The sequence below is a fragment of the Falsirhodobacter xinxiangensis genome, from assembly GCF_004959935.1.
Lineage (GTDB): Bacteria > Pseudomonadota > Alphaproteobacteria > Rhodobacterales > Rhodobacteraceae > Falsirhodobacter > Falsirhodobacter xinxiangensis.
The window spans coordinates 272,505-327,757 of the sequence record NZ_SMYN01000004.1 but is presented as its reverse complement, the minus strand read 5'-3'; the positions used below and the strand labels follow the sequence as shown (position 1 = coordinate 327,757).

At 65.4% G+C, this 55,253-nt stretch carries 57 protein-coding genes and 1 tRNA gene (2 of these 58 cut by a window edge); 20 read left to right on the top strand and 38 right to left on the bottom strand.

Features of this window, described 5'->3' with window-relative positions:
- The 16 genes from E2K76_RS07580 to rplO all read right to left on the bottom strand — a co-directional run.
- Nucleotides 1-670, bottom strand: partial view of an amino acid ABC transporter permease gene (locus E2K76_RS07580; RefSeq protein WP_136683676.1) — the 5' portion only. The gene continues 647 nt to the left of window position 1, outside the view; 670 of the gene's 1,317 nt are visible here — the first part of the coding sequence; it begins with the start codon at nucleotides 668-670; its stop codon lies off the left edge, out of view.
- 1 nt (nucleotide 671) lies between these two features.
- Nucleotides 672-1,934 (bottom strand): amino acid ABC transporter permease, encoded by a 1,263-nt coding sequence (locus E2K76_RS07575; protein WP_136683675.1) that lies wholly within the window; start codon nucleotides 1,932-1,934, stop codon nucleotides 672-674.
- A gap of 113 nt (nucleotides 1,935-2,047) precedes the next feature.
- Nucleotides 2,048-3,064 carry an amino acid ABC transporter substrate-binding protein gene (locus tag E2K76_RS07570; protein ID WP_136683674.1) on the bottom strand — a complete coding sequence of 339 codons (1,017 nt, stop codon included), beginning with the start codon at nucleotides 3,062-3,064 and terminating at the stop codon, nucleotides 2,048-2,050.
- Nucleotides 3,065-3,275: 211 nt separating this feature from the next.
- Nucleotides 3,276-3,974 carry an ATP12 family chaperone protein gene (locus tag E2K76_RS07565; RefSeq protein WP_136683673.1) on the bottom strand — a complete coding sequence of 233 codons (699 nt, stop codon included), beginning with the start codon at nucleotides 3,972-3,974 and terminating at the stop codon, nucleotides 3,276-3,278.
- Nucleotides 3,974-4,999, bottom strand: coding sequence for an RluA family pseudouridine synthase (locus E2K76_RS07560; protein WP_136683672.1), 1,026 nt, complete (start codon nucleotides 4,997-4,999; stop codon nucleotides 3,974-3,976). Before E2K76_RS07560 ends, E2K76_RS07565 begins: the two co-directional genes overlap by 1 nt.
- Nucleotides 4,996-5,334 (bottom strand): fluoride efflux transporter CrcB, encoded by a 339-nt coding sequence (crcB, locus tag E2K76_RS07555; protein WP_136683671.1) that lies wholly within the window; start codon nucleotides 5,332-5,334, stop codon nucleotides 4,996-4,998. The genes E2K76_RS07560 and crcB overlap by 4 nt, the downstream gene beginning before the upstream one ends.
- 31 nt (nucleotides 5,335-5,365) lie before the next feature.
- Nucleotides 5,366-6,676 (bottom strand): replication-associated recombination protein A, encoded by a 1,311-nt coding sequence (locus E2K76_RS07550; protein WP_136683670.1) that lies wholly within the window; start codon nucleotides 6,674-6,676, stop codon nucleotides 5,366-5,368.
- 39 nt (nucleotides 6,677-6,715) lie between these two features.
- Nucleotides 6,716-7,306, bottom strand: a complete 591-nt coding sequence (locus E2K76_RS07545; RefSeq protein ID WP_136683669.1) for an acyl-homoserine-lactone synthase — start codon at nucleotides 7,304-7,306, stop codon at nucleotides 6,716-6,718.
- 50 nt (nucleotides 7,307-7,356) lie between these two features.
- Nucleotides 7,357-7,971, bottom strand: a complete 615-nt coding sequence (locus E2K76_RS07540) for an autoinducer binding domain-containing protein (protein ID WP_136683668.1) — start codon at nucleotides 7,969-7,971, stop codon at nucleotides 7,357-7,359.
- A 204-nt stretch (nucleotides 7,972-8,175) separates the two neighbouring features.
- A complete protein-coding gene (rplQ, locus tag E2K76_RS07535) occupies nucleotides 8,176-8,595 on the bottom strand; it encodes a 50S ribosomal protein L17 (RefSeq protein ID WP_136683667.1) in 420 nt (139 codons plus the stop codon).
- Nucleotides 8,596-8,712: 117 nt separating this feature from the next.
- Nucleotides 8,713-9,729 carry a DNA-directed RNA polymerase subunit alpha gene (locus E2K76_RS07530; RefSeq protein ID WP_136683666.1) on the bottom strand — a complete coding sequence of 339 codons (1,017 nt, stop codon included), beginning with the start codon at nucleotides 9,727-9,729 and terminating at the stop codon, nucleotides 8,713-8,715.
- 117 nt (nucleotides 9,730-9,846) lie between these two features.
- Nucleotides 9,847-10,236, bottom strand: a complete 390-nt coding sequence (gene rpsK / locus E2K76_RS07525) for a 30S ribosomal protein S11 (RefSeq protein WP_136683665.1) — start codon at nucleotides 10,234-10,236, stop codon at nucleotides 9,847-9,849.
- A gap of 13 nt (nucleotides 10,237-10,249) precedes the next feature.
- On the bottom strand, nucleotides 10,250-10,618 hold the full coding sequence (gene rpsM, locus E2K76_RS07520) for a 30S ribosomal protein S13 (protein ID WP_136683664.1): 369 nt from the start codon (nucleotides 10,616-10,618) through the stop codon (nucleotides 10,250-10,252).
- A 165-nt stretch (nucleotides 10,619-10,783) separates the two neighbouring features.
- Complete coding sequence (locus tag E2K76_RS07515; RefSeq protein ID WP_136683663.1) at nucleotides 10,784-11,431, bottom strand: adenylate kinase; 648 nt, start codon at nucleotides 11,429-11,431, stop codon at nucleotides 10,784-10,786.
- Between the two features lie 8 nt (nucleotides 11,432-11,439).
- Nucleotides 11,440-12,795, bottom strand: coding sequence for a preprotein translocase subunit SecY (gene secY / locus E2K76_RS07510; protein WP_136683662.1), 1,356 nt, complete (start codon nucleotides 12,793-12,795; stop codon nucleotides 11,440-11,442).
- 101 nt (nucleotides 12,796-12,896) lie between these two features.
- Nucleotides 12,897-13,376 (bottom strand): 50S ribosomal protein L15, encoded by a 480-nt coding sequence (gene rplO, locus E2K76_RS07505; RefSeq protein WP_136683661.1) that lies wholly within the window; start codon nucleotides 13,374-13,376, stop codon nucleotides 12,897-12,899.
- 188 nt (nucleotides 13,377-13,564) lie between these two features.
- Between rplO and E2K76_RS07500 the strand changes: the two genes are divergently transcribed.
- Both E2K76_RS07500 and E2K76_RS07495 read left to right on the top strand, forming a co-directional pair.
- Nucleotides 13,565-13,654: transfer RNA gene (locus E2K76_RS07500), tRNA-Ser, on the top strand.
- Nucleotides 13,655-13,711: 57 nt separating this feature from the next.
- Entirely contained in the window at nucleotides 13,712-14,125 is a 414-nt protein-coding gene (locus tag E2K76_RS07495) for a VOC family protein (RefSeq protein WP_136683660.1), read from the top strand.
- Here E2K76_RS07495 and E2K76_RS07490 read toward each other — a convergent pair.
- The 17 genes from E2K76_RS07490 to E2K76_RS07410 all read right to left on the bottom strand — a co-directional run bounded on the left by E2K76_RS07490 (nucleotide 14,104) and on the right by E2K76_RS07410 (nucleotide 35,983).
- Complete coding sequence (locus E2K76_RS07490) at nucleotides 14,104-14,784, bottom strand: response regulator transcription factor (RefSeq protein ID WP_136683659.1); 681 nt, start codon at nucleotides 14,782-14,784, stop codon at nucleotides 14,104-14,106. The two genes, E2K76_RS07495 and E2K76_RS07490, sit on opposite strands and share 22 nt — an antisense overlap.
- Nucleotides 14,781-17,432, bottom strand: coding sequence for a sensor histidine kinase (locus E2K76_RS07485; RefSeq protein ID WP_136683658.1), 2,652 nt, complete (start codon nucleotides 17,430-17,432; stop codon nucleotides 14,781-14,783). The genes E2K76_RS07490 and E2K76_RS07485 overlap by 4 nt, the downstream gene beginning before the upstream one ends.
- Before the next feature lie 3 nt (nucleotides 17,433-17,435).
- A complete protein-coding gene (gene kdpC, locus E2K76_RS07480; RefSeq protein ID WP_136683657.1) occupies nucleotides 17,436-17,975 on the bottom strand; it encodes a potassium-transporting ATPase subunit KdpC in 540 nt (179 codons plus the stop codon).
- Nucleotides 17,975-20,029, bottom strand: coding sequence for a potassium-transporting ATPase subunit KdpB (kdpB, locus tag E2K76_RS07475; protein WP_136683656.1), 2,055 nt, complete (start codon nucleotides 20,027-20,029; stop codon nucleotides 17,975-17,977). The genes kdpC and kdpB overlap by 1 nt, the downstream gene beginning before the upstream one ends.
- A 126-nt stretch (nucleotides 20,030-20,155) precedes the next feature.
- Nucleotides 20,156-21,826 carry a potassium-transporting ATPase subunit KdpA gene (kdpA, locus tag E2K76_RS07470; RefSeq protein ID WP_136683655.1) on the bottom strand — a complete coding sequence of 557 codons (1,671 nt, stop codon included), beginning with the start codon at nucleotides 21,824-21,826 and terminating at the stop codon, nucleotides 20,156-20,158.
- A gap of 1 nt (nucleotide 21,827) precedes the next feature.
- Nucleotides 21,828-21,917 (bottom strand): K(+)-transporting ATPase subunit F, encoded by a 90-nt coding sequence (kdpF, locus tag E2K76_RS07465; protein ID WP_136683654.1) that lies wholly within the window; start codon nucleotides 21,915-21,917, stop codon nucleotides 21,828-21,830.
- 186 nt (nucleotides 21,918-22,103) lie between these two features.
- Nucleotides 22,104-23,000 carry an alpha/beta hydrolase gene (locus E2K76_RS07460; protein WP_136683653.1) on the bottom strand — a complete coding sequence of 299 codons (897 nt, stop codon included), beginning with the start codon at nucleotides 22,998-23,000 and terminating at the stop codon, nucleotides 22,104-22,106.
- A gap of 13 nt (nucleotides 23,001-23,013) precedes the next feature.
- Nucleotides 23,014-24,267, bottom strand: a complete 1,254-nt coding sequence (locus tag E2K76_RS07455) for a hypothetical protein (protein WP_136683652.1) — start codon at nucleotides 24,265-24,267, stop codon at nucleotides 23,014-23,016.
- A gap of 20 nt (nucleotides 24,268-24,287) precedes the next feature.
- Nucleotides 24,288-25,331 (bottom strand): peptidoglycan-binding domain-containing protein, encoded by a 1,044-nt coding sequence (locus E2K76_RS07450; protein ID WP_136683651.1) that lies wholly within the window; start codon nucleotides 25,329-25,331, stop codon nucleotides 24,288-24,290.
- A gap of 1 nt (nucleotide 25,332) precedes the next feature.
- Nucleotides 25,333-26,655 carry a DUF3131 domain-containing protein gene (locus tag E2K76_RS07445; protein WP_136683650.1) on the bottom strand — a complete coding sequence of 441 codons (1,323 nt, stop codon included), beginning with the start codon at nucleotides 26,653-26,655 and terminating at the stop codon, nucleotides 25,333-25,335.
- Nucleotides 26,652-28,472, bottom strand: coding sequence for a glycosyltransferase (locus E2K76_RS07440; protein ID WP_136683649.1), 1,821 nt, complete (start codon nucleotides 28,470-28,472; stop codon nucleotides 26,652-26,654). The genes E2K76_RS07445 and E2K76_RS07440 overlap by 4 nt, the downstream gene beginning before the upstream one ends.
- Nucleotides 28,469-29,590, bottom strand: coding sequence for an acyltransferase (locus E2K76_RS07435; protein WP_136683648.1), 1,122 nt, complete (start codon nucleotides 29,588-29,590; stop codon nucleotides 28,469-28,471). Before E2K76_RS07435 ends, E2K76_RS07440 begins: the two co-directional genes overlap by 4 nt.
- On the bottom strand, nucleotides 29,587-31,194 hold the full coding sequence (locus E2K76_RS07430) for a DUF3131 domain-containing protein (RefSeq protein ID WP_136683647.1): 1,608 nt from the start codon (nucleotides 31,192-31,194) through the stop codon (nucleotides 29,587-29,589). Before E2K76_RS07430 ends, E2K76_RS07435 begins: the two co-directional genes overlap by 4 nt.
- 20 nt (nucleotides 31,195-31,214) lie before the next feature.
- Nucleotides 31,215-34,097: a PAS domain-containing hybrid sensor histidine kinase/response regulator gene (locus E2K76_RS07425; protein WP_136683646.1), complete on the bottom strand. Its 2,883-nt coding sequence runs from the start codon at nucleotides 34,095-34,097 to the stop codon at nucleotides 31,215-31,217.
- Nucleotides 34,094-34,477, bottom strand: a complete 384-nt coding sequence (locus tag E2K76_RS07420; RefSeq protein WP_136683645.1) for an ATP-binding protein — start codon at nucleotides 34,475-34,477, stop codon at nucleotides 34,094-34,096. Before E2K76_RS07420 ends, E2K76_RS07425 begins: the two co-directional genes overlap by 4 nt.
- 1 nt (nucleotide 34,478) lies before the next feature.
- A complete protein-coding gene (locus E2K76_RS07415; RefSeq protein ID WP_246032916.1) occupies nucleotides 34,479-34,814 on the bottom strand; it encodes an STAS domain-containing protein in 336 nt (111 codons plus the stop codon).
- Nucleotides 34,811-35,983 (bottom strand): PP2C family protein-serine/threonine phosphatase, encoded by a 1,173-nt coding sequence (locus E2K76_RS07410; RefSeq protein ID WP_169053234.1) that lies wholly within the window; start codon nucleotides 35,981-35,983, stop codon nucleotides 34,811-34,813. The genes E2K76_RS07415 and E2K76_RS07410 overlap by 4 nt, the downstream gene beginning before the upstream one ends.
- Before the next feature lie 200 nt (nucleotides 35,984-36,183).
- Between E2K76_RS07410 and phnC the strand changes: the two genes are divergently transcribed.
- From phnC to phnE (E2K76_RS07390), 4 genes are read left to right on the top strand one after another with little or no spacing between them, the layout of a single operon-like run.
- Complete coding sequence (gene phnC / locus E2K76_RS07405) at nucleotides 36,184-36,999, top strand: phosphonate ABC transporter ATP-binding protein (protein ID WP_394343930.1); 816 nt, start codon at nucleotides 36,184-36,186, stop codon at nucleotides 36,997-36,999.
- Nucleotides 37,000-37,009: 10 nt separating this feature from the next.
- Entirely contained in the window at nucleotides 37,010-37,909 is a 900-nt protein-coding gene (gene phnD / locus E2K76_RS07400; RefSeq protein WP_136683643.1) for a phosphonate ABC transporter substrate-binding protein, read from the top strand.
- A 49-nt stretch (nucleotides 37,910-37,958) separates the two neighbouring features.
- Entirely contained in the window at nucleotides 37,959-38,807 is an 849-nt protein-coding gene (gene phnE, locus E2K76_RS07395; RefSeq protein WP_136683642.1) for a phosphonate ABC transporter, permease protein PhnE, read from the top strand.
- Nucleotides 38,794-40,107, top strand: a complete 1,314-nt coding sequence (gene phnE / locus E2K76_RS07390) for a phosphonate ABC transporter, permease protein PhnE (protein WP_136683641.1) — start codon at nucleotides 38,794-38,796, stop codon at nucleotides 40,105-40,107. Before phnE (E2K76_RS07395) ends, phnE (E2K76_RS07390) begins: the two co-directional genes overlap by 14 nt.
- Here phnE (E2K76_RS07390) and phnF read toward each other — a convergent pair.
- A complete protein-coding gene (gene phnF / locus E2K76_RS07385; protein ID WP_136683640.1) occupies nucleotides 40,087-40,800 on the bottom strand; it encodes a phosphonate metabolism transcriptional regulator PhnF in 714 nt (237 codons plus the stop codon). The two genes, phnE (E2K76_RS07390) and phnF, sit on opposite strands and share 21 nt — an antisense overlap.
- A 98-nt stretch (nucleotides 40,801-40,898) precedes the next feature.
- On the opposite strand from phnF, the gene phnG reads away from it, so the two are divergent.
- The 7 genes from phnG to phnN all read left to right on the top strand — a co-directional run bounded on the left by phnG (nucleotide 40,899) and on the right by phnN (nucleotide 45,828).
- Nucleotides 40,899-41,321 (top strand): phosphonate C-P lyase system protein PhnG, encoded by a 423-nt coding sequence (gene phnG, locus E2K76_RS07380; protein WP_136683639.1) that lies wholly within the window; start codon nucleotides 40,899-40,901, stop codon nucleotides 41,319-41,321.
- The gene (phnH, locus tag E2K76_RS07375; RefSeq protein ID WP_136683638.1) at nucleotides 41,321-41,866 is read left to right on the top strand and encodes a phosphonate C-P lyase system protein PhnH; all 546 of its coding nucleotides are present in this window, start codon (nucleotides 41,321-41,323) and stop codon (nucleotides 41,864-41,866) included. The genes phnG and phnH overlap by 1 nt, the downstream gene beginning before the upstream one ends.
- Nucleotides 41,866-42,921 carry a carbon-phosphorus lyase complex subunit PhnI gene (locus tag E2K76_RS07370; protein ID WP_136683637.1) on the top strand — a complete coding sequence of 352 codons (1,056 nt, stop codon included), beginning with the start codon at nucleotides 41,866-41,868 and terminating at the stop codon, nucleotides 42,919-42,921. The genes phnH and E2K76_RS07370 overlap by 1 nt, the downstream gene beginning before the upstream one ends.
- A 121-nt stretch (nucleotides 42,922-43,042) precedes the next feature.
- Nucleotides 43,043-43,891 carry an alpha-D-ribose 1-methylphosphonate 5-phosphate C-P-lyase PhnJ gene (locus tag E2K76_RS07365; protein ID WP_136683636.1) on the top strand — a complete coding sequence of 283 codons (849 nt, stop codon included), beginning with the start codon at nucleotides 43,043-43,045 and terminating at the stop codon, nucleotides 43,889-43,891.
- Nucleotides 43,891-44,646, top strand: coding sequence for a phosphonate C-P lyase system protein PhnK (phnK, locus tag E2K76_RS07360; RefSeq protein ID WP_136683635.1), 756 nt, complete (start codon nucleotides 43,891-43,893; stop codon nucleotides 44,644-44,646). Before E2K76_RS07365 ends, phnK begins: the two co-directional genes overlap by 1 nt.
- Before the next feature lies 1 nt (nucleotide 44,647).
- Nucleotides 44,648-45,301, top strand: a complete 654-nt coding sequence (gene phnL / locus E2K76_RS07355) for a phosphonate C-P lyase system protein PhnL (protein WP_136683634.1) — start codon at nucleotides 44,648-44,650, stop codon at nucleotides 45,299-45,301.
- Complete coding sequence (gene phnN / locus E2K76_RS07350) at nucleotides 45,298-45,828, top strand: phosphonate metabolism protein/1,5-bisphosphokinase (PRPP-forming) PhnN (protein ID WP_136683633.1); 531 nt, start codon at nucleotides 45,298-45,300, stop codon at nucleotides 45,826-45,828. Before phnL ends, phnN begins: the two co-directional genes overlap by 4 nt.
- Here phnN and E2K76_RS07345 read toward each other — a convergent pair.
- The gene (locus tag E2K76_RS07345) at nucleotides 45,810-46,454 is read right to left on the bottom strand and encodes a DUF1045 domain-containing protein (RefSeq protein ID WP_136683632.1); all 645 of its coding nucleotides are present in this window, start codon (nucleotides 46,452-46,454) and stop codon (nucleotides 45,810-45,812) included. The two genes, phnN and E2K76_RS07345, sit on opposite strands and share 19 nt — an antisense overlap.
- Before the next feature lie 79 nt (nucleotides 46,455-46,533).
- Here E2K76_RS07345 and E2K76_RS07340 point away from each other — a divergent pair, with 79 nt between their 5' ends.
- Together E2K76_RS07340 and E2K76_RS07335 are read left to right on the top strand one after the other, a co-directional pair.
- On the top strand, nucleotides 46,534-47,667 hold the full coding sequence (locus E2K76_RS07340) for an alpha-D-ribose 1-methylphosphonate 5-triphosphate diphosphatase (protein WP_136683631.1): 1,134 nt from the start codon (nucleotides 46,534-46,536) through the stop codon (nucleotides 47,665-47,667).
- Between the two features lie 183 nt (nucleotides 47,668-47,850).
- Entirely contained in the window at nucleotides 47,851-50,271 is a 2,421-nt protein-coding gene (locus tag E2K76_RS07335; RefSeq protein WP_136683630.1) for a glucose/quinate/shikimate family membrane-bound PQQ-dependent dehydrogenase, read from the top strand.
- Between the two features lie 57 nt (nucleotides 50,272-50,328).
- Here the strand turns inward: E2K76_RS07335 and E2K76_RS20975 are convergent, their stop codons facing one another.
- The gene (locus E2K76_RS20975; protein WP_281280705.1) at nucleotides 50,329-50,460 is read right to left on the bottom strand and encodes a hypothetical protein; all 132 of its coding nucleotides are present in this window, start codon (nucleotides 50,458-50,460) and stop codon (nucleotides 50,329-50,331) included.
- 94 nt (nucleotides 50,461-50,554) lie between these two features.
- Nucleotides 50,555-51,055, bottom strand: coding sequence for a sigma-70 family RNA polymerase sigma factor (locus E2K76_RS07330; protein WP_136683629.1), 501 nt, complete (start codon nucleotides 51,053-51,055; stop codon nucleotides 50,555-50,557).
- A gap of 95 nt (nucleotides 51,056-51,150) precedes the next feature.
- On the opposite strand from E2K76_RS07330, the gene E2K76_RS20285 reads away from it, so the two are divergent.
- The 5 genes from E2K76_RS20285 to E2K76_RS07310 all read left to right on the top strand — a co-directional run bounded on the left by E2K76_RS20285 (nucleotide 51,151) and on the right by E2K76_RS07310 (nucleotide 54,063).
- Entirely contained in the window at nucleotides 51,151-51,327 is a 177-nt protein-coding gene (locus E2K76_RS20285) for a hypothetical protein (RefSeq protein WP_169053233.1), read from the top strand.
- Between the two features lie 156 nt (nucleotides 51,328-51,483).
- Complete coding sequence (locus E2K76_RS07325; RefSeq protein ID WP_136683628.1) at nucleotides 51,484-51,978, top strand: type III secretion system chaperone family protein; 495 nt, start codon at nucleotides 51,484-51,486, stop codon at nucleotides 51,976-51,978.
- Between the two features lie 26 nt (nucleotides 51,979-52,004).
- On the top strand, nucleotides 52,005-52,808 hold the full coding sequence (gene proC / locus E2K76_RS07320) for a pyrroline-5-carboxylate reductase (protein ID WP_136683627.1): 804 nt from the start codon (nucleotides 52,005-52,007) through the stop codon (nucleotides 52,806-52,808).
- Nucleotides 52,805-53,137, top strand: coding sequence for a tRNA-binding protein (locus E2K76_RS07315; protein WP_136683626.1), 333 nt, complete (start codon nucleotides 52,805-52,807; stop codon nucleotides 53,135-53,137). The genes proC and E2K76_RS07315 overlap by 4 nt, the downstream gene beginning before the upstream one ends.
- Entirely contained in the window at nucleotides 53,134-54,063 is a 930-nt protein-coding gene (locus E2K76_RS07310) for a 2-hydroxyacid dehydrogenase (RefSeq protein ID WP_169053232.1), read from the top strand. The genes E2K76_RS07315 and E2K76_RS07310 overlap by 4 nt, the downstream gene beginning before the upstream one ends.
- Here E2K76_RS07310 and E2K76_RS07305 read toward each other — a convergent pair.
- On the bottom strand, nucleotides 54,060-55,253 hold the 3' portion of the coding sequence (locus E2K76_RS07305; RefSeq protein ID WP_136683625.1) for a 3-hydroxyacyl-CoA dehydrogenase NAD-binding domain-containing protein. The gene runs 915 nt beyond the window's last position; 1,194 of the gene's 2,109 nt are visible here — the last part of the coding sequence; the start codon falls outside the window, past its right edge; its stop codon occupies nucleotides 54,060-54,062. The two genes, E2K76_RS07310 and E2K76_RS07305, sit on opposite strands and share 4 nt — an antisense overlap.

The following is a 55,253-nucleotide window of genomic DNA, read 5'->3' as shown; positions in this document are numbered from 1 at the left end:
GCACCGATTCAAGCGCCAGCGGCGCGACGCCCGCCAGCGCCCGTTCAACCGGGCCGGCAAGGAATAGCCACCAGACCAGCGCCGCGGCCACGGCCAGCAGCACCGCCGCCAGCGCGTTGCGCTTCGCCATGCCCCGCCAGACGGCATAACCGACGACGAAGCCCGCCAGCGCAACCACCGGTGTCCAGATCGTGCCGCCCCACAGCAGCCAATAGCCGACGAAGGGAAACAGCGCCGAAAACGCCATCAACCTGCGCGGCACGGCGGAAAACAGGATCGGGGCCAGCGCCGCGAACAGCAGCACCAGCGCCAGCACCGGACGCCAGTAAAGATGCGCGGGATAGAAGCCGAAGGTCCATTGCGTCCAGCGGTCGCGCACCACGGCAAGGCAGGCGCCGCGCGCACCCTCGCCCCATGTCTCGGCGATGATCTGGCGGCATTCGCCCAGCGTTTGCGCGTTCCAGACCGAATGGGCGAACCACGGCACCAGCCCGCGCAGGATCTGGAACAGCACCAGCGCGCCAAGGATGGTCAGGATCGTGTTCAGCCAGCCCGAGAACAGATTCTCGCGCAGCCATTTCACCGCGCCGGATTGGCTGGCGGGCGGCGCGGCCTCGGGCAGCATCGTGTCGCGAACGAAGCGAACGGTTTGCGTTCCGGTCTCGCTCATCTCAACGCTCCTTCAGCTTGATGCGGGCGTTGTAGACGTTCATCGCCCCCGAGATGACGAGGCTGATCGCCAGATAGATCAGCATCATCAGCAGCACGCATTCCAATTCGCGCCCCGTCTGGTTCAGCGTGATCCCCCCGAGCGTGCCGCGCAGGTCCAGATACCCGACCGCAATGGCCAGCGACGAGTTCTTGGTCAGGTTCAGATATTGCGAGATCAGCGGCGGCACGATCACCCGCAGCGCCTGCGGCAGGATCACGAGGCTCATGGTGCGGCGGGGGCGCAGGCCAAGGGCGAAGGCCGCCTCGGTCTGGCCGCGCGAGACGGCAAGGATGCCCGCCCGCACGATTTCCGCAATGAACGCGCTGGTATAGAGCGATAGGGCCAGCCACAGCGCCATGAACGAGTTCGACACGTTCACGCCGCCGGTGAAGTTGAAGCCGGTGATCGCCGGGACCGACAGATGCACACCAAGCGCCCAGAGCAGCGCGGCGATCGGCAGGATCAGGATCAGCAGCGATTTCCACCAGGTCTTGGGACGCAGGCCGGTCGCTTCCTGCACAGCCGTCGCATGGCGCAGCAGCGCACGGCGGGCCAGAAGGCTGCCCGCGATGACCGCAACGATGGCAAGAAAGGTCAGGTTGATCGACAGCGGCCCAAGCGCAAGGCTGCCGAGGCCCCGTTCGACCAGCACATCCGGGATCGCTGTGTAACGATTGGTGACCGCAAACAGCCCGAACAGCATCGAGCTTTCCGCCTCGCCCGTCTGGGCGTTGACGCGGAAGGTCGCAGGAAGGGGCGATGCTTCGGTGAATGCGGTGAAGACCAGCAGAATCCACAGCAGCAGCGGCACGTTGCGGAACATCTCCACATAGACCGTCATCAGCCGCGCCACGAGCCAGTTGCTGGACAGGCGCAACACGCCGACGATCACCCCGATCACCGTCGCCGCGAAACAGCCCAGGACCGCGATCAGCAGCGTGTTCAGCAGCCCGACCAGCAGCGCCCGCGCATGGGTGTCGGCATTGGTATAGGGGATCAGCCGCTGCGCGATGTCATAGCCCGCACGCTGGCCCAGAAACCCGAAATTGAAATCCTTGCCCAGAACGGCAAGGTTGCGGACGGTGTTGTCCACCAGCCACGCCGCACCCGCCATGAACAGCATCAGAACGATGACCTGAATGGTCAGCGAACGATAGCGGGTGTCGTATATGAGCATGCTCAGCCGGAAGGAATCCTTCGGCGCGTCCACGGCATTTGCCATGTATTTCCCCCTGGAACGACTCGTCCGGCCTTTGTGGCATATTGGCGTCGTTGCGCCCGGACAGGTCGAATTGGATTGGAGAAGGGGCGCGCTGACGCGCCCCCGTTATCTGATCAGCGGAAGGGCTGGGCGTAGAGCAGCCCGCCTTGGGTCCATTGCGCGTTCAGACCGCGCGCCAGACCGATCGGGGTTTCCTCGCCGATAGTGGCCGAGAAGATCTCGCCATAGTTGCCGCCTGCGGCGATGGCGTGTTTGGCCCAGTCGTTCGGCAGGCCGGTCATCGCGCCCAGCTCGCCCTCGGTGCCCAGAAGACGCTTGATCTCGGGGTTGGGGGAATTGGCGGCCATGTCTTCGACATTGGCTGCGGTGACTCCATACTCCTCGGCGGCGACCAGCGCGTTCAGCGTCCAGCGGACGATGTCGCCCCACTGGTTGTCGCCGTGACGCACGGCCGGCCCGAGCGGCTCTTTGGAGATCACTTCCGGCAGGATGACGTGGTTTTCCGGGTCGGCAAAAGCCGCACGGGTGGATGCCAGACCTGAGATGTCGGTGGTATAGGCGTCGCAGCCGCCCGCCAGATACTGCTGCTCACCCTCGGCGTTCGACTGGATCGCGACGGGGGTATAGGTCATGCCGTTGGCGGTGAAATAGTCGGCAAGGTTCAACTCGGTCGTGGTGCCGGTCTGGATGCAGACGGTTGCGCCATCCAGTTCCTTGGCCGAGGTCACGCCCAGATCCTGACGGACCATGAAGCCCTGCCCGTCGTAATAGTTCACGCCCGCGAAATCCATCGACAGGTCGGTATCGCGCGAGAAGGTCCAGGTGGTGTTCCGCGCCAGCAGGTCGATCTCGCCCGAGGCGAGGGCGGTAAAACGGGTTTCCGCGGTGGTGGGAACGAAACGGACCTTCTGCGGATCACCCAGCACGGCTGCCGCGACGGCGCGGCAAAGCGAGACGTCGAAACCCGTCCAGTTGCCGCTTGCGTCGGGTGCGGCAAATCCGACAAGCCCCGGGTTCACACCGCAGTTCAACTCTCCGCGTGCCTTGACGTCATCAAGCGTGGCGGCCGATGCCAGCCCCGCCGCAAGCCCGGCGACTGTCAGAGTGCCGAAGAAAACGGTTTTAGTCATAGGAACCTCATCCTGATTTCGCCCTTCTCCGGGCTTATGTGCTTTTCACGATCCGCGCGGATCGCGCCCCCAGCATTTGCCTAGTTTCCGCCCATCGCGGCGCAGCCGTCAAGAGTAGCGGCGATTTCTGCATAAATTTTCAGACTTTGGCGCCACTAGAACAGGCAGCGCGCAAGTTATCGAACATTTGCCCAACCTGCGGGCAATGTTGTTACCGACACAATGCCAAGAATCGGTCGGCGTTCAAGAAGGCCTGCAAACGTTTTTCATCCATCTCGGCCGCGTCGTCGTCGACGCCCCATTTCTCGGCCTGCCAGGTCTCGTCGATGCGCGACAGCGCAAAGGCCTCGGCGGCCGAGATATGGCCCCGATGGACCGCAAGCCCCAGCACCAGCGAGCCGGAAATCGCGACCATATCATGCAGCGCGACCAGTTCGAACGGTGACAGCGAAGCCACATGCCCGCGCAGCGTCGCGACGGATTCGACCGGCTGATCAACGGGGATGATGCCGGTCGTGACATGCAGCGGCGCGCCCAAAGCCTCGGCCGACCAGTGCAGCAGCGGGTCCCACGCAAGCTGGCGCTCGGCCAATTCGCCCTCCCCGCGATAGCAGAGCAGATCGCTGCCGCCGAAACCCGCGATCTCGCCGACCACTGCGTCGAACAGCGGGATGACCTTGTCGATGGCCGAATTGGCCGCCCGGGTCAGCGGCATCGTGTCGGGCCGGATCGTGCCCTCCTGCGCCTGCCATTCCGCCGCAAGGGCTTCGGCCAGCGCCCGTGTGGGCACCGCCAGCGGCGTCTTGGCGGGAGTCTTCACCCCGCGCCCGTCCAGCAGGATAGTGAAACCGCCGTCCGCCTCGGCGACCGTGGCGTCCTTCCAGAAACGTTTCGCAGCCCAGCCCGACATCAGGCGTCCCCGAACGGATCGGCGGGCACGTCGCCTTCCTTCCAGTCCAGCATGTTCCACGTCCGCTTCATATGGTCGGGCAGCGGCGCCACGAAGGTCATCGCAGTCTTGGTGATCGGATGTTCGATGGTCAGTTGACGGGCGTGCAGGTGCAGCTTCTTGCTGACATCGCCGCCGATCGACGCGCCCCAGCCATCGCCAAGGTTCTCCGACTCGCTGCCGCCGTATTTCCCGTCGCCAAGGATCGGGTGCCCCATTTCGGCCATATGGGCGCGAAGCTGGTGGGTGCGGCCCGTGATCGGCTCCAGCGCCATCCACGACATGCGGGTGCCAAGGAACCACAGCACGAAGAAATCGGTATGCGCGCGTTTGGCGTTGGGATGGTCGGCCATCTTGGCGGGATGGACGCAATGCATCTTCTCGTCGCCGCGGCGGCCGATCTTTTCCAGCCCGTATTTGATCGACCCCTTGCGCGGGTTCGGAACGCCGGCCACCAGCGCCCAATAGATCTTGCGGGCATTGCGATGGCGCAGCGCCTCGGACAGCGCCCGCGCCACGCGGTCGGTCCGGGCCAGCATCAGAACGCCCGAGGTGTCCTTGTCCAGCCGGTGCACCAGCTTGGGCTTGTCCTTGTAGCCGAACTTCAGCGCGTCGGCCAAAGCGTCCACATGCCGCTCGCCCAAGCCAGAGCCGCCCTGCGAGGGTAGTCCCGGCGGCTTGTTCAGCACGATCAGGTGCTCGTCCTTATAGATGACGGCGTTCTGGATCATCTTGGCATCGGCGGCGCTGATCCCCTTGGCGTCCGGCTGCGGCGCGGCCCCTTCGGGCAGCGGCGGCACGCGGACCTGCTGGCCCGGCGCCACGCGGTCGGACGCCTTGGCCCGCCCGCCATCGACGCGGACCTGACCCGTGCGGCACATCTTTTCGACCTGCCCCTGCGTCACCTGCGGAAAACGGCGCTTGAACCACTTGTCCAGACGCTGTTCGCCGTCATCCTCGGAAATCGTCACGATCTGGACGCTCATTGGAACCCCTTTGCGAGCCATGCACCCAAGGCCAGCGCGAAAATGGAAAGCAGGACCGATCCTGCGACATAGGCGATGGCCGCCCCCGGTTGATCCTGCCACAGCCGGACCGCATCCAGCGAGAAGGCAGAAAAGGTCGTGAATCCGCCCAGCAGCCCCGTCATCAGCAAGGGCTGCCAGCGGAACAGCATCACGGCCAGCACGCCCATCACGAAGGACCCGATCACGTTCACCGCCAGCGTGCCAATCGGCGCGCGCAGCTGCGCCACCAGAAGGTAGCGCAGCACGGAACCTGCGGCTCCGCCGAGGGCGACTTGCGAAAGGGTCAGAAACATGGGCGTTCCTTGGGTCCGCGGGGGTGGAATGTCAACCCTGACGCTTGGCGCGCAGCTTGGCGAAATACTCGATACGCTTGTTCAATTCCCGCTCGTATCCGCGTTCGGGCGGCGAATAGAGCAGCGGGCGTTTCATGCCGTCGGGGAAATAGTTCTGGCCGGAAAAGCCGTCTTCGGCATCGTGGTCGTATTGGTATTCCGCGCCATAGCCCAAATCCTTCATCATCCGCGTCGGCGCATTGCGGATATGCAGCGGCGGCGGCTCGGACCCCGACTTTTTCGCCGCAATGACCGCATTCTTATGCGCCATATAGGCGGCGTTGGATTTAGGCGCCAATGCCAGATAGATAACCGCATTTCCGATCGCCTGATCGCCCTCGGGACTGCCCAGACGCTCATAGGTCTGCCACGCCTCCAGACAATAAGCCTGCGCCTGCGGATCGGCGAGGCCGATATCCTCGATCGCCATCTTCAGCACGCGGCGGGCAAGGTAACGCGGGTCCTCGCCTCCCTCCAGCATCCGGGCGAACCAATAGATCGCGGCATCCGGGTCCGATCCACGCACGGATTTATGCAGGGCGGATATGAGGTTGTAATGTTCCTCGCCCGATTTGTCGTATTTCGCGGCGCGGCGCATCAGGCGGGCCGAGAGCGCCTGCTTGTCCAAGATCCGGTCCAGCTTCCACGCCGCCACCTGCTCGATCAGGTTCAAAAGCGCGCGGCCGTCACCGTCCGCCATCTCCAGCATGGCCTCGCGCGCCTCGCCGTCCAGCGGTAGGGCGCGGCCCAGTTCCTGCTCGGCCCGCTGGGCCATCCGTTCCAGATCGGCCAGCGTCAGGCGTTCCAGCACGATCACCTGCGCGCGGGACAGGACGGCGGCGTTCAATTCGAAGGACGGGTTTTCCGTGGTCGCCCCGACCAGAAGGATCGTGCCATCCTCCATATGCGGCAGGAAGCTGTCCTGCTGCGCCTTGTTGAAGCGGTGGATCTCGTCCACGAACAGCAGCGTGCCCTGCCCGTTCTGGCGGCGCAGGCGGGCGGCCTCGAACACTTTGCGCAGGTCGGGAACGCCGGTGAAGATCGCGCTGATCTGGACGAAGGCCAGATCGGTTTCCGATGCCAGCAGCCGCGCGATGGTCGTCTTGCCGACGCCGGGCGGGCCCCACAGGATGATCGACGACAGGCTGCCCGAGGACAGCATGGCGCCAAGCGGGCCATCTTCGGACAGGATGCGACCCTGCCCGATCACGTCGGACAGCGCCTGCGGGCGCAGACGGTCGGCCAGCGGGCGGTTGCCCGTCGGCGCCGGTGGTTCAGGCAGCGTGTCGAAAAGGTCGGCCATCGCACATAGATATGCGCGATGGCCGCGTGTTGAAAGGCGTCAATGCAGAGCCTTCGTGAAGTCCATCGAGACGACCTGGTTGTTCACGTTCTCGATCTCCATCACCGGACCCATGGCGGTCATGTCGACCCCCACGCGGCCCGCCCAGCGCGGCCAGTTGGCGTTCAGGAGCGTCAGGCAGTGAGTCGCGCCCAGACGGCGTGCCGCCGCCCCAAGTTCGCTGACCAGTTTCGCATGGACCGCCCGGCGCATGTTCATCGGCACGTCATGCGCAACGAAAAGGCGCGAGCTTTCCCAGATGTTTTCGGCAACGGGTGCCTCCTTGTAGAGGAGCGTTTCAGGAATGGTTTCCAGCAGTCCGCGCTGTGCGTCGCGGATCATGTAGGTATAGATGCCGCATTTCGTCGTGGTGGGCGTCAGGCGGTTGCCCGCAAGAACGCGCCCCAGTTCGTCATGCACGACAACCCAGCGGCTGGCCGGAGTGTCGTATTGGTCATATTCCATTCCCATTGCCTCGGGGAGGTTCCACTTGTTGTGGACAATAAAAAGCTCACGCCTTGCGCGAAGCATGTTCGCGAAAAGCTCGCCATGGTTGTGGATGTTGGCAAAGGAAAGGGTCGTGGTCTGCATTATAGCCTCCTGCAGGGTTGGTGGTGGTAAACCGTCAGGAGGGCGATCAATCAGATCAGTCGATAATCCTTCGCGCGCTGTATGGCCTCGGCCGTGGTGCGCGCCATAAGGCGCACCCGTGCCGAAGAAATCCGTGCTTTCAGCGCGCTTTCAGAGATCCCAAGCTTTTCGGCAGCTGCCGCATGTCGATCGCCCCCAGCAATACAACGCAACGCCTCGACCTGGGCCTGCGTCAGTTCTTCGGGAGGCTCCGTCATCTCGTGCAACCGCTGCACGATGGCGGTGATCTTGTCGATCTCGGCATCCCGGAATTCCCTGTCATCGCGTGCAAGACTTGCGATGGTCCGCGACTTGATCGGCCCGCAGGAAACCGTGACCCCGAAATTGAGGCCGAATTTTTCTGCTTCGATAAAAAGGCCGAACGGGTCAGGCAGGTCAGGATCGCTCCAACGGATGCGACCGACCTTGCTGAAACCCCATGCCGTCATTGGATCGCGAAGAACGAAACCATTTTCAGTATAATGGTCGATCCACTTCTGGTTGTAGGTCTGGAACGTCAGCAGCGGCGATGTGAACCTGATATGCAGGCCCAAAAAATAGCCGGCGGTCGCAAGAAGCGACAGCTGATGAAGTTCAAGATCGATGCCAGATTTGACTGAGGACATGTCTATTTCGATAAGTTGCGCGGGTCTGTAGAAACTTTAAGATAGCCTTAGCATTGTATCTAGAGACCGGGGTGATGATTCCGGCCGAATCGTTCCAATTATCTGCAAACTTGATTAATTGGTTAGAGATTAATACCCGTTTAACGAGAAAATGAAAAAACCCGCCTTTCGGCGGGTTGTTCCGTGCTGCCTTTGCCTGACGAATCAAGCTTCGACGGCATCCTCGGCTTCAAGACGCGCGCGATCGGCTGCGCCCTTGGCAGAAGTGTCGCGGTCCACGAATTCGATGATCGCCATCGGAGCCATGTCGCCATAGCGGAAGCCGGCCTTCAGAACGCGGACGTAGCCGCCCTGACGGTTCTGGTAACGCGGGCCGAGGATGGCGAACAGGCGCTCGACATGCTTGTCCTCTTTCAGCTGCGCAGCAGCCTGACGACGGGCATGCAGGTCGCCACGTTTCGCCAGCGTGATCAGCTTTTCGATGATCGGACGAAGTTCTTTCGCCTTGGGCAGGGTCGTCTTGATCTGCTCATGCTCGATCAGCGAGCCCGACATGTTGGCGAACAGCGCCTTGCGGTGTTCATGGGTGCGGTTCAGGCGGCGATAGCCACGTGCGTGACGCATGGGTCAATTCCTTCTTTGCTTTGTCCGGCAGGCTGCGACCTGCTCACCTTGGGGCGGGATTGCCCATATATTCCCCCGCAGACCGGGGCATTCGGGGGCCTCGCGGCCCCCTTGTTCTCAGAACTGGTCTTCGAAACGCTTGGCCAGATCTTCGATGTTTTCCGGCGGCCAGTCTTCCACGTCCATCCCGAGGTGCAGGCCCATGCCCGAAAGCACTTCCTTGATCTCGTTCAGCGACTTCCGGCCGAAGTTCGGGGTGCGCAGCATCTCGGCTTCGGTCTTCTGGATCAGATCGCCGATATAGACGATGTTGTCGTTCTTCAGGCAGTTCGCCGAACGGACCGAAAGCTCCAGCTCGTCGACCTTCTTCAGAAGCAGCGGGTTGAATTCCAGCCCGTCTTCGACATCGTGGCGGCCGGCCTGCTCGGGCTCTTCGAAGTTCACGAAGATCGAAAGCTGGTCCTGAAGGATGCGCGCGGCATAGGCCACAGCATCGTCCGGGGTCAGCGAGCCGTCGGTTTCCACGCGCAGCGTCAGCTTGTCATAGTCCAGGACCTGACCTTCGCGGGTCGGTTGGACGTCATAGCTGACCTTCTTCACCGGCGAGTAGATCGCGTCGATCGGGATCAGCCCGATCGGTGCGTCCTCGGGACGGTTCTTGTCGGCCGAGACATAGCCCTTGCCGGTGTTGACGGTCAGTTCCATGAACACGTCCGCGCCATCGTCCAGGTGACAGATGACGTGATCCTTGTTCAGGACCTCGATCCCGTTGGATTCCGAGATGTCGCCCGCGGTCACGACGCCCGGCCCCTTGGCCGAGATCGACAGGCGCTTCGGCCCCTCGACTTCCATCTTGATCGCCACGCCCTTGAGGTTCAGCACGATGTCGGTCACGTCCTCACGGACGCCTGCGACCGACGAGAACTCGTGCAGAACGTTGTCGATCTGCACCGAGGTGATGGCCGCGCCTTGCAGCGACGACATCAGAACGCGGCGCAGCGCGTTGCCCAGCGTCAGACCGAAGCCGCGCTCCAGCGGTTCGGCGATGACGGTTGCCATGCGCGCAGCATCGGCACCCGGCTTCACCACCAGCTGCGTCGGCTTGATGAGTTCCTGCCAGTTCTTGTGGATCATGCGTGTCGCCTCCATACCAGTCCCTTGCCCATGTCCAGCAAGCGAGGGACGCCCGAGGATCAGAAATGACGAAACCGGGCCGCGCTTTTGGCGCGGCCCGATCTTATTGTGTTGCCGTTAGACGCGGCGGCGTTTCGGCGGGCGGCAGCCGTTATGGGCCATCGGCGTCACATCACGGATCGAGGTGATGTTCAGGCCGACCGCTGCCAGCGCGCGCAGAGCCGATTCGCGGCCCGAACCCGGACCTTGAACTTCGACTTCGATCGTCTTCAGGCCATGCTCCTGCGCTTTTTTGGCTGCGTCTTCGGCAGCCATCTGAGCGGCGTAGGGCGTGGATTTCCGCGAACCCTTGAAGCCCATCGTGCCGGCGGACGACCACGAGATCGCGTTGCCCTGCACGTCGGAGATCAGGATCTTGGTGTTGTTGAACGAGGAGTTCACATGAGCAACGCCAGCGGCGATGTTCTTGCGTTCCTTGCGCTTCATACGGGTTTTATCACGTGCCATCTGTCAGCGCCCCTTATTTCTTCTTGCCAGCGATGGCTTTCGCCGGGCCTTTGCGGGTGCGCGCGTTGGTGTGCGTGCGCTGGCCGCGAACCGGCAGGTTGCGACGGTGACGCAGACCGCGGTAGCAGCCAAGGTCCATCAGACGCTTGATGTTCATCGAGGTTTCGCGACGCAGGTCGCCCTCGACGGTGTAGTTGGCGTCGATGTGCTCACGGATCGCCAGAACTTCGGCGTCGGACAGCTCGTTCACGCGGCGGGTGCGGTCGATGCCCACGGCTTCGCAGATCTGCTCTGCGACGTGGTTGCCGATACCCGTGATATAGGTCAGTGCGATCGGGACGCGTTTCCCGGTCGGAATGTTTACGCCAGCAATACGAGCCACGCGTTTTCCTTTTCGGTTGCGGTTCCGTAACGCCGGAACCTTTTTTCACAACTCTGCCCCGAGAGGCAGAACGATCTTCGCGCGGAACGCGAAACACCACGGGCGATTCCCGAGGGACGCCGTGATCTATGGGGTTTTGCCGCGCCCGTCAAGCCGCGGAAAACATCATTTTCCGTCGATGACCTTCGCCACCGCCGCAGCCACGGTCTCGACCGGCGCAAGGCCGTCCACGCCCGACAGCTTGCCCTTGGCGTAATAATAGCCGACCAAAGGCGAGGTCTTCTTGTAGTATTCCATCAGCCGGAAGCGCAGCGCATCCTCGGTGTCGTCGGCACGGCGCTTCAGATCGTGCGAGCCGCAGACGTCGCAAACGCCCGCGACCTTTGTCGGATGCGTCCGGTCGTGATAGACGGCACCGCAGTTGCCGCAGGTGAAACGCCCGGTGATGCGCGCGACCAGCGCCGCGTCATCGACCTGCATCTCGATCACCGCGTCCAGCCCCTGCCCCATCTGCGACAGCAGTTCGCCCAGCGCGTCCGCCTGTTTCAGCGTGCGCGGGAAGCCGTCGAAGATGTAGCCCTTGCCGCCTTCGGCCAGCCGCTCGCGGATCAGGCCGATCACGATCTCGTCCGTGACAAGCTCGCCCCGATCCATGACCTCGGCGACCTTGCGGCCCATTTCGGAACCGCTCGCTTTCGCATCCCTCAGCATGTCGCCGGTGGAAAGCTGGACCATGCCCCGCTCCTCCACCAGACGTTTCGCCTGCGTTCCCTTGCCCGCACCCGGCGGCCCGAGCAGAATTACGTTGGTCATGGTCCCTCTTAGCGGCGGGTGGGCGCGCGGTTGCCGCGCTTGCGGCCGCGAAGCTGCGATTTTTCGATCAGCCCTTCATATTGATGGGCCAGAAGATGCGATTGAACCTGCTGGATCGTATCCATCGTGACCGACACGACGATCAGCACCGACGTGCCCCCGAAATAGAACGGGATGGCCAGTTGGTGGCGGATGATCTCGGGCAGCAGACAGACGAAGGCCAGATAGGCCGATCCCAGCACCAGAACGCGGTTCACCACATATTCGAGGTAATCCTGCGTGCGCTTGCCCGGACGGATGCCCGGCACGAAGCCGTTCTGGTTCTTCAGGTTGTCGGCCACGTCCTCGGTCTTGAACGCGACGTTATGCGTATAGAAATACGCGAAGAACACGATCATCGCCGTGAAGAACAGCAGATACAGCGGCTGACCCGGACCGAAATAGGCGAGGATCGTGGACATGACCGGACCCGTCTGCCCCCCCGAGAAGGTGGCCAGCGTCGTCGGCAGCAGCAGCAGCGACGAGGCGAAGATCGCCGGAATCACACCCGCCGGGTTCACCTTGACAGGCAGGTGGCTCGACCCGCCGTCATAGATCTTCATCCCGACCTGACGGCGCGGATACTGGATGTGGATCTTGCGCAGCGCCCGTTCCATGAACACGACGAAGGCAATCACCGCCACCACCATGACCATGACGCCGATGATGACCGCCGGAGAGATCGCGCCGGAACGCCCCTGGCTCAGGAACTGGCCCAGATGCAGCGGAAGCTCGGCCAGGATGCCGACGAAGATGATCAGCGAGATGCCGTTGCCGATGCCGCGCGCGGTGATCTGCTCGCCGATCCACATCAGGAACATCGTGCCGCCGACCAGCGTGATCACACAGGCGATCTGGAAGAACAGGCCCGGATTGGTGACAAGATCACCAGCCTCAAGGCTGCGGGCGATGCCATAGGCTTGGAAGGTCGCCAGAATCACCGTGAAATACCGGGTATACTGGTTGATCTTCTTGCGGCCCTGCTCGCCCTCTTTCTTCAGCTGTTCAAGCTGGGGCACCATCGCGGCCAGAAGCTGCACGATGATCGAGGCGGAGATATAGGGCATGATGCCCAGCGCGAAGATACCCATCCGGCTCAGCGCGCCGCCGGTGAACATCGACAGGATGCCGCCGATCCCGGCCGCGGCGCCGTCCATGAATTCGCGCAGCGCGCCGCCGTCGATTCCCGGAACCGGAATGAAGGTTCCCAGCCGATAGACGATCAGCAGGCCTAGGGTGAAGAAGATGCGGCGGCGCAGGTCGGTGGCCTTGCCCAAAGCCCCCCAGCTGAGGTTCGCCGCCATTTGCTCTGCAGCAGATGCCATGCCCGGTCTCTTTCAGGAAAGCGCCGCCGATCCGTTTTCCGGGTCGGCGGCGCGGGAAAACTGTTGCTGATGTAAGCGGGGATGACCCCGCTCACAACCGCTTATTCAGCGGCGGCGACCGGAGCGGCCTTCAGCGTGATCGTCCCGCCCGCCTTCTCCACAGCCTCGACCGCCGTTTTCGACGCGCCGGAAACCGCCAGGTTCAGCTTTGCGGTGATCTCGCCCTTGGCAAGAATACGGATGCCGTCACGCGCATGGTTGGTCAGGCCGGCGGCGACCAGAGCGGCCTCGTCGATGGCGCCCGAGATGTCCAGCTTGCCGGCGTCGACGAATTTCTGGATCAGACCCAGGTTGACGACTGCCCATTCCTTGCGGTTCGGCTTCGAGAAGCCGCGCTTGGGCAGACGACGATAGAGCGGCATCTGGCCACCCTCGTACCCGTTCAGCGCAACGCCCGAACGCGATTTCTGACCCTTGATACCGCGGCCTGCGGTCTTGCCCTTGCCCGAGCCCGGGCCGCGCGCCACGCGTTTCTTCTTGCGGGCTGCGCCTTCGTTGTCGCGAAGTTCGTGAAGTTTCATGTCGCTTCTCCTTGGCCGGAACTGCCCCGCCAGCGACGGACAAGGCAAACACGGCATTTCTTGATTTTATTGCGTCGGGCCAGCCGAACACCGGGCGCGTATAACGGTTCGGTCCATTCGGATCAAGGTTCGATTTTCGTCAAGAAAACCGCTTGTCTCCCCCGAAGGGCGCAAATATACGGGTCGGCGGAGATGTGGCCGAGTGGTCGAAGGCACACCCCTGCTAAGGGTGCAGGCCCGGAAGGGTCTCGAGGGTTCGAATCCCTTCGTCTCCGCCATTTCCCCATGGAACATCCGCCCGCCACCCGCGTTTGCGCCGAAGGGAGGGACCGAGGATGCTGGATCACACCGGAATCGTGGTGTCGGACCTCGCGCGCGCCAGACGCTTCTATGACGCGATCGCGGTGCCGCTGGGCCTTGGGACGGCCGACAATGGCGAACATGCCTTCCTGCTGGGCAAAAGCGCGGCGGAACCCATCCCATATCTCTGGATCGGAACGCTGCGCCCGTCCTATTGGGCCGAAGGGTCGCGGCCCGGTCTGAACCAGATGCACGTCGCCTTCGTCGCGCCCAGCCGGGATGCGGTCGATGCGTTTCACAAGGCAGCGCTGGCCGCAGGCGGGACCGACCATGGCGCGCCCGGCCCGCGCGATGCCTTCGGCAACTACTATGGCGCCTTCGTGCTGGACCCCGACGGCAACAACATCGAGGCCTGCATCCGTGACCTTCAGCCCGCGCGCATCCGATAGCCGATGCCGGTTTCGGTCAGAATGAACCGGGGCTGGTCCGGCACGGGTTCGATCTTCTGGCGAAGCTGGCGCATATAAACGCGCAGGTATTGCACGTCTGCGGTGTCCTCCCACACCCGGTCCAGCAGGAACTTATGCGTCAGCACCCGCCCCGCATGCTGGACCAGAAGGCACAGCAGATCGTATTCCTTGGGCGTCAGATGCAGATCGCGCCCCTCCATCCGGACGGTGCGGCGGGTCACATCCACCTCCAGCCCATCCACGCGATACAGCGTCACCTCGCCCTGCGCCTGCGCGCGGTTGCGGAGGGCGACGCGCAGCCGCGCCAGCAGCTCCTGCATCCCGAAGGGCTTGGTGACGTAGTCGTCGGCGCCCAGTTCCAGCGCCTCGACGATTCCGCCCTCGTCCGTGCGGCTGGACAGGATCACCACCGGGATGCGAAGCCCCGCCGCACGCCAGCGGGCCAGCACCTCCTGCCCCGGCATGTCGGGCAACCCGAGGTCCAGTATCGCGACGTCGGGGCGGTGTTCCTCCATCCGGTCCAGTGCGGTGCGCCCGTTCGTCGCCTCGACCACGGCGAAACCGCCTGCCTTCAGACCCACGCCCAGTAGCTTGCGGATCGGCGGCTCGTCATCCACGATCAGGACGCGGGTGGTCATGCTGGCTCCTCTGCGGGAAGGCGGATGGTGAAGACCGCCCCGCTGCGGTCCGACCTGTTGGCGGCGAGGATCGTCCCACCCATCGATTCGACGAAACCGCGACAGATCGACAGGCCAAGGCCGGTGCCCGCCCGCACCGTATCGCCCTTGGCGGCCCGATAGAAGCTGTCGAAGACGCGTTCCAGATCGTCGGGTGGGATGCCCGGCCCTTCGTCCATCACCTGCAGCAGCACATGGCGGTCGTCGCGCCATGCCCGCACATGGATGGTCGAACCTTCGGGTGCGTATTTCGCTGCATTGTCCAGCAGGTTGTAGAACACCTGATCCAGCAGCACCGGATCGACGCGGATCATCGGCAGCCCTTCGGCCACCACGCGCCGAAGCACATGCGCGCGGGTGATCCCGGCGGCGCGGGCAAGGCCGGTGTCGATGGCCTCCTGCGGCTCCAACGGGGTCAGGTTCGCCTTGGCGCCGCTTTCGATCCGGGTCATGTCCAGAAGGTTGGCGATGAATCGGTGCAACCGCTCGCCCTCGTCGATGATGGTGCCGATCATCTCGGCCCGTTCGGCGCCGGGCAGGTCGAAATCGCGCAGCGTGCCCGCCGCACCGATGATCCCCGCGAGCGGCGTCTTCAGATCGTGCGAGACCGAGGTCAGCAGCGCCGAACGGAGCCTGTCCGCCTCGACCGCCAGCTTGGCGCTGTCCATCCCGGCGACCAACTGGATGCGCCCGATGGCCAGCGCCGCCTGATCGGCCAAGGCATCGAACAGGCGCTGCTCCTCGGGGGTCAGGACCGGGCCGGTGCGGTCGTTGTCCAGCCCGACGACCCCCACGACCGCCGCCCCCGTCCGGAGCGGCAGGAACAGCCGCTTCGCCCCCGGCAGCGTGTCGGCCCCGCGCCCCGCCGCCCGGTCGTGGTCCCACGTCCAGCGGGCGGCGGCCATGTCGGCCTCGTCGATCCGGTCCTCGGGCGGGTATCCGGCCATCACCGCCAGCCGCTCCCCCTCGGGCAGCAGGATTACCACCCGCACCCCCAGCATCGACGCAAGTTGATAGGCCGCCGCCCAAAGCACATCGTCCAGCGTTCCCGCGCTGGACAGCTTTTTCGAGAACTGGAACAGCCCCTCGGTCGTGCGGGCGCGGGCGCGCGCGGTCGCCGCCTGCCGCTGGATATGCGCCGTCAGGTTCGACGCCACCACCGACACGGCAAAGAAGAAGCCCAGGGCCACGACGCTTTCCGGGTCGGATATGTCCAGCGTAAACAGCGGCTGCAGGAAGAAGAAGTTGAACGCGAATGCCCCGACGACCGAGGCGAACAGCGCAGGCCACAGCCCCGACCGCAGCGCCGTCGCCAGCACCGCCATCAAAAAGACCAGCGCGATGTTTCGCACGTCCAAAAGGCTGCTCATCACCGTGCCGATGCCGGTGGCCATGGTCACGAAGGCCAGCGCCGACAGATAGGGCCGCAGCCGCACCCTGCCGCGCGGCGCGGAGGATTTCGACAACGGTGCGGCGTCGCTGCCCGAGATGACATGCACGCTGATATCGCCGCCGTGATGGATCAGGTCCGACGCGACCGACCCTTCCCACCATTCGCGCCATCGCGGCTTGCCCGATTTGCCGATGATGATCTGGCTGAAATTGTTCGCCTTGGCAAAGCGCAGGATCTCCTTCGCGGCATGTTCGCCCGGAAGGGTGACCACCTCGGCCCCGATCTGCCCCGCAAGGCGCATCGAGGCGGCGATGCTGTCCCGCTCGGCCTCGGACAGCGTCGCGGCCCGCCCCGTTTCCACATGAAGCGCGGTCCATGGCGCGCGCATCCGGTCGGCATGGCGGCGGGCATAGCGGACAAGGCCCGCGGACCTTGGATGTTCGTCGATGCAGACCAGCACTCGGTCGCCCGCCGCCCATGGCCCCTGAATCGCATTGGCCTGCATATGGCTGACCAGCTGATCGTCCACCCGCTGCGCCGTCCGTCGCAAGGCCAGCTCGCGCAGCGCGGTCAGGTTGCCGGGCTTGAAATAGTTACGGATCGCGCGGCTGGCGGTTTTCGGCAGATAGACCTTGCCCTCGCGCAGCCGTTTAAGCAGATCGTCCGGCGTCAGGTCGATGATCTCGATATCGTCGGCGCGGTCCAGAATGCTGTCCGGCACAGTCTCGCGCACACGGATGCGGGTGATCTGCGCGACGACGTCGTTGAGGCTTTCGACATGCTGGATGTTCAGCGTGGTCCAGACGTCGATCCCGCGCGCCAGCAGTTCCTCGACATCCATGTATCGTTTCGGATGGCGGCTGCCGGGGGCATTGGTATGCGCCAGCTCGTCCACCAGCGCCAATGCGGGGGCGCGGGCGATGATCGCGTCCAGATCCATCTCCGTGAGGGATTGGCCGCGATAGTCGATCTGCGCGCGAGGGATCACTTCGAAGCCGTGGATCAGCGCCTCCGTCTCGGCCCGACCGTGGGTTTCGACGACGCCGATCACGGCGTCGATCCCGTCCGCGCGCGCGCCCCGCGCCGACATCAGCATCTCGTAGGTCTTGCCGACCCCAGGTGCCGCCCCGAGGAATATCTTGAGCCGCCCGCGTGTTTCGCGGGCGGCGGTTTCGAGGAGAGCCTCGGGCGAGGGACGATGATCGTCTTCGGTCATGCGTCAGAGTTCGTCCAGCGCGAGATTCAGTTCAAGCACGTTCACGGTTTCCTCGCCCAGGAAGCCGAGCGTGCGGGGCGCGACATGTGCCTCGACCAGCTCTGCGATCCTCGCCTCGGTGATGGCGCGCGCAGCAGCAACGCGGGCGATCTGGAAACGCGCGGCCTCGGGGGTGATATGCGGGTCCAGACCGCTGGCAGAGGTGGTCAGCATGTCGCCCGGCGCCGCATCGCCCAATTCCGCGCGGGCGGCGTTCACCCGTTCGACCAGCGCGGCGCTCGACGGGCCATAGTTCGACCCGCCCGAGGCGGCAGCATCGTAATCCACCGCCGAAGGCCGCGAGTGGAAATAGGTCTCGCCGGTAAATGTCTGTCCGATAAGGCGGGATCCGACCACGGTGCCGTCCCGTTCGATCAGCGACCCGTTCGCCTGATTGGGAAAGATGGCCTGTGCCAGACCTGTCATGCCCAAGGGATATGCGAGGCCCGTAAGCGCCGTCAGGATCACCAGCGTGGCGACGGCGGGGCGGAGTTCTTTCAGCATCATACCAATCCTACAGAGGTGATGGCCATGTCGATCAGCTTGATCGCCACGAAGGGAACGACCACGCCGCCAAGGCCGTAGATCGCCATGTTGCGCGACAGCAGCGCCCCTGCACCGACGGCGCGGTATTTCACCCCGCGCAGCGACAGCGGGATCAGCGCCACGATGACCAGCGCGTTGAAGATGATCGCCGACAGGATCGCGCTTTCGGGACTGTTCAGCCCCATGACGTTCAGCGCGCCAAGCTGCGGATAGAAGGCAAGGAACATCGCCGGAATGATCGCGAAATACTTGGCGATGTCGTTGGCGATGCTGAAGGTGGTCAGCGCCCCGCGGGTCATCAGAAGCTGTTTGCCGATCTCCACGATCTCGATCAGCTTGGTCGGATCGCTGTCCAGATCCACCATGTTCCCCGCCTCGCGTGCGGCCACGGTGCCGGTGTTCATCGCGACGCCCACATCGGCCTGCGCCAAGGCGGGCGCATCGTTGGTGCCGTCGCCGCACATGGCGACCAGCTTGCCCTTGGCCTGTTCGCTGCGGATCAGGTCCAGCTTCATCTCGGGCGTGGCTTCGGCAAGGAAATCGTCCACGCCTGCCTCGGCCGCAATGGCGGCGGCGGTCATCGGGTTGTCGCCGGTGATCATCACCGTGCGGATGCCCATGCGGCGCAGTTCGGCAAAACGTTCGCGGATGCCGCCCTTCACGATGTCCTTGAGGTAGATGACGCCCAGCAGCCGATTGTCCCGCACCACGGCCAGCGGCGTGCCGCCCGCCTTGGAGACTTCATCGCCAATGCGGCGGACCTCCTCCATCTCGGCTGCGGCAGCGCGGCCGCGTCCGGTGGCCGAATTTGCCGACCCGACATGTTTCAGGATCGCATCGACAGCGCCCTTGCGGATCTGCGTCTCGCCCATATCCACGCCCGACATCCGGCTTTGCGCGGTGAATGGAACGAAGGTTGCGTTGAGAGTGCCCATGTCACGCGCACGGATGCCGTATTTCTCTTTCGCCAGCACGGTGATCGACCGGCCTTCGGGGGTCTCATCCGCCAGCGAAGCAAGCTGCGCCGCATCGGCCAGTTCTTCCGCCGTCACGCCGCGCACGGGACGGAATTCCGACGCCTGACGGTTGCCCAGCGTGATCGTGCCGGTCTTGTCCAGCAGCAGCGTGTCGATATCGCCCGCAGCCTCGACCGCGCGGCCCGACATGGCAAGGACGTTGAACCGCACCAGACGGTCCATCCCCGCGATACCAATCGCCGACAAAAGCGCGCCGATGGTCGTGGGGATCAGCGTGACGAACAGCGCGACCAGCACCACGACCGGAATGGACCCGCCCGCATAGGCGGCAAAGCTGGGGATCGTCGCCACGGCAAAGACGAAGATCAGCGTCATCCCCGCCAGCAGGATGTTCAAGGCAATCTCGTTCGGGGTCTTCTGCCGTTCCGCCCCTTCGACCAGACCGATCATGCGGTCGATGAAGGTTGATCCCGCAGCCGCCGTGATCCGCACCACGATACGGTCGGACAACACCTGCGTGCCGCCGGTCACAGCCGAACGGTCACCGCCGGATTCGCGGATCACAGGCGCACTCTCACCCGTGATCGCGGCCTCGTTCACGGATGCGACGCCCTCAATCACCTCGCCGTCCGAGGGGATGATCTCGCCCGCCTCGACCACGACCACATCACCGACTTTCAAGCTGGTGCTCGGCACCTTCTTGCCGTTCTCCAGCGTCGCTTCGGTGTCGGTGCGGCTCTTCTTCAGCGACTCCGCCTGCGCCTTGCCGCGCCCTTCGGCCACGGCTTCGGCGAAGTTGGCGAACAGGACCGTGAACCACAGCCACAGCACAAGCTGAAAGGTGAACCCAAGGCCACCGCCTCCGGTCGCAAGATCCTTTACCAGCAGCACCGTGCAGAGCACCGTGACCACGGCGACGACGAAGATCACCGGGTTCTTGGCCAGCTTGCGCGGATCGAGTTTCGTGACGGCCCCGCCAAGCGCGGGGACCAGAATGCGGGCATCCAGAATGCTCGCGGATTGGGAGTGGCTCATTTGACGCTCCAGAGGTTCAGCGCAATCAGGACAAGGATGACAAGGATCGCGGCGATCCGGATCATCCGGTGGCGCTGCGGCGGGGGCATTACCCAAGCCGCACGCGCAGTTTTTCAAGGCTGCGCATCAAAAGGTCTGCCCCGCCATGACCGCCAGATGTTCGACGATGGGCCCAAGCGCCAGCGCAGGGAAGAACTCCAGCCCGCCCAGAACAAGGATCACGCCCACCAGCAGCGCCACGAACAGCGGTCCGTGCGTCGGGAACGTGCCATCGGATGCAGGAACCGCCTTCTTGCCCACCAGCGATCCGGCCATTGCAAGGATCGGCAGGATCATCAGGAACCGCCCGGCCAGCATCGTGATGCCCAGCGTCAGGTTATACCAAGGCGTGTTCGCCGAAAGGCTGGCAAAGGCCGATCCGTTGTTCCCGCCCGCCGAGACATAGGCATAAAGCATCTCGGAGAAGCCGTGCGGGCCGGGGTTCAGCACCGAGGACACCGCACCGGGCAGAACCGCCGCCGCCGCCGTCATCCCCAGCATCATTAGCGGCAGGATCAGCAGCGCCAGCATGGCGAACTTCACCTCGCGCCCCTCGATCTTCTTGCCAAGGTATTCGGGTGTGCGCCCCACCATCAGCCCGGCGATGAAGATCGCGACGATCACGAACAGCAGGATGCCATACATCCCCGCCCCCACGCCGCCGACGATGACCTCGCCCAGCATGATGTTCAGCATCGGGATCATGCCCCCAAGCGCCGAGAAGGAGCCGTGCATCGCGTTCACCGCACCACATGACGCAGCGGTGGTGATGACCGCGAACAGGGCCGATCCAACGACGCCAAATCGCGTCTCCTTTCCCTCCATCGCCGTGCCGATCAGCGGGTTGCCCGCAGCCTCGGCCCAATAAACGACCGCAACGCCGATGATGAACAGGATGCCCATCGTCGCCAGGATCGCCCAGCCCTGACGTTCGTCACCCACAAAGCGTCCGAACACATTGGTCAGGCCGACGCCGATGGCGAAGATGCAGACCATGTGGAACAGGTTGGTCAGCGCGGTCGGGTTCTCGAACGGGTGCGCGGCATTGACGTTGAAGAACCCGCCGCCATTGGTGCCAAGATGCTTGATCATCATCTGCGACGCCACGGGGCCTTGCGCGATCGTCTGTTGCGCGCCCTCCAGCGTGGTGGCGACGGTATAGGGTGCGAGGTTCTGCGGCACCCCCTGCCAGACGAGGAACAACGTCCCCACGATGCAGATCGGCAGCAGGATATACAGAACCGTCCGCGTCACATCCACCCAGAAGTTTCCGAGGCCGCTGGCCGACCGCCGAGCGAACCCGCGGATCAGCGCCACCGCAACCGCGATGCCAGAGGCGGCAGAGAGGAAGTTCTGCACATTGAGACCCATCATCTGGGTCAGATACGACATCGTCGTCTCGCCGCCGTAGGCCTGCCAGTTGGTGTTGGTGACGAAGCTGACCGCCGTGTTGAACGCCAGATCCGGCGCCACGCCCGCCAGCCCCTGCGGGTTGAACGGCAACGTACCCTGCATCCGCTGCAACAGATAAAGTGCAAGGATACCCGCAAGCGAGAAGAACAGCAGCGAGGCGGCATAGCGCGTCCAGTGCTGCTCTTCGCCGCGCGTGCCCGCAACGGCATAGATCGCGCGTTCGACCGGCGCGAGAAACATCCGCTCGCCTGAAAACACGCGGAACATATAGCCGCCAAGCGGTCGCACCAATGCAAGAACGATCCCGCAATACAGCAGGATCTGAAGCCAACCATTCAATGTCATGTCAGAACCGCTCCGGCCGGACCAGCGCATAGGTCAGATAGACCAGCAGGAAGGCGGCTACCCCGCCGCCAAGGATATAATCGAGCAGCATCAGAGTTTCTCGCACGCGCGGATATAGGCAAACGCGGCGGCAAAGAACCCGGCGGTCAGCAGGAGGACAAGGATTTCCATTCGATACCTCGATAAGGGACAGCTCATCGCGGCGAAGGTGATCCTTGTCGCATAGGGAATCGAGACGGGCGCGCAGGCGAAGATATAAGGATCTTATAAAGACGGGTCAGTCGCGGCGGCGCATCCGGTCCGACAGGAACAGCAGCGCAGGCTCCAGCGCGCCGTCCCAGTATCGCCAGTCGTGCTTGCCATGCCCCACGCGGAACTGGTGCGCGATCCCCGCATCGCGCAGCGCGATATGCATGGCAGCGTTCCCGGCAAAGAACGGATCGTCCGCGCCGATGTCGAACCAGAAGCCGAACCCCATCTGCTGCGAGGTCTGCGCCCCGGCCGCCATCGCGACCGGATCGGACCGTCGATAGGCTTCGTTCAGCCGCGCCTCCCCCTCCAGCCCCGCGCCGAAAGCCCCGGCAAAGCGGCGCTCGTATGGGGGCTGCGCCATCCCGATCATTTCGGCATCGGTGCGGAACGCGCCGCTCAGCACTGCCGCGCCGCCGAACATGTCGGGGTATCGCAGCTGATAGACCGTCGCGGCAAAGCCGCCCATGGAAATGCCCAGCATCATACGCGCCTCGGTCCCCACGATGGCACGATAGCGGCGTTCGACATAGGGAACGAACTCGGTGATGAACATGCGCTCCCATTCGAACCCGCCATCGGCATCGTTCAGGAAATAGGTCGCGGGCAGGTTCTCCTCGTTCCGCCGCCCGTCCGGGGCGACGGCGATGACGGGCGGGATGCGCCCTTCGGCAATCAGGCGGTCCAGCAGCCGGTCGATGGCGACGAAGCGGAACCAGTCGGCAGGCTGCCCATCCACCGCCCCGTGCAGCAGATAGATAACGGGATAGGCGCGGCTGTCCTCCTCGTATCCCGGCGGCAGATAGACCGCATAGCCGACGCCCTGACGCAGCACGCTGCTGCGCATCTCGGCATCCTCCTGCACGGTGCCCGCCCCGGCAAGCGACAGGATCATGGTCAGTGCGATGGCCAGACGTCGAAGCATCCCCACCCTCCTTTCAGAAGCTGAACCGATAGGTCATGCGGATCGACCCGCTGCGAAGGCCAAGGCTGTCGCCCCCGCCATTCCACGCGAAACGGTTGCCCGCATAATTCGCGTATTCCACCGCCAGCTTGTCGTTGATCGCATAGCTGGCCGAATAGGTGTAATCTGCGTCCGAGGCGTCCTGATCGCCGGGGGAATAGATGTTGGCCGTCGCGCGCAAGGTCAGCTTTTCGAACGCGGTCACGCCGCAGGTGATGCCGCCGCTTGACTTCGATGACCGCGACACGGCGGCAAAGCCGGAACAGTTCAGCTTGCCCAGGGCGTCGATCCCCGTCGCCTCGCCCAGATCCCACGCGGGCAGCGGGCGCGAGATGCGAAGCCCGCCTTGGCCGAACGCGCCGATCACATCCTGCGCCTGACGCGGCAACCGCCCGGAGTAGCTGGCATATTGCACCAGAAACCCCATCGGCGCGCGCCATGACAGGGCATAGCTGAAGTTGGAGTCCGACGCGCTGCGCTGCGACGCGATGGGAAAGCCCGTGAAGGACAGCCGCAAGGACAGGCCGGACCGATGCGCGATGTTGCAGCCGACCGTGCCCGACAGCTTGCCGCTGCGAAGGTTGCCCGTGGACGGCGCGCGATAGGTCAGCCCGGCGCTGCCCGTGATGCTGCAATCGAACCGGAAACGGCGCGTGGGGGTCGGCGGGGCGGTGTCGCGGCCCGGTGTCGCGACGGGTTCCTCGGGGAACTCCACTGCCTCGACCAGACGCGGTTCGGGCAGACGCGGTCCGGGTGGGGGCGTGTCGGGCGGGGGCGGCACATCCGGGGTCGGTGCGCCAAGCGGCGCGCTTTCGGCAACCGCAACCGGGGCCGCATCCGCTGCCGGGATCGGCGGCGGCGCGGGAGGCGGCGGATGGCCCCCGAACTCCGCCCAGCGCGCCAGGTCGCGGGCCAGCGGCTCGGCCTCGGGCGGCAGGCCCCGCGCCGCGCAGGGCGCGCCCGCGCAGTCCAGCGCATGCCGCCCTGCCCGGAACGCAGGATCGCGGCTGATCACCGCCCGCCCATCGGGATAGAGGCGGTAGTGCCAGCCGTCCCGCTCTCCTTGCTGATAGCGGGACCAGAAGAAGACGTTGGGCGTGTCGATCAGAACCTCGGACGCGCCCGGCGCGAAGGGGGACGAGGTATCGACCAGCGCCGGCCCCGGCCCTTCCTGCGCGGCGGCGGCGCCCGCCAGCATCGCGGCGAAGGCTCCTGACTTCCAGATCACCCTGCCCCGCCTTTTCCATCTCACTGCGGGTCCGAACATAGCAGGCGTTCCAGCAGATTGAGCGATGCCGCCGCTGCGAAAATATCCACCTGCGGCCCGAAAGCCTCACGCGCGGCGGCGCGGGTCCGAGGGCCGACGCTACCGTCGATGGGGCCGGGATCGTGGCCCGCTTTGGCCAGAAGCGCCTGAAGCCGCGCCATCGGCTCGCCCTCGGGCAGCAGATCGCACACGCAGGCGCAGCGCGGTTCCGGAACGGCGGCAGGAGCCGGGGCGGCAGCGGGAGCCGGGGCGGCGGCCGCGCGCGGGGTTGCGGATCGCGGGGGCAATGGCTGGGGCGCGACGGGCGGCAGAACGGTCGGACCCGTGGTCGCAACGGCACGCGGCGCGGTCGCGGGCGGCGCCGCCGTTGCCGATGGCGGCGCCGAGGCAAGCGGAAGCGTCGGAGCCAGCGATTCTGTCCGGACGGGGGCAGCGGGTGCTGCGTCCAGTTCCGGTGGCGGCGCGACGGGGGCCACCGCGGCGGGCTGCGGCGCGGGCGGCGGCTCGGGCGCGGGCTCCGGTTCCGGCGGGGGAACGGGGGTGGGTGCGGGCGCGGGCTCCGGTTCGGCAGCCGCGTCTTCGGGCGGATCGGGCGGCGGCGGGTCCGGCTCCGCCGCTTCCGGCGGTTCGGGTGGTTCGGGAGGCGCAGGGGGCGGCGGCAATCGCACGAGCCATCCGCCCAGACGCCGCGCCACCTGCGCCGCATTTTCGGGCGGCGTGCCATGCGGCGTGTAATCGCAAGTCCCCGTCTGCGGCGCGCAGGCGATGTCGATCCGCCATTCGCCCATCTGCTGATCCGGGCCGACCGAGGCGGTCGCATCCGGGAACCGCCGGAACCTGAACCCGTCCAAGGCCCCCGTCTGCCATGGGCCGGAAAAGCGGCCGCTTGGCACATCCGTCTCGGCCAGCGCAACATCGCTCGCCCCCGGCGGCGCGACGGTCAGGTTGCGCGGCACACCTGTCGGCGGGGCGGTCTGCGCGTGACCCGCCGTGGCAAGCACGGCAAGGATCAGCCCCGCCCGCACGTCATTTCCCCACGGCCAGAAGCGGCCCGTGGCTGCGGAACGCGATCGAGGCCAGCACCACCGCATTCGTATTCGCGGTGAAGCTGTCGTTCACCTCGCCCGACGCTTCATAAAGCCCCTCGGGCCAGCCTTTCTGCGGGTCGGCTAGCGCGGCGACGCCCGCCAGCAATTCGTCCGTATATCCCGTGTCGAACAGCGCGTCCCAGCCGAAGGCGGCCTTGACGCTCAGCGTGCGGCGGCTGTCCAGCCGATCCCCCGCCAGCGTCAGCACGGCCCAGGGCGCGCCCCCGCCCCAGACGGTGGCATAGGCGAAATAGGGCGCTTCCGAGATGTGCCCCTCTGTCACCGCCGTCAGTACGCCCGTCTCGCGATAGCGCATCTCCTGCGCAAGATAGACCGCCGAGGCGAAGCGATGCGAGGTGCCGTCGAAGCCGAATTCCAGCCCGTCCAGAATGAACGGCTCGCTGGTGATGAAGGCCGGAACCTGATTGCGGTTCAACCGCCCATCCGCCGGAACCGTCACGCCGCCCACGTCGCGCACCACGAGGTTATCCTCGATCCCCACCGCATGCAGCGCGTCAAGGCCATAGAGCATCAGCGCCTTGCCGCCATATTGCTCGTATCCGATCCGCCCCTCCTGATGTTCGACGGTCAGCCCGTCGGTCACGTTGGACCCGTTCAGCCGCCCCTCGCGCACCAACCGCGCCAGATCGAAACGCGACAGGACCGCATCCACCCGCCCCGCTTGGTCGGGATAGTTCCGCTCGACCGCCTCCAGCGCCGACAAAAGCCGCGCCATGTCCAGCGCGGACCAGCCAAGGCCGATGGCGGTGGGCTGGTTCTGGTAATTCACCATCGCAAGGCTGCGCACGTCATAGGCCTTGTTCGGCAGGCTGTCTTCGAACAGCGGAATGCGGGCAAGGCTTTCCAACGCGCGGGTCAGGCGGGCCTCCACCTCGGCATCGTCCACGATCTGAAGCCGGTGGGCCGAAATCAGCGCGATCAGGAACGACCCCGTCTCCCACATGGTGGTCGATGGATATTGGTCGGCGGAATTGGCAAGGCCGGTTTCGGGATGGATGTTGTTCTGGAAATAGCGCCATGCGGTGCGCGCCTGTTCAAGATCGGCCTCGGAGGGCGGGCCGGGAACGGCCAGCGGCATCGGCACCGCCTCGATCTGATCCAAGGGTTCGGGCTGGGCGGGCGCGGCGAAGGGATTTCGCAGCAGCCCTTCCAGATGCAGCTCCAGCGCCAGCCCGGCCAGAAGCGCGACGATGAAGATGATATGGCTGCGCGCCCGCGCAAGGTTCCTGCGAAAGCTCATGCTCCCTCCGTTTCCTCGGGTTGCCACAGCGCGGCGGCGATCATCCCGCCCATCGCCATGCAGTTGTTCAGGCCCCAAAGCCCGTTCGTCACCACGCCCGCCAGCGTCCAGTCCCCCCGTCCCGCGATCAGCCAGCCCGACGCCCAGACGACCGAGGCGACCGTCAGCACGACGATGGCAAGCTGCGGGCGCACCAGATGCAGGAACCGCCCCGACTGGCGATCCTTGGGCGTGACGGGGAACGAGATCTTCTGCCCGGACAGAACCGCCTTCAGCGCCTTCAGCCCGATGGGAAAGAACGCCAGATACGACGTCTTGGCGGCATAACCCGCGATCCCCCACGTCCCGACCATCGTGGCCAGTTCCAGAACCAGCAGGAACGGGATCACATGGACGAAGAATTCCACCGTATATGCCGAAACCGGCGCGACCCCGGTGAACAGATAGACGGCGGGCGCGATCAGAAAGATCAGGTTCCAGATCGACCCCAGATAGGACCAGAAGGTCGATCCATACATCAGCCGCTGCGCAAAGGTCAGGCCGGGGCGGAACAGCGGGTTGTCGTGGAACAGGATATCAAGGCTGCCACCCGCGTATTTGAACCGCTGGATCGTCCATGACAGCAGGTCCTGCGGCGACAGCATCCGGCTCTCGATGGTCGGGTGCAGGACCGATTTCCACCCCCGCTCGCGATCCGCATGCAGCACGATGGAGGTGTAGATGTCTTCGGACACATGGAAACGATACGGGGTCAGCACCTCGGCCACCACGGCTTCGGTGCGGATCGCTTCCATCAATTCAGGGGCGACGGATCTTTCGCGGCTGGCAAGGGTCACCTCCTCCTCGGTCTGCAGCACGCGGCGTTCGACGCTGGCGCCGAAGCTGCGCAGCGCGGCCTCCATCACCGCCTCGCGCCGGTGGATCGAGCCTGCGCCGCAGCAAAAGGCGGCATTGGCGCGGTTCCGGCGGCGCAGGATCACGTCATAGAACATCTGCGGATCGCTCACGAACGGGTCCGCGCCGAAGGTGATCTCGCCGAGCACCCCCTCGATCCCGCGCCCCAGCCACCGCCCCGGCGCGCCAAGGCGTCGGCCCAACCGGGCGGGCAGACGCTCGCCTTCGGGCAGGTCGTAGAACCATTGCGGCGTCTGCACCCAAGCCATCTTCGGATCGCGGAAATGGCCCAGCGTATGGGTCAGGATCGTCGGAAAGGGCCGCGTATCCGCATCGCAGATGACAAGGAAATCGCCCGAGGTCTTCTCCATCGCGTTGCGAAGGTTCCCGGCCTTGTAACCCTCGTTGGTGGCGCGGGTGATGTAGTTCACGCCCTCCTGATCGCAGACCGCGCGCATTTCGGGGCGACGACCGTCGTCGAGGATATGGATGCGGATGTCGATGGGATGGGGATATTCGACGGCCTTGGCATCAATGATGCCCAAGCGCACCAGCTCCGGGTCTTCGTTATAGGTCGCGAACAGCACGTCCACCGCGATGGGGCGACCCGGCTCTGGATTGCCGGGGTCCACATCTTCGATCAGGGCGGGTGCGTCGGGGATGACCACCGGCTGATCCTGCCACAGGTTGATCGTGAACAGGATCAGCCCGACGAAGGCGAAGGTTTCCGCCAGCACCAGCGGCACCGCGAACCACATCGCGTCATGGTTCAGCGACGAGGTCCAGCGGAACAGGATATACCATCCCCCCAGCACGAGGCTGAGCGTGGCAAGGAACTGCCACACCCCCTCGCGCACCGCCGAGTATCGCAGTGGCTCGGGCGGGCGGCGATGTTCGAACTTCGTGAAATAGAAGTCGCTCATTTCCGTTCCCACGGCGCAGGCCCAAGCCCGATGGTCCATGCCAGAAACGGGATCTTCGAGATGATCCAAGCCACCGCGAAGGCCCCCGGAAGCGCAAAGGCGAAGCGCGTCGTCACGATGATCCACGGCTCGATCTGCGTCAGCGCGGCGCGGTGCATCGCGATGTCATAAAGGTCGATCACCGCCGGATGGATCAGATAGACGCCGAAGGTATATTTCGCCAGCCTGCTCCACCGTGGGGACCATTCGCCATACTGGCTGGCCATGAACACGGTGAAGACCACCAGCGGCATCAGGAAATGGCCATAGAACGCCCAGCTTTCCCGCACCGCGTAACGCCCGGTCATCCACGCCTCGCCAAAGGCAGGCAGCGTCGCCAGCCATGCCAGCACCACCAGCCACATCGCCCCGCGCCGCAGCAGACGGGATTCCCCGCGCGGGATACCTTCCTTCCACAGCCCGAACAGCGAGAAGGCCGCGATGCCATAGGCGACATAGGCCATCACCTTGATTGCCCGGATCGCGAAATCGCGCAGGTCAGGCTCCAGCCCCAGCCCCCAGACCCAGCCCTGAGCGTATTGCATCACCCCCAGCGCGGCGATCACGCACAGCCCGAAGATCGGATAACGCTGCCCCAGCCGCATCACCGGAAAGAACAGGAACAGAAGGAACAGGGTGGGCAGGAAGTGCATGTGATACTGCGCCTCGCCCAAGGCCAGATACCCGGCCCAGGACGCGGGCCGCGAAAGCTGGTCCCAGATCGCCTGCCCGTAACCGAACTCGTTCGCCTTCAGCAGCCGGAAGAAGGCATAGAAGACCGTCCAGACCAGAAACGGCACCAGAAGCCTGCGCGCCTGTTCGCGGATCGCCTCGCCATATTCCGGGCGGCGTCGGTCCAGCTTGAACGCCATCAGAAACAGCGAGAAGGTGAAGAACATCTCCGACCCCGAAAGCTCGGCGATGGACCGCAGCAGGACAGGGATGGTGCGGTCCGCGGGTTCGGCATTGGGAAAGACGGTGCCGGAGAAATCGGTGGTGCAGTGGATCAGCACGACCCCGACCGCCGCCAGGGCGCGGTTGGCATCGAACCACACAAGCCGGGCCTTGGGCGCGTTCATTCCGGCACCTCCGCATCGGTCAGCCCCGGCGCGCGGCAGGCCTGCGGCGGCACGGCGGCGATTTCGGGCGGCGGAACCAGATGCTTTTCCACCCCACAGGTGCTGGCGGCGATGCCGCCCGCTTCGGGCACGACGCGGCAGAACTGGAACGCGCTGGCCGGAACCTGCGGCGCGGATTGCGCCGGCGCGCAGTTGCAGCAGACGGGTTCGACGATCTTCGGATCGGGCATGCAGCGTCGTGCGCGGATATCGGTATATTCGAAGGCCGTGTCCCAGACCTGCGTATTGTCGTTGCGGTATTGCAGGATCGGCCCCTGCGCCTTGTAAAGCAGCGCGGCAAGGATGATGCCGTTGTTGTTGGCCGTATGCAGCGGGATGAACCCGTTGCCGTTCTCGTAGACGCCTTCGTAGAAGCCGCCCTCCTCCTCCGACAGGTCGGCCACGGATTCGAACAGAAGGTCGGTATAGGGCGTCTCCCACAGTGCCCACATGCCCACCGCCGCCTTGGCCGCGATGGCGGCGCGGTCGGGCTGATACACGTCGCTGGGGTCCAGCGTGTTCCACGGGTATCCATCGGCAAAGATCGTGTCATAGACGAAATAGGGTGCGCCTTCGACCTGATGCTCGGACCGTGCGGTCAGGATGCCCGTCCGCTCGAACCGCCGCTGCTGCACCAGATAGATGCGGTTGGCAAATTCCGCCCGCCAGCCATGCGACGCAAGCCCCGGGCCGCTGTCCTTGTCGTTCGGCAGGTCCCAGCCCAGTTCCAGCCCGTCCAGAAGATAGCCCTCGGTCAAGACGTAGTTCTGGTTGTTGAAGATGCGCGGATCGCGGGCATCCACCGGCACTTCGATGTCATAGATGGTGGTGTAGGTGTAAGGCCCGGCTTCCAGCGCCGCATGCGGGTCGAACCCCCACAGCGCGAACCCCTTGGCGGCGTATTCCTCGTATCCCAGCCGCCCTTCCTGCACATAGCGCGTCTCGCCATTGCCGGACACGAGCGAGCCGAACAAGCGTCCGTCATCATTGGCAAGGTTGCAGTAGTTCCAGCGCATCGGGATGTTGTCGATGCTGTTCGCCAGATAGGGATAGCGTTCCTTCATGATCTTCAGCCAGACCAGAAGCCGCCCGATATCCAGCACGGAAAAGCCGACCTCGCCGGGCTGGTTGGCATAGTTCACCTTGGCCCCGGTTTCGGTGTTATAGACCTTGTTGGGCAATTCGCCCCGGAACAGGCTCAGGTTCCGCAGGGTCGAAATCAGCAGGTTCGCGCGGCGGTCGAATTCCCGCTTGTCGATGATCCCAAGTTCGTATGCCGAAACCAGCGCGCTGACGTATGATCCGGTGTCCCACATGGTCGTCGAAGGATAGGAACCGACGGCGTTGACGAGGCCCGTCTCCTCCTGAAAGCGCAGCACGAAATAGGACCACGCGGTTTCCGCCATCGCCCGCTCGCGTTGGGTCAGCGGGCCGCTGCGACCGAAGGGCACCGCCGGATCGGCAAGGGCCGGTGGATCGTCTTGGGAAAAGGCCGGCGGCACGGCGCAGACGAGGCTTGTGGCAAGCAGCAACGCCGAGGTGAACCTTCGTTGTCTGCCTCTCATCACCGTCCCTCGCGCTTCGGTTAATCCAGAGTTGTTTTCAGATCAGATAGTTCTCCTAAAAAGTGCATCAAGTTTTCGTGCAAATCCACCTCGAAGATGCGCTTCGCCTCATTCGCGTGGCCATCGCGCACCATTCCCTCCAGCCGTTGTGCGGAATGGCGCGTATCCGTCAGGCCGAAGGTGCCGACGATCCCGGCGATGGAATGAAAGGCGCGGGCCACTTCGGCGCCGTCCGGCTCGGGCGCGGCAAGGACCGCAAGATGCCGCCTGATGTCGGCAATGCCCGCGGCGATCAGCCCCGACAGGCCCTCGTCGCCGAAATCCTCGCGCAGTGCGGCGATGGCGTCCTGCGGCAATCCCTGCGGCACGCCCGGGGCAAGGTGGCGCAGAAGCGCGGCCTGCAACTCTGTCTTCTGGATGGGCTTGCCCAGCACCTCGTTCATGCCCGCGGCGATGCAGTCGGCCTTTTCCTGCACCCCGACATGGGCGGTCAGGCCGATGATCGGCACCTGCCCCGCAGGTCCGGGCAGCGCGCGGATGCGGCGCGTCGCCTCCATCCCGTCCAGACCGGGCATCGACACATCCATCAGCACGGCATCATGCACGCCCTGCCCCGCTGCCTCGATCGCGGCCAGCCCATCGCCGACGATCTGCGCGCGATGGCCCAGCCGGTCCAGAAGCATCCGCGCGACCATCTGGTTGATCGAATTGTCCTCGGCCACCAATATGCGAAGCTGCTGCGCCGCCGGGGCCTGCACGCCGCCCGCCTCCTCGACCGGATCGGCCAGCGGAAAGGCGATCTCGGCGTAAAAGACGGTGCCCTTGCCGGGGGTGCTCTCGAACCCGATCTCGCCTCCCATCAGCTCGACGAGGTTCTTGCAGATCGCCAGCCCCAGCCCCGTCCCCCCGAAGCGCCGGGTATAGGAGGCGTCCAGCTGGTTGAAGCGCCCGAAGACCTGATCGTGACGGTCGGGCGGGATTCCGGGGCCGGTATCGCGCACCGCAAAGCGGATGCGGCCCGGCTCGCCCTTGCTGCTTGCCTCCAGATCGACGCGGCCTTGCTGCGTGAACTTCACCGCATTGCTGACAAGGTTCAGAAGCACCTGGCGCAGCCGCCCGGAATCGCCCTCCAGCCAGTCGGCGACGTCGTCATCGATCCGGCAGCCGATCTCCAACCCCTTGGTCGAGGCCTGCCCGCGATAAAGTTCCGCCACGCCGCGCATCAGCGGACGAAGCTGGAACGGGGCGGCGGCCAGCGTCATCCGGCCCGCCTCGATCTTCGACATGTCCAGAATGTCGTTCAGTATCACCAGAAGCGCATCCGCGCTGGACCGCGCGACCTCGACCTGCATCCGCTGCTGCGGGGTCAGACCGTCTTCGGCCAGCACGGTCAGCATCCCGATCACGCCGTTCATCGGGGTGCGAAGCTCGTGGCTCATCACCGCCAGAAACTCGCTTTTCGCGGCGTTGGCGCGGTGGGCCTCCTCGACCGCGCGGGTCAGGGCAAGGTGCTGTTCCACCTCGGAGGTCACGTCGCGCAGGGTGCCGGTCAGCACGGCGGCCCGTCCGCGCGCGTCATAGGACATCTCTGCCGCGCCGCGCACGAAACGGATCGATCCATCGCGGTGGATCATCCGGCATTCGATGGCGGCGGGGCGGGTGCCGCCGGGCGGGCCGGGGCGCAGAAGCCTGTCCAGCCGCCCCTTCAGATCGGGAATATCCTCGGGGTGGACCAGATCCTCCATCCCCGGCAAAGGCGCGCCAGGCGGCACGCCGAACAGGCGGCGAAGCTGCGGCGACCACGACACCTCGCCCGTGGCGACGATGCGGCGGAAACTGCCCAGCTGCGATATGCGCTGCGCCTCGGCCAGCGTCCGCTCGCTTTCGGCAAGGGCACGTTTGCGGGCGACCTCGTCCGTCACGTCCCGCACGGTCGAGGTCATGCGCAGGGGCTTGCCCGCCTCGTCCGACAGTATTTCCGAAATCGCATGGACCTCCACCTCCACCCCGTCGGGGCGGCACAGGCGATAGGTGATCTCGCGCTGCGCGGGCATCCCGCTGGCCTCGGCGCGCGACAGGGTGGCCTTTTCGCTTTCGCGCAGCCGTTCCAGATCGTCGGGATGGACCAGCGCCTCGAACTCTGCCCCGGTCATGCGCCCGCCGGGCGGAAGGCCGAAGATATCGGCAAGCTGGGGCGACCAGCGCACCTCGTCCCGCTCGAAATCCCAGCGGAACGATCCGATCCGCGCGATCCGGTGCGCGTCTGCCAGATCCTGAACGGCCGATCGCAAGGTGCCCTCGCTTTCATGCAGCCGCCGCCGCTGGGACAGAAGCACGATGGCCGCCGCCGCGGCGACGACCAACATCAACCCCGACAGCCGCTGGACGGTGTTGCGCAGCCCCTCGACGCGGGTCCGCTCCTGCGCGACGCTGGCCCCGAAACGGTGGAACGTCCCCGAGACATAGCGCGCAAAATCCGTCCCCTGATCGACGATGGCCTGCGCGACAAGCCCCGCACCTTCGGCCGTCAGCACATCGTCCTGCGCCCCCGTCCGGAGCCGGTCGGCCAGAACCCGCGCCATGCGGCGCAGCGGCTCGGCATCCTCGGTCAGCATCTCGGCGATGCCGGGGCGCGACAGGAAGACGTTGGTGCGATGCTGAAGCAGCCGCGCCTGTTCGGCCAGCAGCAGCAACGCCCCCCCGTCGCCGCGCAGCCACGCATCCGCCGCGATCCGCGCGTTGTTGTAGGAAAGCTGCAGATCGAACAACTCGGTCCGGGTCGCGGTTATGTCGGTGGATTCGACCTCCTGCCGCAAAAGGAACGGCGCGGCCACGATCACGGCGATGGCAAGAATGCAGACCAGCGCGATGAAGTTGAACCCGGTCCGCAGCGAACGCCTCATCGAAAGGTCAGCGTCAGGCGGTTGCGCCCCTCGCCGCTTTCATATCGCAGATCGTCCGCGCAGGTGCGGATCAGCGCCAGCCCCCGCCCGCTTTCGGCCAGCGGATCGTCCGGCGCCTCCGCCTCCAGCAGCCCCGGCGGGATGGGGTTGCCGACATCCACGATCTCGACCTCGACCCCGGCGCCGAAACGAAGCGCGATCTCCACCTCGCCCGCCGGATGGCCGTGGCGCACGATGTTGCTCAGCGCCTCGACCAGCGCGATTTCCAGCGCGATCAGGCGATCCTCGGGCAGATGGGCGGCGGCGGCATCGCGGAGCTTCGGTGCGATGCGGTCGATCGCCTCCAGTTCGACCGGCATGCGGAACCGCATGGGGTCCATGTCATGCGTCCAGCATCTGAAGCGCCTGCGCGCGGTCGGGGAAAGACTTGAACACCCGGTCCATGCGGGTGATGCGGAACAGCTGCACCACGCTGTCGCCCAAGCCGCACAGCACGATCTCGCCCCGGTTGCCGACCTTTTTCAGCAAGCCCACCAGCGCCCCCAGCCCCGAGGAGTCGACGAAGGAGACATTGGCAAAATCCAGCACCAGCCGGTCGTTCCCGGCATCGATCAGGGCTGCCACCTCGTCCTTGAAGCCGGCGGCGGTGGCTGCGGTCAGGCGCGACATGTTCGGATCGACAAGGCAGACGCCTTTGGAAAACTCGGTGGTAATCAAGATGCAGGTCTCCTTTCCATGACAAGAACGGTCAGATCGTCGGCAAGCGAATGGCCCTGACGCCAGCGCATCAGTTCCTCGGTCACGCGGCGCGGCAGGCGGCTTGCGTCCTGCGCGGCCTCGTTCTCGATCAGATGACTCAGGCGCGTGTCGCCGAAGGCGGTGCCCTCGGGGTCTTCGGCCTCGGTCGCGCCGTCGGAAAACATCACGATCCGATCCCCCGGCTCCACCTTCGCGTGGCTGTTGGAATAGACGGCCTGCGCCAGAAGTCCGACCGGAAAGCCGCCATCGCCCAGACGGCGCGGGCCAGAGGCACCGCCCACCAGCAAAGGCGGCGGATACCCGGCGAGGCAATAGCTCAGATCGCCCGTATCCTCCTCCAGCACGGCGGCGAACAGGGTCAGGTATTCGTCGCTGTCGGTCTTGAAGAAACGCCGGTTCAGCGATGCGGCCAGCGCCGCCGGGTTGGCCCGCCCGTCCGGCCCGATCGCCTTGCTGGCGAAATATTCCGCCGTGACAAGATGCCCGAACGCGACCGAGGTCAGCGCCGCCTGCACCCCATGACCCGCGACGTCGATGGCATAGAACCCGATGCGACCCTGCCCCAGTTCGAAATAGCCGAACATGTCGCCCGACACGAAGGCCGACGGCACGAAGGACGCCGAAAACGCACAGCGCCCCAACACCGATGATCCCAAGGGCAGCATCCGCCGCTGCGCCAGCGCCGCCGCCTCCAGATCCGCGCGGATCTGCTCATGCGCCTCGTGCAGGATGCGGTTCTTTTCGTTCAACTGGCGCTCGTGTTCGACCAGCCGGACCGCCGCGCTGATCCTGACGCGCAGCATCGACGCCTCGAACGGTTTGGAGATGAAATCGTCCACCCCGACATCCAGCGCGCGGCGGCGGTCATCCTCGCGGTCGCGGCCCGTGACCATCACCACATGGACGTAGTGCCCGCCCCGCCGTTCGCGGATGCGGCGCGTCAGATCCAGCCCGTCCATGACCGGCATGTCCAGATCGCAGACGAGGATATGCGCGCCGCTCGACTCCAGCAGCCGCAGCGCCTCCTCGCCGTCCGCGGCCTCCACCGGCTCGTGCCCCAGCTTTCGCAGCAGGGCCGAGATGTAGAAGCGCTGCGTTGCATCGTCATCCGCGACCAGAATTCTCATGAACCGCTCCGCAACCATCGCCGATCAACCTAGAGTAGCAACAGACGAAGGCTACGGTCTTGTGAAAAAGCAACGGCGCGCGATTTGGCGGCCAAAGCGTCACACAAGTTTCATCGCACATTCATCCGACTGTTTTCATCGGCCCCTACCTGCGGGGCCAACACGGGCGGCGTCATGCGGCCCGGACGGAAAGGATGTTCATGCTGATCTCTGCCGAGGGCGTCACCAAGATCTTCAACGGCAAGACCGCCGTCGACAACGCCACCTTCGCCGTGGACCGCCCCATGATGATCGGCGTGATCGGGCGTTCGGGCGCGGGGAAATCGACGCTGCTGCGCATGATGAACCGCATGACCGACGCAACCTCGGGCCGGATGCTGTTCGAGGGGCGGGACATCCTTGCGCTGAACGGCGCGGACAAACGCGCGTGGCAAAGCCAGTGCGCGATGATCTTCCAGCAATTCAACCTCGTGCCACGTCTGGACGTGGTGTCGAATGTGCTGCACGGGCTGCTGAACCGCCGCTCGACGCTGGCGACGATGTTCAACATCTGGTCGGCGGACGATATCGGTCGCGCCATCGCGATCCTTGAACGGCTGGGCATTGCCGAACAGGCCATGAAACGGGCCGAGGCGCTTTCGGGCGGCCAGCAGCAGCGCGTGGCCATCGCGCGGGCGCTGATGCAGGACCCCAAGGTGATCCTTGCGGACGAGCCCATCGCCAGCCTCGATCCGATGAACGCGCAGGTCGTGATGGACAGCCTGCGCCGCATCCACGAAGACGACGGGCGCACCGTCGTTGCCAACCTTCATACGCTGGACACCGCGCGCCGCTATTGCGACCGGGTGATCGGCATGCGCGCGGGCCGCATCGTCTTCGACGGAACGCCCGACCTTCTGACCACCGCCGCCGCCCGCGAGATCTATGGCGCGGATGCCAGCTTTTCCGAAGCCGCCACCTCGACCTCGATCGAGCCGGCGGATCAGGAATACGCCAAGACTTTGCTTCACACCTGAGGGATTTCCCATGAAACGTCTGCTTGCCGCCCTTCTGGCGACTTCGACCCTTGCCGCGCCGTCCTTCGCGCAAGAGATCACCGGCTTCAACATCGGCATTCTGGGCGGCGAGAACGCTCAGGACCGCATGACCAACCAGGAATGCTATCGCGCCGCGATCGAGGAAGAGCTTGGCGTGCCGGTCAAGCTGTTCACCCCCGCCGACTATGACGGCGTGATCCAGGGCCTGCTGGGCGGCACGCTGGACATGGCGTGGCTGGGCGCATCGGCCTATGCCAAGATCTATCTGACCGACGCCGAGGCCGTGTCCCCGGTGCTGGTGAAACAGAACCTCGACGGCACGATCGGCTACTACTCGATCGGTTTCGCGCGCAAGGACAGCGGCATCACCTCGCTGGACGACATGAAGGGCCGCTCCTTCGGCTTCGGCGATCCGAACTCGACCTCGGGCTACCTGATCCCGAACGTGGAAATCTCGCAGGCCGGTTACTCGATGACGCCGAACGACTATTTCGGCGACATCCGCTTCACCGGCGGACATGAGCAGACCATCGTCGCCGTCGCCAACGGCGATGTCGACGCGGGCGTGACCTATGCCGACGCGCAAGGCAACTGGGAAGACGGCTACAATTCGGGCGCGCTGCGCAAGGCCGTGGACGCAGGCCTGGTCGACATGAACGAGATCGTCGAGATCTGGAAATCGAAAGAGATCGTCGAAGGCCCGATGGTCGTCCGCAACGCCCTGCCGGAAGACGTCCGCGCCAAGGTGACCGAACTGACCGCGAACCTGTGGGAAAACGATCCGACCTGCGCTTATGGCGTTGGCAACGGCGAGGCCAAGGACTTCATCCCGGTCACGCACGATCAGTATCAGTCGATCATCGACGCACGCAAGCTTTCGGGCTCCTGATCCAATCCGGGGCGGGCCACGCGCCCGCCCCTTTTTCACGGGACGGCAGATGACCGACACCATCCGCGACGATTACCTCGCCGCCGCGCGACGCAAGCGCATGTATTCCGGCATATTGCTGATCCTGTTCGTGGCGATGCTGGCCGGCGGCTTCGATCTGGCCCAAAGCCGCAACGCGGGGGGCTTCCTGTCCGGCCTGTCCCGCATCTTCGACTTCCCCGGCGAATTGCTGGCCGAGGCGTTCCAGAAGGCCGGGAACATCCCCGGCCATATGTGGACCTACCTGCCGTCCCTGATCGAGACGATCAACATCGCCGCCGTCGCCACCCTGTTCGGCGCGCTGATCGGCGGGGCGCTGTCGCTGCTGGCGACGCGCGGCCTTGCCCGCTGGCCTGCCCTGATCCCGGTGTTCCGCCGCCTTCTGGACATCTGCCGCGCCGTCCCCGAGGTGGTGATCGCGCTGGCGCTGATCTTTGCTATGGGTGGCGGGCCGGTCCCTGCGATGGTCGCCATCGCCTTCCACACCATCGGCGCGCTGGGCAAGCTGTTCTCCGAAGTGAACGAGAATGCCGACCTGAAACCGGTCGAGGGCCTGTCCTCGGTCGGCGCAAGCTGGTCGCAGCGCATGTGGCTGGGCATCCTGCCGCAGGTCGCGCCGAACTGGCTGTCCTATGCCCTGCTGCGGTTCGAGATCAACGTGCGCGCCTCGGCCATCCTCGGCTTCGTCGGCGCGGGCGGGATCGGATACGAGCTGAAGAACGCCATCAGCTGGGGTCAGGGCCGCTTCGACGCCGCCGCCTCGATCTTCCTGCTGCTGTTCCTGACCATCGTCGCGATCGACCAACTGTCGAGCCGCTGGCGCAATTCCCTGATCGAGGGCGAACATGGCCGTCACTGACCTTGCCCCCATCCATCGCGGCTTCGCCAAAAAGCGGTTCAAATCCTTCGCGATCCCGGCGGGCATCCTGATCTATCTGACCTATGCGTTCTTTGCCTTCGACATTCCGGGGCTGGCGCAACGGTTCCGCAGCGACAATGCGATGATCATGATTTCCGGCGCGTGGAGCTACAAGACCCACGTGACGCAGGACAACCGCCGGAACGCCGTCTCTGTTTCCATCGAGGGCGAGCGCCGCGCGACCTACGAGGATAACGACTGGCCCGAATGGGTGGCGCGCGACGGGGCCTCGACGGCCATCGCCCTGCCCCATGACCAGTCGGTGCGCTTCGATCCCGATGCGGTGCGCGTGACTGTCCCCGACTATGGCACGATCACCGTGACCAACACCGACGGCGTGCAGGTCCAGACCCCGGACGGCACCCTGCCCGCGTGGATCACCGCGTCGAACACCCGCGCCGACATCCGGCTGGACGGCGGCCGTATCAGCGTCACCCGCGCCCGGTCCGAGGTGTTCCGCTATTTCCCGGGGTGGGAGCTGTTCTTCTTCACCCTCTCCAGCCCGTTCCACGACATGAGCTGGGGCCAGATCGCCGCCAGCGCCGTGTCGTCCGAACAGATCCGTCCCGGCATGTCGAACATCGCGGCCATGGCGTCGGATTTCTGGAACAACGACATGTGGCGCCACAAGGACGTGGTCTGGGCCCTGTTCGAGACGCTGCTGATGGCCTTCCTCGGCACCATCGGGGCTGCGCTGATTTCGTTCCCGCTGGCCTTCCTTGCGGCAAAGAACTTCATGCCGGTGGCCCCCGCCCGGTTCGGCATCCGGCGCGTCTTCGACTTCGTGCGCGGGGTGGATGCGCTGATCTGGACCATCATCCTGTCGCGCGCCTTCGGCCCCGGCCCGATGACCGGCGCGCTGGCGATCCTGATCACCGACACCGGCAGCTTCGGCAAGCTGTTCTCGGAATCGCTGGAAAACATCGACGAAAAGCAGGTGGACGGGTTGCGATCCACCGGCGCCAACGCGCTGCAACGCGGGCGTTTCGGCGTCATCCCGCAGGTCGCGCCGGTGATCCTCAGCCAAGTGCTGTATTTCCTCGAATCCAACACGCGCGGCGCGACGGTGATCGGCGCGATGGTGGGCGGCGGCATCGGCCTTCTGCTGACCCAAGCGATCCAAACCCAGAAGGACTGGGAGAACGTCGCCTATTACATCGTGCTGATCGTGCTGCTGGTCATGGCGATGGACAGCCTTTCGGGCTGGCTGCGCCGCAAGCTAATCCGGGGCGACGGTTAAGGTCACGCGGTCGCCCGCGAACCAGGTGTGCCCGTATTCCACGGGCGCACCCGACGCATCCGCGTTGACGCTGACCGAGCGCAGGATCGGATCGCCCTCGCGGATCAGCAGATGCAGCGCCTGAAACGCATTGGCGCGCTTTGCCGTCAGCCGCGTTTCCACCCGGACGTAATCGCCCACGCCGCATGCCGCCAACGCCTCGGTGATCGAGGTGCCGCGCGCCAGTGCAGCCCCGATCCCCGGCAAGCGTTCAGCCGGAAAGACCGAACGATAGACCGCAAGTGGTTGGTCGTCGGCAAAGGACACGCCTTCGCGCACATGAACCATCGCGCCTTCGGCAATGCGCAACGCCCGCGCCTCGGCCTCGTCCGCGCGCCGTTCGGTCAGGGCCAGCACCTTGCGGCCTGACACCCGCCCCTCTGACGCGAGGTTGGCATGGAACCGCACCCGCCGCCCGATGGCGTAATCCAGCGGCGGCTTGCCCGCGACGAATACCCCCGCCCCGCGGCGCGAGATCACCAGCCCCTCATGTCCAAGTTCCGCAAGCGCGCGCCGCACCGTGTGGCGGTTCACCCCGAACCGCGACGAAAGCTCCGCCTCGGTCGGAAGCTGCATCCCTTCGCGATAGCGTCCCGCAGCGATGGCGGAACGAAGATCCTCGGCGATGGCGGTCCAAAGAGGCGTGCGGCTCATGTCATGCAAACTTCATATTCAAGTCGTTGTCGGAACGTCGCGAATCGGCTACTTGTCTAGTTGTATAGATAACCAGACAACCCCGCAAGGTGTCCGATATGAACCGACAGACATGGATGGGTCTTCTGGCACGGGCCGAGCCGTCGCGGCTGGCTGCCCTGCTGCCCGACCTTCCGCCCCACAGCTTCGCCCGCCCGCCCGAGATCGGGGCCGTCATGGTGCGCGGTCGCGCCGGCGGCACCGGCACGCCCTTCAACCTTGGCGAGATGACGGTGACCCGTTGCGCCCTTCGGCTGGAGGGGGGCGATGTCGGCCACGCCTATGTCCAGGGCCGCGACAAGCACCATGCGACCCGCGCCGCCATCGTCGATGCGCTGATGCAGGGCCCGCAGGCAGGCGCCATCCACGATGCCGTCCTGACGCCGCTGGCCGATGCCGAGACCGCCCGCCGCAAGATGCGCGCCGAAAAGGCCGCCGCGACGAAGGTCGAATTCTTTACCATGGTCCGGGGGGAAGACTGATGCTCGAAGGTGGCTTTCAGGACCAACCGCGCCAATCGGCAACCGCCTTCCGTGCCGCGCTGGATGCGATGGCCCGGCCCGGCACGATCCACACCGTTGCGGGCGCACAGCCCCCGGCGCTTTCCATTGCGGCGGGCGTGCTTCTGCTGACGCTGGCGGATCGGACGACTGGCCTCTGGCTTGCGCCGTCGCTGTCGGCGGCGCGCGACTGGATCACCTTCCACACCGGCGCGACCTTCACCGCCCCGGAGGATGCGCAGATCGCCATCGGCGCATGGCCCGACCTGCCGCTGGCACGCTTTCCCATCGGGCGCCCCGATTATCCCGACCGTTCGGCCACGCTGATCGTGGAAATGCCGGCCCTGACCGCCACCGGCCCGCGCCTGAGCGGCCCCGGCATCAAGACCCACGCCAACCTGTCGCTGCCCGAAACCGAGGCCTTCCGCATCAACGCGGCCGCCTTCCCGCTGGGCCTCGATTTCTTCTTCACCGCCGGGGACCGCCTTGCCGCCCTGCCCCGCACGACGAAAGTGGAGGCCGCCTGATGTATGTCGCAGTCAAAGGCGGCGAGCGCGCCATCGAGAATGCCCACGCCTATCTTGGCGAACAGCGTCGGGGCGATCCCGGCGTCGCGGAGCTGGGCACCGACCAGATCGAACAGCAACTGTCGCTGGCCGTGAACCGCGTGATGGCCGAAGGCTCGCTTTACGATCCGGCGCTGGCGGCGCTGGCGATCAAGCAATCGCGCGGCGATCTGATCGAGGCGATCTTCCTGATCCGCGCCTATCGCACCACCCTGCCGCGTCTGGGCGCGTCGATCCCGGTCGATACGGCCAGGATGGAGTGCATCCGCCGCGTCTCGGCCACGTTCAAGGACGTGCCGGGGGGACAGATCCTGGGCCCGACCTTCGATTACACGCACCGTCTGCTGGATTTCGCGCTGATGGCGGAAGGTGAGGCCCCCGTGGCCCCGCGCAAACCAGCCGAACCCGCGCATGTGCCGCATGTCACCGGCTTTCTGGGCGATCTGATCCAGCCCGAGGACTCCAGCGACACCGAACCGCGCGATCTGACGCGCGAGCCTTTGGAACTGCCCGCCGACCGCGCGCTGCGCCTGCAATCCCTGACGCGGGGAGATGAGGGGTTCATCCTCGGCCTCGCCTATTCGACGCAGCGCGGATACGCCCGCAACCATGCCTTCGTGGGGGAACTCAGGATCGGCACCGTGGCCGTGGAAATGGACATCCCCGAACTGGGCTTCAGCGTCGAGATCGGCGAGGTCGAGTTGACGGAATGCGAAACCGTCAACCAGTTCAAGGGATCGAAGACCGAACCGCCGCAATTCACCCGCGGCTATGGCCTCACCTTCGGCCAGACGGAACGCAAGGCGATCAGCATGGCGCTGGTGGACCGCGCGCTGCGCTGGCGCGAGCTGGGCGAAGATTACGTCGGCGCCCCGGCGCAGGACGAGGAATTCGTGCTGTCCCACGCCGACAACATTCAGGCGACAGGGTTCCTCGAACACATCAAGCTGCCCCATTACGTCGATTTCCAGTCCGAACTGGAACTGGTGCGCCGTATGCGAGAGGCCGCGGAATGACCGCGGCCCCCACCCTACCGCTTACGCGGCCACGCCCAGAACGCCATCCCGCCGATACCGGCGATCAGGCCTGCAAAAAGCCATTCCATAGGTTCCTCCCTCTCTCCTCCGAGGATCGAGTATGAACGCGCGCCAAAAGAATACAACAGAATACAATTTCGCCTATCTGGACGAGGATACGAAGCGGATGATCCGCCGCGCGCTGCTGAAGGCGGTCGCGATCCCCGGCTATCAGGTGCCCTTCGCCAGCCGCGAGATGCCGATGCCTTACGGTTGGGGCACGGGCGGGGTGCAGGTCACTGCCGCCTGCCTGACCCCGGACGATGTGCTGAAGGTCATCGACCAGGGCGCGGATGACACGACGAACGCGGTATCCATCCGCAAATTCTTCCAGCGCACTGCCGACGTCGCCGTGACGGAAGCCACGCAGGACGCCACCATCATCCAGACCCGCCACCGCATCCCCGAGGCCGCCCTGACCGAGGGCCAGATCCTCGTGTTTCAGGTGCCGATCCCGGAACCGCTGCGTTTCCTCGAACCGCGCGAGACCGAGACCCGCAAGATGCACGAGCTGGAGGAATACGGCCTGATGCATGTGAAGCTTTATGAGGACATCGCCAAGCACGGCCAGATCGCGACCGCCTATGCCTATCCGGTGAAGGTCGAGGGACGCTATGTCATGGACCCCTCTCCCATCCCGAAATTCGACAACCCGAAACTGTCGGGCAACCCTGCCCTGATGCTGTTCGGCGCGGGGCGCGAGCAGCGGATATATGCCCTGCCGCCCCATACCAACGTCGTGTCCCTCGATTTCGAGGATCACCCGTTCGAAGCGTCCAAGGCGAACCACAACTGCGATATCTGCGGCGCGGGCGACACCTATCTGGACGAGGTCATCACCGACGATCAGGGCAGCCGCATGTTCGTCTGTTCCGACACCGATCATTGCCGCATCCGGCAGGAGGCATGATGCAACCGCTTCTTCAGGTCAAAGACATCCGCAAGACCTATGGCCCCCGCATCGGCTGCACCGATGTCAGCTTCGACCTTTACCCCGGCGAGGTCATGGGCATCGTGGGCGAGAGCGGGTCGGGAAAATCCACCCTGCTGTCCTGCCTTGCGGGCCACGCCCAGCCCGATACGGGCGCGGTGATCTTCGACGGGCGCGACACCGTGACGATGCCGGAACCCGAACGCCGGATGCTGGCCCGCACCGACTGGGCCTATGTCCACCAGAACCCGCGCGACGGGCTGCGGATGGGCGTCAGCGCGGGCGGGAACGTGGGCGAGCGGCTCATGGCCGTCGGCGCGCGCAACTATGGCACCATCCGCGACACCGCGACCGACTGGCTGGGCCGGGTGGAGATCAACGCGGACCGGATCGACGACCGCCCCTCGCAGTTTTCCGGCGGGATGCAGCAGCGGCTCCAGATCGCGCGCAACCTCGTGACCGGGCCGCGGCTGGTGTTCATGGACGAACCGACGGGCGGTCTGGACGTCAGCGTTCAGGCGCGGCTGCTGGACCTGCTGCGGGGTCTCGTCCGCCGCATGGGGCTGTCGGCCATCATCGTCACGCATGATCTGGCGGTGGTGCGTTTGCTTGCCGACCGGCTGATGGTGATGAAGGGCGGGCATGTGGTGGAACAGGGCCTGACCGATCAGGTGCTGGACGATCCGCAGCACGCCTATACCCAGCTTCTCGTATCTTCCGTCCTGCAGGTGTAACATGATCGACGTGCAAAACGTGACCAAGACATTCACCCTTCACAATCAGGGCGGCACGGTGATCCCGGTGATGCAGGGTGCATCGCTGTCCGTGGCGGCGGGCGAATGCGTCGGGCTGATCGGCCAGTCGGGCGCAGGAAAATCGACGCTGATGCGGATGATCTGGGGCAACTACCTTGCCGCCTCCGGCTCCATCATGGTGGCCGGGGTCGATGTGGCCCGCGCCGCCCCGCGCGAGATCATCGCCCTGCGCCGGCACACGATGGGCTATGTCAGCCAATTCCTGCGGGTCGTGCCGCGCGTGCCGACCATCGACGTGGTGGCCGAACCGCTGGACTGCGAGGATGCCCACGAACAGGCCGCCGCCCTGCTGACCCGCCTGCGCATCCCGGAACGCCTCTGGGGCCTGTCGCCCACCACCTTTTCGGGCGGCGAGCAGCAGCGCGTGAACATCGCCCGCGGCTTCATCGCGCCCCGCCCGGTGCTGCTGCTGGACGAGCCGACCGCCAGCCTCGACGCTGCCAACCGCGAAACGGTGATTGCGCTGATCGAGGAGGCGAAGGCCGCGGGCAGCGCCATCATCGGCATCTTCCACGACGAAGGCGCACGCGACCGGGTCTGCGACCGAGTGGTGAACGTGACGAGGTTCGCATGAAGGTCTTTGCCGTCTGCGGCCCGTCAGGTGCGGGAAAGGACACGCTGATCGACGGGGCGCGGGCAGCGCGGCCCGACCTGCACATCGTCCGCCGCACCGTCACCCGCCCCAGCGGTCCCGGCGAAGACGTGGTCGGCGTCACCCCCGAGGAGTTCGCCGCCATCCGCGAGGCGGGCCGCTTCGCGCTGGACTGGCAGGCGCATGGCCTGTGCTATGGCATCCCGATTTCGTCTCTGAAGGCCGCGCAAGAGGGGCAGACGGTGATCTTCAACGTCTCCCGCGCGATGCTGAACCCTGCGTCGGGGGTGTTTCCGGGGCTGCGGGTCATCAACGTCACCGCCTCGGCCAAGGTGCTGGCGCGGCGGCTGGCGGGGCGCGGGCGCGAAACGGAGGCCGATATCGCCGCCCGCCTTGCCCGCGACATCCCCCTGCCCGCCGGGCTGCGCGTCACCACCATCCGCAATGACGGCACGGCGGAAGACGGCATCGCCGCCTTCCTTGCCGCGCTTCAGCCGGTCAGCGCATAGCGGTGGACCAGATGGAATCGCCCGTCCTCCGCCTCGCCGAACAGGCACAGATCCTCGATCACGAAGGGATCTGGCAGGATGGGGGCAAGCACCTGCTCCAGCACCCGTTCCACATCCGCAGGGGCGTCATTGCCGGTCAGCGTCAGATGAAAGCGGAACTCCTCCATCACATAGGGGTAGCCCCACGCATCCAGCAATTCCCGCTGCCTTTCGCTCAGCGCCTCTGGCTTGCGGCGGGCGCGATCCTCGGGCGTCATCGGCGCGCGGAACCTGTCCAGCGCCCGCACGACCTCGGCCGCCAGCGGCTCGGGGTTGATTCCGGGGGTCAGGGCGATGAACCCGCCAATGCGATGCAGATGCAGCGCGCCCAAGGACACGGGCGACAAGCGGGATGCCAGTTCGGCGAGCCCATCCTCCAGCCCCGGCAGCGCGACGAAGGGCGCCTTGATCGTGCCGTGGAAGCCGTATTTGCGCGGTGTGGCCGTGATCGCCGCCACGTCCAGCGGCAGGTCGGGATGCGCCACCTCGCGGCCCGAAACCGGGTCCCATCCCAGCCAGCTTGCGGCGAAATCCGCGAATCTCCCCGCCCGTGGCGCGTAATAGATCGCATAGCGGCGGAATGTCATCGGCCTGTCACCTTCATCCTTCAAGTCCCGCCCCCTCATGTCACCCACGCATGACAAAATCAAAACAAACGAGCCCATCATGACCGAAACGATCCTGACCAACGCCACCCTTGTCCTGCCCGAGAAAACCCGCCGCGGCACGATCGTGCTGAAAGACGGGCTGATCCACGACATCTCCGGCCCCTCGGCGCTGGGCATCGATTGCGAGGGCGACCTGATCGCGCCGGGTCTGGTGGAGCTGCACACCGACAATCTGGAACGGCACATCCAGCCGCGTCCGGGCGTGGACTGGCCCCATGCCGCCGCCCTGATCGCGCATGACGCGGAACTGGCGGGCTGCGGCATCACCACCGTGTTCGACGCCCTGCGTGTCGGATCGGTCCCGTCGGGCAAGCGCGGCGATTACCGGCCCTATGCCCGCCCGCTTGCGTCGGAACTGATCGACCTGCGGGCCAAGGACGCGCTGCGCATCAGCCATTTCCTGCACCTGCGGGCCGAGGTCTGTTCCGAAACGCTGGCCGAGGAGCTTGACGCCTTCGGCCCGAACGACCGCATCGGCATCGTCAGCCTGATGGACCACACCCCCGGCCAACGCCAGTTCCGCGACGTATCGAAACTGGAGCAATATGTGCGCGGCAAGCACGGATTGTCCGAGGAAGGCTTCGCCGAACATGTCGCCGGGTTGCGCGCGTTGCGCGAAAAGAACGGCACGCTGCACGAGGAAAAGACCGTCGCCTTCGCCAACCGTCTTGGCGCGGTGCTGGCCAGCCATGACGACACCACGGCGGACCATGTCGCGACCTCGGCCGAATATGGCATCCGGCTGGCCGAATTCCCCACCACGATGGAGGCGGCCCGCGCCTGCCACGACCACGGCATTGCGGTGATGATGGGCGCGCCGAACGTGATCCGGGGCGGCTCGCATTCGGGCAACGTCTCGGCCCGCGAATTGGCCGAGGCGGGGCTGCTGGACATCCTGTCGTCCGATTACGTGCCGGGCGCGCTACTGCTGGCGGCAACGCAGCTTGGCGATCTGTGGGAGGATATGGCCCGCGGCATCGCGACCGTCACCGCCGCCCCTGCCCGCGCGGCGGGTCTTGCCGACCGGGGCCGGATCGAGACGGGGCTGCGCGCCGACCTGATCCGCATGCGCCGCGTCGAAGGCGCGCCGATGCTGCGCGGCACATGGGTGCGTGGGAACCGCGTCGCCTGATCTTGCCATCTCGGCGAATTCCTGCCTCAATGCCCGCACGCCCAAGTGGCGCGCGGGAAGCCTGTCTTTCCGCCTGACGCACCCCGGTCGGCTTCCATTTCGGCGGAACCCTGCCAAGGCCTTCTGCGTATATTCGTCGCGCCCCCTTGCGGGCGCCTCTCGGAATGACAAAGGGACAGCGGAATGATCGCGTTCACAACAATCCTGTTCGGGCTGGTCGGCATTGCGCTGACCGGGCTTGGCGGATGGCTTATCGCGGAAGGCGGCAGTCCCGCCTTCCTGATTCTGGGGCTTGCGGTCCTGCTGACGGCGGTGCTGATCGCCCTGCGAAAGGCGGCGGCGCTGTCCGTCTATGCCGTGACGCTGATTGCATGGCTTGCCTTCGCGGTCTGGGAAGCGGGCTTCGACTGGTGGCGTCTGGCGCCCTATGGCGGCGTGATGGTGCTGCTCGGCATCTGGCTATGGCTGCCCTTCGTGCGCAACCGGCTGTGGTCGGGTGGATATGCCTCGCGCGATGCGGTGATGACGGGGCCGGGCAAGTACAAGGGCCAGCGCACACCGGGCCTGCCCATCGCGCTGGCGGTTCTGGCGACCGTCGCCGTCGCCGTCTATGCGATGTTCCAGGACCCTACCGACATCGCAGGCGAGCTTCCGACCGAGATCGTGAACGAGGCTCCCGCCTTGGGCAACGAGATGCCCGATGGCGACTGGCACCAGTATGGCCGCACGAATTACGGCCAGCGTTATTCGCCGCTGGCGCAGGTCACGCCCGCCAACGTCGCGGATCTGCAAGAGGTCTGGCGTTACCAGACCGGCGACGTGAAACGCCCCGATGACGTGGGCGAGACGACCTATCAGGTGACACCGCTGAAGATCGGCGACCGGCTGTATGTCTGCACGCCGCACAACATCGCCATCGCGCTGGACGCGGCGACGGGGCAGGAAATCTGGCGCTTCGATGCCAATTCCGGCATGAACCCCGACCGCCAGCACCAGACCTGCCGTGGTGTGACCTATTGGGACATGGCGGACATGCCCGCCCCGGCCCAGACCGCCGTGCCGACCGCGCCCACAACGCCGGAGGCCCCCGAGGCCTGCCCGACTCGCGTCTATCTGCCCACCGCCGATGCGCGCCTGATCGCGCTGAACGCTGAAACCGGAGAGGTATGCGAAAGCTTCGCCGATGGCGGCACCCTGCGGCTGGAAGCCGGGATGCCCTACAACCCGGCGGGCTATTACTATTCGACCTCTCCGCCCGTGGCCGTGGATGGCAAATTGATCATCGGCGGGGCGGTGAACGACAACTTCTCGATCTACTCGCAGTCGGGCGTGATCCGCGCCTTCGACATCGCGACGGGCGAATTGCTGTGGAACTGGGACAGCGGCAACCCCGAGGACACCTCCCCCATCGACATCGCGGGGGGCGAAACCTACAGCGCCAACAGCCCGAACTCGTGGTCGGTGTTTTCCGTCGATGAGGAGCGGGGGCTGGTCTATATCCCGCTGGGCAACCAGGTCCCGGACCAGCTTGGCATGGGCCGGTCCGAAGCGGTCGAGGCGCATTCGTCTTCGATCGTTGCGCTGAACGTCGGCGATGGCCAGCAGGAATGGGTGTTCCAGACCGTCCACCACGACCTGTGGGACATGGACGTGCCCGCCCAGCCGGTGCTGATCGACCTGACCGTGGACGGCGCAAGCGTTCCGGCGCTGGTCGGTCCGACGAAACAGGGCGACATCTATGTCCTGAACCGCGAAACGGGTGAGCCGATCCTGCCCGTGACCGAGGAACCCGCCCCGGGCGGCGCCATCCCCGAGGATTTCACCGCCGAAACCCAGCCCACCTCGGCCCTGTCCTTCAAACCCGCAACGCTGCGCGAGGCGGATATGTGGGGCATGACCATCTTCGACCAGCTCATGTGCCGGATCGAATTCAACCGCCTGAACTATGAAGGGCGCTATACCCCGCCGTCGCTGGAAGGGACCATCGTCTATCCCGGGAACTTCGGCACCTTCAACTGGGGCAGCGTCGCGGTGGACCCCGAACGTCAGGTGATGTTCGGGATGCCGACCTACCTCGCCTTCACCTCGCGTCTGGTGCCCCGCGCCGACATCCCGCCGAAGGGCGCGGGCGAGACGGCCAGCGAACAGGGCCTGAACCGGAACGAGGGTGCCCCTTATGGCGTCGTCATGGGTCCGTTCCTTGGCGCCTTCGGGGTTCCCTGTCAGGCCCCGCCATGGGGTTACGTCGCCGGTGCGAACCTTGCGACGGGCGACGTGGCGTGGAAGCACAAGAACGGCACCGTCCGCGACATGACCCCGCTTCCCCTGCCTTTCGCGATGGGCGTGCCGGGCATCGGCGGTCCGATCATCACCAAGGGCGGCGTCGCCTTCCTTGGCGCAGCGGTGGACGATTACCTGCGCGGATACGATCTGACCACCGGCGACAAACTGTGGGAGGCACGCCTGCCTGCGGGCGGCCAGTCCACCCCCATGACCTATGAGGTGGACGGGCGGCAATTCGTGCTGATCGTCGCGGGCGGGCATGGCTCGGTCGGAACCAAGCCGGGCGATTATGTCATCGCCTATGCGCTGCCGGAAAATTGACGCAAAAGGGCGGCACGGGTGATCCCCGTGCCGCCCCCTGTCATTCTGTCGGATGCGTCAGCCGATCCAGGCCAGTGCCACCCCGACCAGGACCGCGACGCCCGCGATCAGGCAGATGTAGGGCAGGCTCATCGCCTCGGGCGAACAGTCGTGCCCGTCGCGCTTGGTATCCCGGGACATTCGGATCATGACGGAACCTCCTCGCTTCGAATCCACAACTTCTGCGTGGCCCCTTCTGTTCCACGCGACGATGCCGATGTCGTGAATCGTCCGTGTGACAGCGTCAGATGGCGTCGACGCCCAGATCCTCGATGATCATCTGGCGGGCGCGGTTGACGCGGCTTTTCACCGTGCCGATGGCGCAGCCGCAGATCTCGGCCGCGACCTCGTAACTCTCGCCCAGCATGACGACCAGAATGATCATCTCGCGGTAATGGGGCGGCAGGCGGTCCACGGCGGCCATCAATTCGCGGCCCCGGACATACCATTCCTGCGTCGCCTGCGCGACGGGCGCGCCGGACACGCAATCCTCGCCGCCGGTGGCTTCGCGTGCGCGCACCTTCACGTTGGTGAGGAAGGTGTTGCGCATGATGGTGAAAAGCCACGCCCGCAGACGCGTTCCCTCTTGAAACTTGTCAATGTTGCCAAGCGCCTTTACCAATGTATCCTGAACCAGGTCGTCGGCATCGGCGGCGTTCTTGCACAAGGCTCGCGCATAAGCGCGCAGCGCGGGAATGAGGTCCAGCACATCGGGAACGACTTTCCCATGGTTTCGCTGATCCATCCCGCAACGCCCTCGCTGTCTGGTAACTGCGGGTCAACGTGACGTTAACGCTTCGGTTCCCCATTGGGGAGCATTCAGCAGGGGAAATCCGCCAGATGACGCAACCTGCCGACATGCAGATCGAAACGGATGTGGACCGGCTGTCCGCCGACCTGCTCCGCGCGATCGAAGCGGAACCTGTGCCCGAACGCATCGCGGAACTTGCCCGGCAACTGCAGATTGCGCTTGAAGCCCGCATCGCCGCGCGCGAGGCGCTGGAAACCCCGCGATAGTTTTCCACAAGAGATTCGCGCGCATCCACAGATTACCGATTCACATGCGCGGCCCCAATATCTAGTATGATTCGCAAGCGGGCTTCACGCCCGGTGGGCGAACACGCCCGCTTCTGGTGGCAGCAGCCGCCGGGCAAACGATATCAGGGGCCGCCAATGTCAATCTCGGAACATTTCGACGAACTGCATCCGATCGACATGGTCGAGACGTTGGCCCAACATCACGAATGGGACTTCGACCGCATCGCCGACGATCAGATCGCCATGCAGGTGACCGGCCAGTGGCGCACCTATTCGCTGACGCTGGCATGGTCGCATCGGGACGAGACGTTGCGCCTGATCTGCACCTTCGAGATGGAGCCGCCCGCCCACCGCATTCCGCAGCTTTACGATGTCGTCAACCGCTGCAACGATCAGGTCTGGACCGGCGCCTTCACCTTCTGGGAGGAGCAACGCCTGATGGTCTGGCGTTACGGTCTGCTTCTTTCGGGGGGGCAGCTTGTCGGGCATGAACAGATCGACCGGTTGATCCGCGATGCCGTCACGGCAGCGGAACGCTATTACCCCGCATTCCAGATGACGACATGGGCGGAACAGGCGCCGGAAATGGCGATGAAGGTCGCCATTGCGGAGGCTTACGGTCACGCCTAACCTTCCCCCGGAAAAAGGGGAAAGCGATGGATCTGAACGAGGTGAGCCGCCGTGGACTGGTGCTCTTGGGCTGCGGCAAGATGGGATCGGCCATGCTGGCGGGCTGGCTCGGGCAAGGACTGCCCGCCGTCTCGGTCCACGTCACGGAACCGAGGCCGTCGGACTGGCTGACCGGGACCGGGGTGCGCCTGAACGGCGATCTGCCCGACGATCCCGCCATCGTTCTGATCGCGGTAAAGCCGCAGATGATGGCCGATGCCCTGCCCGGCCTCAGATCCCTTGGCGGCGGCAAGACCCTGTTCCTCAGCGTCGCGGCGGGCATTTCCATCGCCACCTACGAGGCGATGCTGGGCGCAGGCACGCCGATCATCCGTGCCATGCCCAACACCCCCGCCGCCGTCTCGCGCGGGATCACCGCGCTGATCGGCAATTCGACCGCCACCGCCGCGCATCTGGATCTGGCCGAAGGGCTGCTTTCCGCGGTGGGCGAGACCGTGCGCCTTTCGGACGAGGCGCAGATGGATGCGGTCACCGCCGTCTCCGGCTCCGGCCCCGCTTACGTCTTTCACATGATCGAGGCGCTGGCCCATGCCGCCGAGGCGGAAGGCCTGCCGTCCGACCTTGCCATGCGCCTTGCCCGCGCGACCATCACCGGTGCGGGCGAGCTTGCCCACACCGCCCCGGACAGTGCCGAACAGTTGCGCGTCAACGTCACCTCGCCGGGCGGGACGACCGCCGCCGGGCTGGCGGTGCTGATGGCCGAACTGCCGGACCTGATGCAGCGCACCGTCCGCGCAGCCGCCGACCGCAGCCGGGAGCTTGGCAAATGATCACCTATGACGATTTCGAGAAGGTCGACATCCGCGTCGGCCGCATCACCCGCGCGGAACCCTTCCCCGAGGCGAGGAAGCCCGCCTTCAAGCTCTGGGTCGATTTCGGCGGCGAGATAGGTGAAAAGCGGTCCTCGGCCCAGATCACCAAACACTACACCCCCGAGGGTCTGATCGGGCGGCAGGTGCTGGCCGTCGTGAACTTCCCGCCCCGCCAGATCGGCAAGGTCATGTCCGAGGTTCTGGTCCTCGGGATGCCGGATGCCGATGGCGAGGTCGTGCTGGTCGGTCCCGGCCATGATGTTCCGCTTGGAGGCAAGCTGTTTTGAAAACCCTGCTCATCACCCGCCCCCTGCCCGAAGAAGTGGTGGAGGCCGCCCGCGCCGCCTATGCCGTGACGGTTCGCGAGGATACGTCGAACCTGTCGCGAAACGAGATGCTGGCCGCCTTGGCCGGGTATGACGCGGTCCTGTGCACTCTGGGCGACCGTTTCGATGCAGAGACGTTCAAGACCCCGCCCCGCGCGAGGATGCTGGCCAATTTCGGCGTCGGCTACAACCACATCGACGTGACGGCGGCGGCGGAACATGGTGTCATCGTCACCAACACCCCCGGCGCGGTGACCGATGCCACCGCCGACATCGCGGTGACGCTGATCCTGATGACGGCGCGCCGTGCGGGCGAAGGGGAACGTCTGCTTCGCGCCGGCAAGTGGGAGGGTTGGCACCCGACGCAGCTTCTGGGCACCCATGTTTCGGGCAAGCGCCTTGGCATCATCGGCATGGGCCGCATCGGTCAGGCCATCGCGCATCGCTGCCACCACGGCTTCGGGATGGAGGTGCTGTTCCACAACCGCTCGCCCAAGGACCACCCCTTTGCGCGGCAAGCCGAGATGGACGAGGTGCTGGCCGCCGATTTCGTGGTCATCGCCGTGCCCGCATCCCCCGCGACGAAGCATCTGATCGGGGCTGCGGAACTGGCGAAGATGACCGGCATCCTCATCAACATCGCGCGCGGCGACATCGTGGACGAGGCGGCGTTGGTGACGGCGTTGCAGAACGGGCTTAAAGGTGCGGGTCTGGACGTCTATGAACGCGAGCCCGAAGTCAGCCCCGAACTGCTGACGATGGAGAATGTGACGCTGCTGCCCCATCTGGGCACCGCCGCGCTGGATGTGCGGACCCAGATGGGGTTGATGGCGGTGGACAACCTCCTCGCCTTCGCCAAGGGCGAGGAGCCGCCGAACCGCGTCTAGTAGAACGTCGCGCCGGATGCCGCCTTCTCGCGCAACAGCGCGGGAACGGCGAAGCGGTCGCCCTCCAGCCCGTCGCAGATCTCGGCGGCGCGGGCTGCGCCCATCATGTCCAGCCACGAGAACGGCCCCCCCGTCCACGGCGCGAACCCCCAGCCGAGGATCGCGCCCACGTCGCCTTCGCGGATGTCCGTCAGCACGCCGTCCTGCAAGGCACGCACCGCCTCCAGCACCTGAACCATCATCAGACGGTGCTGCACCGTTTCCAGATCGGGCCGCGCGTCACCCTCCAGCCCCGACCACAGGCCAAGCCGCTTGCCGTCTGCATAATCGTAAAAGCCCGCGCCGGCCTTCTTGCCCAGACGCCCCTTCTCGGCCATCGGGAACAGGATCGCATCCACGGCATCGTCGGGATAGGCGTCGCCCATCGCGGCCTTGGTCGCCTTGGCGATCTTCACGCCCAGTTCTAGCGAAATCTCGTCCACCAGTTGCAGCGGGCCAAGCGGCATCCCCATCAGCTTGGCCGCATTCTCGATCAGCGCGGGGGATACGCCCTCGCCCACCATGCGGATGCCTTCGTTGATGTAGGGGATGATGCAGCGGTTGGCATAGAAGAACCGCGCGTCGTTCACCACGATCGGCGTCTTGCGGATCTGGCGCACGAAATCCAGCGCCTTGGCGACGGCTATGTCACCCGTCTGCCTGCCCTTGATGATCTCCACCAGATTCATCTTCTCGACCGGGCTGAAGAAGTGGATGCCGATGTAGCGGTCCGCGTTGTTCGCCGCCTTGGCCAGTTCGGTGATCGGCAGGGTCGATGTGTTGGTGGCGAAGATGCCCGCGCCTTCGGCCTTCTTCGTGACCTCGGCCTTGACCTTCGGGTCCTCGAACACCGCTTCGACGATCAGGTCGCAGCCCTCCAGCGCGGCGTAATCGGCGGTGGGGGTGATCCGCGCCAGAACCTCGGCCTTCTTGTCGGCGGTGACCTTGCCGCGCTTCATGCCCTTGTCCAGAACACCCTCGGCATGGGCGCGGCCACGCTCGGCGGCCTCGGCCGTGCTATCGACCAGCACGACCTCGATCCCGGCATTGGCGGCGACATAGGCGATGCCCGCGCCCATCATCCCCGCGCCGATCACGCCCAGCCTTTGCACCTTCTGATCCGGCGCCTCGGGACGGTTCGCGCCTTTCTC

Excerpts from the sequence above, each read along its gene's own strand:
- E2K76_RS07330 (WP_136683629.1), bottom strand. The coding sequence starts at position 51,055 with ATGGATCAGCGAAACCATGGGAAAGTCGTTCCCGATGTGCTGGACCTC.
- kdpB (WP_136683656.1), bottom strand. The coding sequence starts at position 20,029 with ATGAGCCACTCCCAATCCGCGAGCATTCTGGATGCCCGCATTCTGGTC.
- phnD (WP_136683643.1), top strand. The coding sequence starts at position 37,010 with ATGAAACGTCTGCTTGCCGCCCTTCTGGCGACTTCGACCCTTGCCGCG.
- phnG (WP_136683639.1), top strand. The coding sequence starts at position 40,899 with ATGAACCGACAGACATGGATGGGTCTTCTGGCACGGGCCGAGCCGTCG.
- kdpF (WP_136683654.1), bottom strand. The coding sequence starts at position 21,917 with ATGCTGCTCGATTATATCCTTGGCGGCGGGGTAGCCGCCTTCCTGCTG.
- E2K76_RS07440 (WP_136683649.1), bottom strand. The coding sequence starts at position 28,472 with ATGAGCGACTTCTATTTCACGAAGTTCGAACATCGCCGCCCGCCCGAG.
- phnC (WP_394343930.1), top strand. The coding sequence starts at position 36,184 with ATGCTGATCTCTGCCGAGGGCGTCACCAAGATCTTCAACGGCAAGACC.
- phnH (WP_136683638.1), top strand. The coding sequence starts at position 41,321 with ATGCTCGAAGGTGGCTTTCAGGACCAACCGCGCCAATCGGCAACCGCC.
- E2K76_RS07560 (WP_136683672.1), bottom strand. The coding sequence starts at position 4,999 with ATGAGCGTCCAGATCGTGACGATTTCCGAGGATGACGGCGAACAGCGT.
- phnE (WP_136683641.1), top strand. The coding sequence starts at position 38,794 with ATGGCCGTCACTGACCTTGCCCCCATCCATCGCGGCTTCGCCAAAAAG.
- kdpA (WP_136683655.1), bottom strand. The coding sequence starts at position 21,826 with ATGACATTGAATGGTTGGCTTCAGATCCTGCTGTATTGCGGGATCGTT.
- kdpC (WP_136683657.1), bottom strand. The coding sequence starts at position 17,975 with ATGCTGAAAGAACTCCGCCCCGCCGTCGCCACGCTGGTGATCCTGACG.
- E2K76_RS07435 (WP_136683648.1), bottom strand. The coding sequence starts at position 29,590 with ATGAACGCGCCCAAGGCCCGGCTTGTGTGGTTCGATGCCAACCGCGCC.
- rpsK (WP_136683665.1), bottom strand. The coding sequence starts at position 10,236 with ATGGCACGTGATAAAACCCGTATGAAGCGCAAGGAACGCAAGAACATC.
- E2K76_RS07575 (WP_136683675.1), bottom strand. The coding sequence starts at position 1,934 with ATGGCAAATGCCGTGGACGCGCCGAAGGATTCCTTCCGGCTGAGCATG.
- phnL (WP_136683634.1), top strand. The coding sequence starts at position 44,648 with ATGATCGACGTGCAAAACGTGACCAAGACATTCACCCTTCACAATCAG.
- E2K76_RS07460 (WP_136683653.1), bottom strand. The coding sequence starts at position 23,000 with ATGCTTCGACGTCTGGCCATCGCACTGACCATGATCCTGTCGCTTGCC.
- E2K76_RS07545 (WP_136683669.1), bottom strand. The coding sequence starts at position 7,306 with ATGCAGACCACGACCCTTTCCTTTGCCAACATCCACAACCATGGCGAG.
- E2K76_RS07365 (WP_136683636.1), top strand. The coding sequence starts at position 43,043 with ATGAACGCGCGCCAAAAGAATACAACAGAATACAATTTCGCCTATCTG.
- E2K76_RS07490 (WP_136683659.1), bottom strand. The coding sequence starts at position 14,784 with ATGACCACCCGCGTCCTGATCGTGGATGACGAGCCGCCGATCCGCAAG.
- E2K76_RS07515 (WP_136683663.1), bottom strand. The coding sequence starts at position 11,431 with ATGACCAACGTAATTCTGCTCGGGCCGCCGGGTGCGGGCAAGGGAACG.
- phnE (WP_136683642.1), top strand. The coding sequence starts at position 37,959 with ATGACCGACACCATCCGCGACGATTACCTCGCCGCCGCGCGACGCAAG.
- phnF (WP_136683640.1), bottom strand. The coding sequence starts at position 40,800 with ATGAGCCGCACGCCTCTTTGGACCGCCATCGCCGAGGATCTTCGTTCC.
- E2K76_RS07335 (WP_136683630.1), top strand. The coding sequence starts at position 47,851 with ATGATCGCGTTCACAACAATCCTGTTCGGGCTGGTCGGCATTGCGCTG.
- E2K76_RS07530 (WP_136683666.1), bottom strand. The coding sequence starts at position 9,729 with ATGATCCACAAGAACTGGCAGGAACTCATCAAGCCGACGCAGCTGGTG.
- E2K76_RS07430 (WP_136683647.1), bottom strand. The coding sequence starts at position 31,194 with ATGAGAGGCAGACAACGAAGGTTCACCTCGGCGTTGCTGCTTGCCACA.
- E2K76_RS07410 (WP_169053234.1), bottom strand. The coding sequence starts at position 35,983 with ATGAGAATTCTGGTCGCGGATGACGATGCAACGCAGCGCTTCTACATC.
- E2K76_RS07370 (WP_136683637.1), top strand. The coding sequence starts at position 41,866 with ATGTATGTCGCAGTCAAAGGCGGCGAGCGCGCCATCGAGAATGCCCAC.
- E2K76_RS20285 (WP_169053233.1), top strand. The coding sequence starts at position 51,151 with ATGACGCAACCTGCCGACATGCAGATCGAAACGGATGTGGACCGGCTG.
- E2K76_RS07565 (WP_136683673.1), bottom strand. The coding sequence starts at position 3,974 with ATGTCGGGCTGGGCTGCGAAACGTTTCTGGAAGGACGCCACGGTCGCC.
- E2K76_RS07425 (WP_136683646.1), bottom strand. The coding sequence starts at position 34,097 with ATGAGGCGTTCGCTGCGGACCGGGTTCAACTTCATCGCGCTGGTCTGC.
- E2K76_RS07550 (WP_136683670.1), bottom strand. The coding sequence starts at position 6,676 with ATGGCCGACCTTTTCGACACGCTGCCTGAACCACCGGCGCCGACGGGC.
- phnN (WP_136683633.1), top strand. The coding sequence starts at position 45,298 with ATGAAGGTCTTTGCCGTCTGCGGCCCGTCAGGTGCGGGAAAGGACACG.
- E2K76_RS07540 (WP_136683668.1), bottom strand. The coding sequence starts at position 7,971 with ATGTCCTCAGTCAAATCTGGCATCGATCTTGAACTTCATCAGCTGTCG.
- rplQ (WP_136683667.1), bottom strand. The coding sequence starts at position 8,595 with ATGCGTCACGCACGTGGCTATCGCCGCCTGAACCGCACCCATGAACAC.
- E2K76_RS07445 (WP_136683650.1), bottom strand. The coding sequence starts at position 26,655 with ATGAGCTTTCGCAGGAACCTTGCGCGGGCGCGCAGCCATATCATCTTC.
- E2K76_RS07485 (WP_136683658.1), bottom strand. The coding sequence starts at position 17,432 with ATGACCGAAGACGATCATCGTCCCTCGCCCGAGGCTCTCCTCGAAACC.
- crcB (WP_136683671.1), bottom strand. The coding sequence starts at position 5,334 with ATGTTTCTGACCCTTTCGCAAGTCGCCCTCGGCGGAGCCGCAGGTTCC.
- E2K76_RS07495 (WP_136683660.1), top strand. The coding sequence starts at position 13,712 with ATGCTGGATCACACCGGAATCGTGGTGTCGGACCTCGCGCGCGCCAGA.
- proC (WP_136683627.1), top strand. The coding sequence starts at position 52,005 with ATGGATCTGAACGAGGTGAGCCGCCGTGGACTGGTGCTCTTGGGCTGC.
- E2K76_RS20975 (WP_281280705.1), bottom strand. The coding sequence starts at position 50,460 with ATGATCCGAATGTCCCGGGATACCAAGCGCGACGGGCACGACTGTTCG.
- E2K76_RS07345 (WP_136683632.1), bottom strand. The coding sequence starts at position 46,454 with ATGACATTCCGCCGCTATGCGATCTATTACGCGCCACGGGCGGGGAGA.
- E2K76_RS07420 (WP_136683645.1), bottom strand. The coding sequence starts at position 34,477 with ATGGACCCCATGCGGTTCCGCATGCCGGTCGAACTGGAGGCGATCGAC.
- E2K76_RS07340 (WP_136683631.1), top strand. The coding sequence starts at position 46,534 with ATGACCGAAACGATCCTGACCAACGCCACCCTTGTCCTGCCCGAGAAA.
- E2K76_RS07570 (WP_136683674.1), bottom strand. The coding sequence starts at position 3,064 with ATGACTAAAACCGTTTTCTTCGGCACTCTGACAGTCGCCGGGCTTGCG.
- phnK (WP_136683635.1), top strand. The coding sequence starts at position 43,891 with ATGCAACCGCTTCTTCAGGTCAAAGACATCCGCAAGACCTATGGCCCC.
- rplO (WP_136683661.1), bottom strand. The coding sequence starts at position 13,376 with ATGAAACTTCACGAACTTCGCGACAACGAAGGCGCAGCCCGCAAGAAG.
- E2K76_RS07315 (WP_136683626.1), top strand. The coding sequence starts at position 52,805 with ATGATCACCTATGACGATTTCGAGAAGGTCGACATCCGCGTCGGCCGC.
- secY (WP_136683662.1), bottom strand. The coding sequence starts at position 12,795 with ATGGCATCTGCTGCAGAGCAAATGGCGGCGAACCTCAGCTGGGGGGCT.
- E2K76_RS07325 (WP_136683628.1), top strand. The coding sequence starts at position 51,484 with ATGTCAATCTCGGAACATTTCGACGAACTGCATCCGATCGACATGGTC.